The following is a 43,996-nucleotide window of genomic DNA, read 5'->3' as shown; positions in this document are numbered from 1 at the left end:
TCTTCCGGACCGTTTCGGCGTAGAGCCACACGCCTTCGTCGGCGAGGTCGTCCCGGGCCACCCCGGTGACGGTGGCGTAGCGCAGCTGCATGGCCTGGACCGAGCGGGCCACCTTGGTGGGTTCGAACATGTCCACCGGGGAGGGCTTGCCGGTGTCGATCTGGCAGAAATCGCAGCGCCGGGTGCACTCGGAGCCGCCGATCAGGAACGTGGCTTCCTTGTCTTCCCAGCACTCGAAGATGTTCGGGCAGCCTGCTTCCTCACACACGGTGTGCAGGCCCTCCTTCTTCACCAGGTTCTTGAGCTGGACGAACTCCGGGCCCATCTGGACCTTGGCCTTGATCCACTCCGGCTTGCGCTCCACCGGTGTAGCCGCATTGCGCTGCTCAATACGCAGCATCTTCCGGCCTTCTGGTGCCAGTGTCATGATTCTCTTTCCTTTGTGCGTGCGCCGGCTGGCCGGCAAAACTTTGGTGCTGGGGCCGTTCCGGTCATCGGCTGCGGGCTCAGCATTCCACGACGTTGACGGCCAGGCCGCCCATCGCGGTTTCCTTGTATTTGGAGGACATGTCCTTGCCGGTTTCGCGCATGGTCACGATCACCTCGTCCAGGGACACCCGGTGCGTTCCGTCCCCCCACAACGCCATCTTCGCGGCGTTAATGGCTTTGGCCGCCGCGATCGCGTTCCGCTCAATACAAGGGATCTGCACCAGCCCGCCGATCGGATCACACGTCAGCCCGAGGTTGTGCTCCATCGCGATCTCCGCGGCGTTCTCCACCTGCTGCGGCGTCCCGCCCATCACCTCGGCCAGGCCCGCGGCCGCCATCGACGACGCCGAGCCCACCTCGCCCTGGCAACCCACCTCCGCCCCCGAGATCGAGGCCTGCTCCTTGTAAAGCACCCCCACCGCGGCGGCAGCCAGCAGGAACTTCACCACCACATCGTCACGATCCTGCCGGGTGGCCTGGTCCATGCCCGGAGCGAAATGCAGCGCGTAATACAGCACCGCGGGGATGATCCCGGCAGCCCCGTTCGTCGGCGCGGTGACCACCCGGCCACCTGAAGCATTCTCCTCATTGACCGCCAGCGCGATCAGGTTCACCCACTCCTGCCAGTACTTCGGATCCCGGTAGGCGGGGTCCTGGCCGCGGTTCTCCTTCAACAGGCGTTCGTGCCAGTCCGGCGCCCGACGGCGGACCTTCAGCCCGCCCGGCAGCAGCCCCTCCCGCTTCAGGGACACCGCGACGCACTCCTCCATCACCGAATAGATGTGCAGCAGGCCCTCGCGGATCTCCTCCTCGGACCGGGACGCCCGTTCGTTGACGAACATGATCTCGCCGATGGACAGGCCCTTGGACCGGCAGTGCTTCAACAGCTCCGCCGCGGTGCGGAACGGCAGCGGAAGCTCCTTCTTGGACTCATCGAGTTCCTTCAGCGCCGCCTCTTCCTCGCCCTCGCGGACAATGAAGCCGCCGCCCACGGAGAAGAACGTCGCCTGGTGCAGGACTTCCCCGCCGGCGTCCGTGACGGTGAACGTCATCCCGTTGGTGTGCCGCGGCAGGATGGTCAACGGCCGCAGCACCATGTCCTTCACCCCGTACGGCAGCGGAACACCCGCACCGGCACCGGCACCGGCACCGGCAAGCTGCAGGGTCCCGGTCTCGGCGATCGCCGCGAGCCGCTCCTCCACCTCCGCGGGAAGGATCTTCTCCGGGTGGTAACCCTCCAAACCCAGCAGGATCGCCGTCATGGTCCCGTGCCCGTGCCCGGTGGCGGCGAGGGAACCATACAAATCCACCCGCAGCCCGGCCACCTTGCCCAGGTCCCCGGACGCCCTCAGCTCCTCGGCGAACACCGCAGCAGCCCGCATCGGGCCCACCGTATGCGAACTCGAGGGCCCAATCCCGATGGAAAAAAGATCGAAAACACCAACAGCCATGGCCGGGGGTTCCTTAGTTGCCCAGGCGCTGCGGAGCGGACCGGGGACGCGCACTGAGGCTGCAGGGCAGGCAGCTGCGGGGGCCCGCAAACGCGGAAGAGGACGGCTGAATCGTCACGAGGAACTCCATAATTCAGGTGGCGCAGGGCGCCACATTGATTGGGTTCCTCCCCGCTCTGTATGTGACCTGAGAGTTTCCGCGGACCCTGCTGTTACAGAGCGCCGCTTGCACCGTCGGTGAGCCCGGGGACCGGACTACTTTCCAGAGTTGCCTCGCCGCGGCGGTACGTGGGCCTGAGAGATTCCTGGGGAGGATTTGCTCCTACGGCGCCTGCTGAACGTACCGGCAGGACTCTCCCGCCGCAGATCAAAAGCGTGTGCCACTTGTCGGTGACACGGCTCACACTTTATCCGTTGCCGGGGCGGCTCGCAACAGAGTCACGTCACATGTGTCATTCGTACCGAGCCGGCTGTTCCGGCGCACCGTCCCGGCCTAACCCGGCACGGCCGGGAGTACAGCGGCAAACGCAAAACGGCGGTGGTGGCCATCCGGTGATGACCACAACCGCCGTCCGCGCTGACGCGTCCAGCCGGAACTAGGACGTCAGGTGCAGCGATGCGGTCAGTGCCGCATCGGCGTCCTGCAGGACCTTGGCCGCCACCTGGAGACCCTCGATCCGGCCCAAGGAGGTGTCCTCGTGCTCGATGTTGACCAGCATGCTGGGGTCCACCTCGTAGAGTGCGCGCAGGAACTCGGTCCAGTAGGCGGTGTCGTGCCCGCGGCCCAGTGCCACGAAGTCCCAGGCGGAGTTCTTGGGCCACTCGTTGGCCCATTCATCTCCCCCGAGGTTGGTGCGGTTTTCCTCCGGTGCGAGCCGGCGGAAGCTGTTGTCCAGGACTCCGTAGAGCGCCGCGTTCGCGGTGTTGACGCGTACATCCTTCGCTGCTGCCTGGAACACCAGCGGGCCGAGTTCGCGGACCACGGCCTCCGGATCCATCTGCTGCCAGAACAAGTGCGAGGCGTCCAATTCGACGCCCACATGGGTGGCGCCGGTGAGGTCGATGAGTTTGCGGACATCGGCCGTGTTGAACACGATGTTCTGCGGGTGCAGCTCAAGGGCAACCTTGACGCCGTGGTCCGCCGCTAGGCGGTCGGTCTCCTTCCAGAAGTCTGCCGCGACGCCCCACTGGTAGTCGAGCACGTCCAGGGCGGCCGAGTTCCAGGCGTTGACCACCCAGTTGACCGTGGTTGCTCCGGGTTCACCGCCGGGCAGCCCGGACATGGTCACCACGCGGTCCTGTCCCAGCCGGTGGGCCAGCCGGATGGAACGGCGGATGTCCTCGGCGTGTTTCTCGCCGATTTCCCGCTTCGGGTGCAGCGGGTTGCCGTTGCAGTTCAGGCCGGCGATGGAGACGCCGGTCCCTTCGAAGATCGCCAGGTAGTCGTCCCGGGCCGCGTCGCTTTCCAGGATCTGGTCCATGTTCGGAACGTGGACGGCCGGCAGGAATCCGCCGGTGTTGATCTCTATGCCGGTGAGCCCGAGGTCGGCAATGACCTTCAGGGCCTCGGGAAGCGGGCGGTCGTGCAGGATTGCGTTGTAGACGCCGAGTTTCATAGCGTGATTTTCTTTCCGTTGTTGAGCGCGGATTCCGTGACAGCGCCAAGCAGCTCCATGTTGCGGACGCCTTCGTCGAACGTTGCGCAGCGCGGCAGCGACTCGGCTTCGCTGAGGCCGGCAACCTCTTCGAGGAACGCACGGGCCTGGTAGCCGAACGCGTCGTTCTGGCCGAAGCCGACTTCGGGGGCGTCCATGGCGAGGCCGCCGGCGATGTAGGGGTGGCCCGGGCCGAGAATCACCTGGCGGTAGCCGTTTTCGTTGCCCGATCCGTCGTTGAGGAACAGCTGGATTTCGGCGGGGCGGCGCTGGTCGAACTTGGCGGCACCGTTCTCGCAGAACACCTCGAAGTTGAGGCTGTTGGCGTGCCCTGCGGCAACCCGCGAGACTTCAAAGCTGCCGGCGCCGTTGGCGAACTCTGCGTTGAATGCTGCGTAGTCGTCGTTCTCCACGGCTTCAAACGTGTCGCTGACCGCAGCATGATCGTGCCCGATGACTGCGACAAGAGGCAGGGGCCGCTTATCGATCGCGGTGCTGAGGCGGCCGCCGCTGATGGACTGGATGTCGCCGCAGAGGAACTCGGAGACGTAAGCCAGGTGGCTTCCGACGTCGGCCAGCGCCCCGGAGCCGGGGCCGCCCTTGTAGCGCCAGCTCATGGGAGCGGAAGGACTGAAGCCGTAGTCGGTCCAGTAGCGGCCGCTGAAGTGCAGCACCTTGCCGAGGACGCCGCTGCGGATGAGGTCGCGGATGTAGGCGATGCCGGGCGTGCGGCGGAAGGTGAAGCCGATGCGGGCAATCGAGCTCGCGTTGCGGGCGGCCTCAGCCATGGCCCGGGCGTCCTCAAGGGAGTCGCTCAGCGGCTTTTCGCACAGAACGTGCTTGCCGGCGGCGAGCAGGCCTTCCACGACTTCGCGGTGGAGCGAGTTGGCGATGACCACACTGACGACGTCGATGTCATCGGCTTCAGCGATGGCCTGCCACGAGGTGTCGTTGCGTTCGTAGCCGAAGCGGCGGGCAGCCAGCGAGCCGAATTCGGCGTTGACGTCGCCGATCGAGACCAGCCGCACCGGGGGAAGCACGGGGCTGTACAGCGTAGAGGCCGTCCGGTACGCAGCAGCGTGGGCCTTGCCGGCCATGCCTGCGCCAATGACGGCGACGCCGAGGCTTTCAGCCATTGATTTCTCCTTTGAAATTCGGTCAGGCCTGACGCCCGTCCGGAAAATTGTAGCGCTACAAAATTGCTCGCTGAAAAGAGCGTAGCTTTGTCTGTATGTCCTGTCAATCATCATGCGGCTATCCTCGATAACGAGATAGGAAAGGCTCTCCATGACGCTGAACACCCCCCGGTCCCGCCGGCCCACGATCTATGACGTCGCCAAAAGCGCCGGCGTTTCGCCGTCGTTGGTGTCCTTGGTCCTGCAGAACCCCTCACGGGTCAGCGATAAGCGGCGGGAGGCCGTGCTGGCCGCCATCTCGCAACTCGGGTACCGGCCCAGCCGCGCCGCGACCGCCCTCGCGAGCAGCCAGACGAAGAGCATCGGGCTGGTAATCGACGATTTCCGGAACCCGTGGTTCGTGGATCTGTTGCGCGGCATGGAATCCGCGCTCTCGGTGCACGGCTACCAGGTCACGGTGGCGGACTCTCGGCCCGGGCAGAACCGGATCAAGGAGGCCACCGACGGCCTCCTTGCCCTGCACGTCGCGGGCCTGGTGATCGCCGCTGAACCCAGCGAGCCCATGCTCGCGGGCACCTGGGTTCCCACCGTCGTCGCGGGCTGGCGGAACGGCGTTCCGGCCGGTGCCGACCTCATCACGAACGACGACGACGGCGGCGGCCGCCTCGCCGTCGGCCACCTGCTGAAGCTTGGCCATACCCGGATCGGCCATCTGTCCGGCTCGGACGGCGCGGCGGCGCACCGGCGTGAGGGCTTCCGCAGCGGCATGGTGACGGCCGGCCTGGAGCTTCGGATCGCAGGGGAATCCGGGGGAACGTCGGAGGAGGACGGTTACGCGTCGGCCTGCTGGCTGCTGGACCACCACACCGACACCACGGCCATTTTCGCGGCCAACGACACCATGGCTGTGGGGGCGTTCGCCGCGGCGAAGGCACGGGGCCGGTCCGTGCCGGAGGACCTGTCGGTGATCGGCTACGACAACTCGCCGCTGGCGAAATCACGGTATTTGGACATCACCACCGTGGACAACCGCAGCGACGTGGTGGGAGCGGACTCCGCGCAGACGTTGCTGGCACGGATCCGGGACCCCGGCCTGGCGCCGGGCCGCAAACTGATCGAACCGGTCCTCGTGGTCCGCGGCACCACGTCACGCTTCACGGGCTGACGGCAGGGATCCGTCGGGGGCCGCGGCACCGCTTGCTACGCTGGAACAATGAAATCCCGCCTCGCCGCCCTGTCCGTTGCCGCCCTCATCGTTGCACTGACCGGTTGCGGGCAGGTCCAGGAAGCAGCCGAAAAGGCCGTGACCGACGGTGCGTCCCAGGTTGCCACGGCGGCCGCGGACCAGGTCAAGGGCCAGGTGTGCGCGCTCGTGGAAGACGGGCTTGTCAGCGTGAAGGACAAGGAACTCCTCGGTGGCCTCGTGGCCGGCGCCGAGACCGCCGGTGTGCCCTCCGAGATCACCACCCCGCTGCGTCAGATTGCTGCGTCGGGCGACCAGGTTCCGGCGGAATCCGTCACCGCACTCAAGGATGCCTGCACCGCCTGAGACTTAGCGTTTGCCCTTTTTGCGCGATCCCTTGCCACGGCCCTTGTCCGGATTGGGAGCGTAGCGCTGCGCCACCTTGGGCTTCTTGACGCCGCCGGTCCCGCGCCGGTCCGGTTTCGGTTCCTTCTTGGGCGGCTCCACCTTCGCCGACGGCTGGCGGGAGCTCTGGGCGGTCCGTCCGCGGACAATCCCGATGAACTCCTCGATCACTTCATCCATGGCCGGCTGTTCGGCCTCGGCCATCGCTTCACGCGAGGCCTCGTTGGGCCAGGCAAGCGCAATCTGCGTGGTGGGTGCGCCGGTGAGTTTCCGCGCCACCGTGTCCTTGACGTTGAAATGCCGGGCAACGGACATCGGCAGGATGGCAAGCCCCGCACCGGAGGCAACCACCTGCAACGCGGTTTCCGGGCCGCCGAGCTCCGCCACATCCAGGAACGTCTCCGCGGCAAGGTCCGCCAGCGCCACCTCTTCGAACACGGAGATCTCATGCCCCTTGGGAGCAACCACCACGGGCTGCTCCTCGTACAGGGGAATCACGTTCAGGCCCTCGCGCTCCACGGGCAGCCGGACGAAACTAAGGTCTGCGGAACCGTCACGTAGAACGGCAAGCTGCGAGCCGTCGTCGGACATAAAGGACTGCAACGGAACATCCGGCATCCGCTCTTCCCAGCGGCGGATCCATTTCCCCGGCGTCACGCCGGCAACGTAGGCGAAGCGCAGCACACGGCCTTCCGGTTCAGCGGGTGCGGGTACTTGCGGGGATTCTTCTTCAGCGGACACACGTTCACAGTACCGCCAGTGCTAGGGTACGGTCCCCCGCCGGATACCCTTGAAGCATGACCTCTGCAAACTCCCAGTCCATGAAGCCGGCCACCGTTGCCAAGAAGCTTGGCATCTACCTGCCCGCAACACCCCAGGAGTTCCAGGATTCGGTTATCACCCGCGCCGATTTCGCCGAGCTCCAGGCCAACCCGCCGGAGTGGCTGGCCGAACTCCGCCGCAACGGCCCGCACCCCCGCCCGGTGGTGGCGCAGAAGCTGAACGTTTCCATTAGCGGCCTGGCCCGCGGCGGCGTCGAAGAGGCACTCACGACGGCGGAAATCACCGCGCTGTTGCAGGCTCCCCCCGCCTGGCTGGTCGCCGAGCGCTCCACGCATGCGGCAGTCCGCGCCGAAGCGCAGCGCGTCAAGGACGAGGCGGCCAAGAAGGACGCGAAGAAAGCCCGCGCCAAAGCCGAGTAGGCCCCTGACGTCGTGGGAGGTTAGCGGACGGGACGAAGGTCGTCCGGGTCGCCCCGGTGGAACATGCGGCGGGGTGCAACGCCTTCGAACAGGACCCACACCGTGGAGGCGTCGTCGGTCATCGCGTCAACAATTCCCGACGCCGTGACACGGTTGCCCCGCACAATCGCCACCCTGTCGCCGGGGCGCAGCTCCGACCAGTCAGATTCCTGCCGTACTGGCCCGTCGATTGCTTCTCCCGTTTGGTGCCCGTGCGGAAGCTGCGGGCCTGCGCCGAACAGCCATGCGGAGACGTCGCTGCGCAGCACGAGGTGGGGTCCGCCGGTTGCACTCACGCTGCCCGTAGGCACGTAGTAGCCCCGGCCCGCGCCTGAACCGCCGGCCGCCCTGTCCAGGGCATCAACAAGTCGCCTGGTGAGGTGCCCCTGGGGACCAATCTCCCGGAGCTCGTCGAGCTCTTCCGGAGTGAGCCGTCCCAGCACAGCAGCAATATCGGCCATGATGGATCCCTTCTAGCGGATGGTGCCTGAAGAACCACGCTAGAACCCCGCCATTAACGGCGCATGAAATCGCGACGGCGAACAGAAAACAAGTTCCGCCGGGACAACCGGGGCTTGCCCCGCGTTAAGCGGGTACCACACGATCAAACTGCCTGAACGCCTCCAACGCACGAGCTGCCCGCCCCAACGAAACGAGCCACCCCTGCTAATTGTCCTCACCGGAATTGACGGTGCCGGAAAGACCACCGCTGCACGCGCCGCCGTCGAAGCGGCCCGCCTGGCTGGCGGCAACGCCCTGCTGCTGCGCAACCACGCGGGCCGCCGCAACCTGTCTCAGTGGTCGGAGCGCTCCGGGATTGCCCTCAGCCCCCGTCTGGCGGATGCACTGGAGACCCTGATCCGGACGGCCAACGTTCTGGTGTCCCACGCCCGTGCCCGCAGCTTTTCCGGCCTGGTGGTCATGGACCGTCACCTGTACTGCCAGCTTGCCCTGCGCAGCGTCCGGGGCCTCCCGCCGGGCAGGTTGGTCCCCTGGCTGCTGCGGCGCCTTCCCGCACCGGACATGGTGATCCACTTCGACGTTGCGCCGGAGCAGGCCCTGGAACGTATCCTCCTGCGCGGAACGGACACCGAAACACTCGAGGAGCTGACCGCGCTCAGCAAGGGCTACCGCACCCTTCCGGAGTTCGGCCGCTTCGTCCCCATCGACGCCGGCGGCTCGCAGGACGAGGTACTGGCCGCGCTCACCGCAGCGATCAACACACCGGCCGGCGGCCCCCTCCCCGAAGACCTTGCAGCCGAACGGGATGACCGCTCGGCAGCGAGGGAAGCAGCGTCCCGCCCATAGAATCGCTCTAGGCCAGAATGACGCGGGAGATGCATGAGCAATAAGGCAGTGGGAATCAAGGACGTGGCCGCCGCCGCAGGAGTGTCCGTCACCACCGTCTCCCAGGTCCTCAACAGCGTGGCCTACGCTGGCCTCAAGCTCCGTGCCGAACTGGTTCAGTCCGGTCGGTCAAACGCGGCAGGGGGTATCAGGCGGCCCTGCGCCTGCTGCAGCCCGGGGACCGGCCGACGGCAGTGTTCTGCTTCAACGACCTGATGGCCATGGGCCTGTACCGGGCCGCCGGCAAAGTGGGCGTCAGGATCCCCGACGAGTTGTCGGTGGTGGGCCTCGGGGACCAGGAACTTATCGCCGAGAACCTTGATCCGGCGCTGACCACGGTGCAGCTGCCTCACTACGCGATGGGCGCATGGGCTACGGACCACCTCATTGATGCCATTGAGGGCAAGACTGACCCGGGCGCGTTGGCGGCCCAACCCGCTGTCCTGGAGGGCACGCTGGTTGTTCGGGAATCAGTGGCGCCTCCCCGCTGACCCGCGGTGCTACTCCTTGGGCATAACGATCCACAACGCGATGTAGACCAGCTCCCCCACACCGAACAGGCCGAAGAGCACAAAGCCAATGCGGACGAGGGCTTTTGAAATGCCGAACCGGGCTGCGAGGCCGGCACAGACGCCGGCGATCATTTTGCCATTCCTGGGCCGTACCAATGCTGCACTCATGCGGCCACAGTACCAGCCGGTCTCCGGGTCCGGTCCAGAGTCCCTTGGCCCCCTGTCCAGGTGATGACGGACTAGTCCTGGTGCAGCTGGACGTAGTTTCCGCAGCCGTCGTCCAGCACCACCGACGTGCCCGTGGGGCCCTCGGTCGGTTCCCCCTGGAAGATGACGCCGAGGGCTGCGAGCCGCTTGTATTCAGCCCGCACATCGGGAACGCCGAAAACGATCGCCGGCAACCCGGCGTCGTGCAGGCCGTTCATATAGGTCGCCGCAATGGGATTGTCGCTGGGCTCCAGCAGCAGCCCCAGGGATCCCGAACTGCCCCCGGCGGAGCCGGGATCCTTCACGATGTACAGGTTGTATTCGGGCATGGCCATGAGCGTTTCAAAACCCAGTGTCTCCGTGTAGAAGTGGTGGGCCGCGGCCGGATCCTTGACGTGGATGCTGCACATTTTTAGTCGCATGGTGCCTAGGCTACCGGTGCACGGTGCTGCCGGGAACGGGGCAGGGCAGCCACCCCGGCCGGGTTCCTCCGGGGCCAGCCCATTGACGTCCGGACGCGGCGGGATTCCAATGGAAGTAGCGGAACCAGCCAGCCCGGGCAGGTCCCGTGGGAGGTGGAACGGTGTCTGTCATCACGGAATCGGTCCCCATGGGGCCCTTACAGCTAGCAGTCTGCGCCGCCGTCGTGGTGTGCGGCGTGGCTGGCGCAGTCTATTCGGCGCGCTACCACGCAAGGCGCGACGCCGGACAGATGACCGACGCCGTCTTCTGGGACGGTTTCGCCGGGCTGGTGGTGGTGTTCCCGGCTGTCCTTATCCCCTTCCTGGCATCCCCGTGGCTGGGCCTCGCCGTGGCCTCTCTCGCCACCGCCACTGCCGTGGCCGCGTATGTGTGGAGTCCCCGGGTGATGGCACGGCAGCAAGCGCGGCTCCACGAGGCAGCCGCACAGGCAGAGATCGAAGCCGCGGCCGCGCGGCACCGTACAGTGCTGAGCAGATGGCAGCGCTATGAGCTGGATCCCGCGTGCTGCATTGACTACCCGGACATGACCGATGTGCGCCGGCCGGAGACGGCGGCCCTGATCAAGGCCATGAGGGAGGCTGAACGGATTCGGGCAGTCGAGGCCGCCGGCTACCTTCCCGCCGTCACCCGGCTGGAACATGCCCTGGGCCGCGCGGAAGCCGCGGCGGGAGTGCCGACGAGTTAGGGCCGCGACGTTAACTGGTGTGTCGGGACCATTGGAAAGGCCGGAAGCTGCGGCGGTAGCATCCCATGATGGAGCCTTTAGTCACGGACACACGAGACCAGCACGGCCGGTTGCGATCTGACCGGGGAGCCTGGCGTCAGGCGACAACCCTCGAAGCGGCCGGCGAACTGACCGCGCGGTGGCTTGAATCCCACAGCGAATACCAGCCTGGAACGTTTGCACCCAGCTTCGACGAGGAGACGCGGCCCATCGCTGCTGAACTGGCAGAGATCAACAGGAACGGCCTCTTCACCAAGGAATCCCAGCCGGGCATCCGCAGCGACACCGGCCATGCGCAGAGGCAGTACGTAACCGGCTTCTGCAGCGCCGCGGCCGCAGCCGAACTCATGGCCCTGTCCACCCGGTCCGAGCTCGTCTCCATCGGCCACGCCCCGGGTGAGGTGAGCGCGGCGGCCGTCCCGGTAACGTTCGACGGCGATGCAGTGGTCACCGTCCTCGGGTCCAGTGAGAACCCGGTGGACGAGGACGCACTCCGCGACTGGTCCGAGGAAACCAACGACGCACTGGCCCTGCTCCTCGCGGATTCCTGGTATGTGGAAGTCCTGGACCCGGTGTGGGGCCGGAACGACGTGCTGTTGCCGGAGGTGCTGGCGGCCCTCCGGCAACTGCAGTGAGGACTACAGGTCCACTGTGCCGCTTTCGCCGACGCTCATGCGGCTGTTCGTCACCTTCGACTTGACCCATTGAAGCACCGTGGCAGCCCGGCCGCCCGGGCTGGTCCAGTACTCGGCGGAATCGGAATCAACCCGCAGCAGGACAACCTCAGGAGTGTCGGGGCCGTCCGGGAACCAGGCCTCAACCACCTGGTTCCACATGTCGTGGATCTTCTGCCTGTCGGTGACGATTTCCGCCGTGCCGGCCACGGACACCCACTCGGTGTTCTTGCCGAAGGACACGTTCACCCGCGGGTCGGCACGGACGTGCGCCACCTGGGAAGTTTCCGATGACGTGAAGAACCACATGTCGCCGTCGTCCTTGACTTCCTGGACGGCAAGCGGCCGGCTGACCAGCGCGCCTTCTTCGTTGATGGTGGTCAGCATCCCGATGTGGGAATCGTTGATGATCTTCGTGACTTTGCTGATGTTCTCAGTGTCAGACATGCACTCACCTCGTTCGTGTCGAACGGGGAAATTCCCCGCCAGCCCAGCCTATTAGTAAGTTTGCTTACTTTCAACGACGGGCCGGAGGGTCGGGACGCTAGGGGGTTGCAGCTCAGATACCAGCAGCTCAGATACCCCGCGCCAGGACCTGCCCCTTGAAGAACTCCGGGCGGAGTTTGGCCATGACCAGCATCAGCACCACGCCCAGCAGGATCACGCCCATGCCCAGGATGAACACCAGGCCCACCCCGGCCACGGAGGAGCCGGAACCGTAGGCGGGATCCATGGAGTCATAGGCGGTCTTGAAGAACATGACCAGCAGGATGACCCCGCCCAGCAGGGGCGCCAGGAATTTGAAGAAGAACGCGTGTGCTCCGCTGAACGCCTGGGCCCGGAAGAACCAGACGCAGGCGAGGGCCGTGATGCCGTAGTAGAAGCAGATCATCATGCCCAGCGCGGTGATGGTGTCCCAGAGCGCATTCTCGGAGGTGGTCCGGGTAATGACGTAGAACGCCGCAGCGGCGATGGCTGCCGCAATGGTGGCATAGCTGGGGGACTTGTACGTAGGGCTGATCCGCCCGAACTTGGCCGGCAACGCCTTGTAGTGGCCCATGGAGAGAAGCGTCCGGGCCGGCGACACAAACGTGGACTGCAGGGAAGCGGCCGAGCTGCTCAGGATTGCCAGCGACATCAGGATGGCGAACGGCCCCATCACCGGACCGGCGAGGACGGCGAAGATGCTGCCCTGGTTATCGGGGTTGCCCGCGCCCAGGCCGGTGTCGCCGGTGCCGGCGAACGCCAGGGTGGAGAGCGCCACGGTCATGTAGATGATCACGATCACCAGGACGGTGACCGTCGCGGCGCGGCCGGGGGTCTTTTCGGGGTTCCGGGTTTCCTCGTTCATGGTGAGCGTGACGTCCCATCCCCAGTAGATGAAGATCGACAGGGACACCCCGGCAGCAAAGGAAGAAAAGGAGTCCACGGCGAACGGGTTGAACCAGTCGGGCGAGATGGCTGTGGCATCAAAAGCCGAACCGTTGGCAACATGGCTGAACGCAGCCACCGCAAACCAGCCGAGCACCAGGAGCTGGAACGCCACCAGCACATACTGGACACCCTTGGTGGTCTCCATGCCGCGGTATGAGATCCAGCAGGCCAGCGCAATGAACACCAGCGTTGTGGCGATATTGAGCGGCAGGTTCTTGCTCAGCTCCCCCAGTTCCGGATTGCTGAAGAGCTGGGCCAGCATGAGGTAGAAGAAATCGACGGCGACGGCGGCGAGGTTGGACAGCACAATAATGGTGGCCGCAATCAGTCCCCAGCCGCCCATCCAGCCAATCCACGGCCCGAATGCCCGTGATGCCCAGGTGAAGGAGGTGCCGGCGTCGGGCATGGCGTTGTTGAGTTCCCGGTAGCCGAACGCCACGAGCAGCATGGGAATGAATCCCACCAGGAAGATGGCCGGCAAGTGGACGCCGACCTCGGACACTGTTGGCCCGAGCGCTGCGGTGAGGGTGTAGGCCGGGGCAATGCAGGAGACGCCGATGACGACTGCGCCGATCAGCCCTACGGTTCCGGCCTTCAGGCCTTTGGCACTAATGCCCTTGTGGTCGGTCTGCGATGCCGCGGATGTCGCGTGCTCTGTGGTCATGATGGTGCCTCTCCGGAGGTTTCATTCGACATTGAATGGGTCTGGTGCTTGAGTTCGTAGTCGCTCGGGACCACGATCATGGGCACCGGCAGGGCGCGGAGGATGCGGTTCGCTGTGCTGCCCAGGAAGATGGCACGGCTCCTGGCGAGCCGGCTTGATCCGATCACCAGGACCTCGCCGTCCTCCCAGTCGAGCCTGTCCACGGCTTCCTCGATGCTCCGGCCCTGCGCCACCACGACGTCCGCCTTCGCGGCAACGTGGACGCCCGCGTCTCCGCCGGGAAGGGCGGCGGACACGCGATTGCCGGCATGGCTGCGGGCCGCCTCGGCGACGTCCGGCGACCCGCCGTCGTCGAGCGTCAAAAGCGACACCACCCGCAGGGGCACATCGCGGTTGGACGCCATCGAAACGGCGTAGTCCAGTAGTTCGTCGGCACCGGGGCGGGTGCCGAGTCCGCAGCTGATCCGGGTCAGGGCTTCCCTGCGGTGGTATCCGTGAGGTGCCAACGCCACTGGAACGGTGGCTGCATGGAGCAGCGCACCGGCCACGGATCCGATGGTGAACCGTTTGAACAACCCGTTGCTCGTGGCCCCGATAATCAGCATGTCCGCCTGGAATTCCGCGCACGCATCCATCAGGGTCTGCGCGTCCGACCCCCCTCTGCGAACGTGCCCTTCCGCCGGGACATCGGCCGGAACCAGCGCCAGTGCCTCGTCGAGCCACGCGCGGGCCTGCTCATGGAGCAGGGTTTCGAATCCGGCCTTCGGCGCATGGGCCGCGCTGAACGGCGACACCTCCGGAATGGCGACCATCAGGTCCAGGGCTGCACCACGGCCCCGGGCCAGTGAAACGGCCAGATTTACGGCATCATGGCCTCTGGCATTTGCTGAATACCCCACTACGTACCGCATCTGGCCGTTCCTCTCTTAACTGGTTTCCTACTGCGTGACTGAAGCGCGGTGCGCAACGGCGGCAACCCGGGCGGCGGTCAGCTGACCCATCCGGATGGCGCCGTCGACGTGCTGGTAGCCCTCGGCCGCAAGGTCGGAGGAGCTCCAGTAGATGGGGCCCACGGGCTGGTGCTGGTCCTTGCCGTAGCGGTGCAGGCCGCCGAGGTCGTAGCTGGAGGCATAGGCGCCGCGAGTCCACTCTTCGGCGCCCCAGTCGGACTCGTAGTACACCTCGGGCTCCAGTGCCTTGTCGCCCAGGAAGGCCGCGATTGATTCCAGGATGGTGCGCTTGCGCTCTTCGGCACTCAGCTCGAAGACGGCGTCGGCCTTCTCGTCCGAGACGAAACCCACCAGGGTGCCGCGGGAATCCCCGTGGTTGGTGTTGTCGTACACCTCCTGCACCAGCGAGCCGGCGCTGAAGCACGTGCCGGAGAGCCCCTCCTCGCGCCAGAACGGCGTCTTGTAGACGGCGTGCACCTTGATGACCAGGCCCAGTGACTGGTGCTGGTGCATCTGGTGCTGCCTGCGCGGCAGCGGCGGGTTGAAGGAAACCCGCGAATACAGGTTCGGCGGCACCGCCATGATCACGTAGCGGGCGTTCACCGTGGCCCGTTCGGACACCACGGTGACGCGCGTGCCGCCGTCGGACCCTTCCGTCCAGTTAACGGTGCGCACCGGGCTGTTAAGAACGACGTCGTCACCCAGTTCGCGTGCCTGCAGCAGCGAAACCTCCTGCATGCCGCCCACAACCCGCTTGTCCAGGATGAAGTCCTCGTCCGTGAGGTGGCTGAAGGACCCGGCGGAGGCAGCCATCAGGACTGCCTGCAGCGCGGAAAATGCGTGCGCGGGCTTGGTCAGCATGCCGCCGGCGATGAACAGGCCGATGTTGTTGCATGCCTCCTCATCCGGGGAGTTCTGGCGGAGCCAGTGATGGAAGGAAATGGTGTCCAGTTCCCGGGCCTTGGGATGGGCCCAGGGTTCGGTGGGGCCGATCTCCGCCGCCAGTCCGTCCAGCAGGCCGACCAGCTTGTCCATCTCGGCGGCCGTGGTGTCGCTGACCGGGAAGGAATCCCCGGTGTAGCGGGTCTTCCTGCCGTCGGCGCCGATATAGATCGATTCGCCTTCGCGGTAGCGGGAGTAGGTTTCAAGTCCCAACTCGTCCAGGAGTTCCAACAGCACCGTCTGGTCCGGCGAGACCCACTGGCCGCCGATTTCCAGCATGGCGCCGTCAACGGTGTCCGTCCAGGTGCGGCCGCCTACCCGGTCCCGCGCTTCCAGCACGGCGACGCTGAGGCCTGCCTTCTTCAGTTCGCGGGCTGCGGTGAGTCCCGAGGGGCCAGCGCCTACGACGACGACGTCGCGGTCAAGTTCCAGCATGATGTCCTCTCTGTGGCCGCGGGAGTGATGCGGACCACTAAATGAATGCCATTCATTTAGGAAAACTATAGCGGTTCCAGCTCCGCCGCGGAAGGGGTCAATGGAATAATGCTGGGGACCCAGCCAGCAGAAAGGCCGACGATGCCGGCAGCCGCCCGCCAGAACGCCACATCCCGCACGGACCCCCTCCCCGCAGCAACCCCGCCGAAGCGACGCGCGGGCAGGCCGGCATCGGCCGTACTGGACCAGGCGGTGATCACCGCGGCAGCGCTGCGGCTGATCGGGAAAAGCGGCTACGACGGGCTCACCATGGCGGCGCTGGCACGCTCACTGGACGTGGCGCCGTCGGCCCTCTACAACCACGTGACATCCAAACGGGACGTGCTGGTCCTGGTGGAGGACCACCTCGCGGCCCTGGTGGACGTGTCCGCGTTCGGCCGTGAACCCTGGAACGAAGCCGTGCGGCGGTGGGCGTGGAGTTACCGGGACGTTTTCTCCAAGCACACGCCGCTCATCCCGGTGATCGCGGTCCTGCCGGTGACGGATGCGCCGCAGACCCTGGCCATGTACGAGACCGTCAGCGCAGGGCTGCGGAAAGCCGGCTTCCCCGAGGAACGCATCATCTCCTCGATCGTGGCGCTGGAGTCCTTCATTTTCGGTTCGGCCTTCGACGTCACGGCCCCGGCGGACATCTTCGATCCGGGCAGCATGGCGGAATCAACGCCCAACTTCACGGCGGCCGTCCAGAGCCTCGCCGAACAAGGCCACGAAAAGCCTGCGGACATCGCCTTCAGCCTGGGCCTGGAGGCGTTGATCTCGGGGCTCGGGGCGCTGCGGAATTAGCAATGTTCACCTTTGACCGGACCGACGGCACTACAGCTGTCGAATAGAAGGGTGCTGCAGAAAGACGACGGCCGGACGGAAACCCTCGTGGCCACGTTCCTGAAGATTGCCGGGATGCCGCTGATCGCGTGGGTCCTGGGCCGCTTTATTTTTGGACTGGAAGGGCAGCACCTGCTGGCCAGCGTGATTATGGCCGCTCTCCCCACCGCGCAGAACGTATTCCTCTTCGCCTCCCCCTATGGCCGCGGCATGACCGTGGCACGCGACGTGATCCTCTGCACTACCCTCCTGAGCGTCGGGGCGCTCCTCGTTGTGGCGTGGCTGGTTCACTAGGACGCGGGCCGGAAGGATGACCTTCAGTCACTTGTAATACATGTTTTATACTTGTATCCTAAGCGGGAGGGCAATGCAGCCCCCTTCCTGCTGACGAGGAGCGCCCGCATGAGCACCGTAGATCTCATTCGCCATGTGAAACTTTCCACCGCGAGGCTTCCCCTCTCCGTGCCGATCAGTGATGCGAAAGTATTCACCGGCCGCCAGAAGCCCATGACCGAAGTGGTCTTCCTGTTCGCCGAGATCACCACCGAACAGGGCCACCGCGGCATCGGCTTCAGCTACTCAAAGCGCGCAGGCGGACCGGCCCAATACGCGCATGCCAAAGAGGTGGCCGAAGGAATCATCGGCGAGGACCCAAACGACATCGGCAAGATCTACACAAAGCTGCTCTGGGCCGGCGCCTCCGTGGGCCGCTCGGGCGTGGCCACCCAGGCGCTGGCCGCCATCGACATCGCCCTCTACGATCTCAAGGCCAAGCGCGCCGGGCTTCCCCTGGCCAAGCTCCTGGGCTCCTACCGCGACTCGGTCCAGACGTACAACACGTCCGGCGGCTTCCTGAATGCCTCCCTGGACGAGGTCAAGGCCCGCGCCACCCAGTCCATCGACGAAGGCATCGGCGGCATCAAGATCAAGGTGGGCCTCCCCGACAGCAAAGAGGACCTTCGTCGCGTGGCCGGAATCCGCGAACACCTTGGCTGGGACGTGCCGCTCATGGTGGACGCCAACCAGCAGTGGGACCGCGCAACCGCCCTGCGGATGGGCCGGCAGCTGGAGGAATTCAACCTCATCTGGATCGAAGAGCCGCTGGATGCCTACGACTTCGAGGGACATGCCCACCTGGCCAACGTCTTGGACACGCCCATCGCCACCGGTGAAATGCTGGCGTCCGTGGCTGAGCACAAGGGCCTGATCAACGCCAACGGCTGCGACATCATCCAGCCGGATGCCCCGCGCGTCGGCGGCATCACCCAGTTCCTGCGCCTGGCCGCCTTGGCGGACGAGCGGGGCTTGGGCCTCGCACCGCACTTCGCCATGGAAATCCACCTTCACCTGGCCGCCGCCTACCCCCGCGAACCGTGGGTGGAGCACTTCGACTGGCTCGACCCGCTGTTTAACGAGCGCCTTGAAACCAAGAACGGCCGCATGCTGGTTCCGGACCGCCCGGGCCTCGGCGTGTCCCTCAGCGACCAGGCCCGCGCCTGGTCCACAGAGTCCGTGGAGTTCGGCGCGTAACCTTGATCGCATGAGCCGGAACCTGACCGCGGACCTCGCCGCTGACCTTCGCACGCGCATTGTTGACGGCGTCATTCAGCCCGGCGACAAGCTGCCCAGCGAAAACACGCTGATCGGCGAGTTCGGCGTCAGCCGCACCGTGGTGCGGGCAGCGCTGACCCGGCTGCAGGCAGAGGGATTGGTGGAAACCGAACGCGGGCGGGGCAGCTTCGCACTGACCCCGCCCCCGGCCGGTGATCTGCAGGCTCCCGGCGGCCGCGCCGTGGCCAGTTTCGAGGACCGGCTCCACCTGCTCGAGTTCCGCATGGGCGTCGAATCCGAGGCTGCCGCACTGGCCGCGCGGAACCGGACGGACCGGCAGCTAAGGGCCGTGCAGAAGGCCCTGGAGGACTTCACTTCAAGCAGCGGCCACCCGGCGCATGCAATGAAGGCCGACTACGAATTCCACAAGGCCATCGCCGCCGCGTCCGGGAACCCCTTCTACTCCGACTGCCTTGCCTCACTGGGCCAGACCATGATCGCAATGCCCCGCACCCGGCTGATCACCGGCGACGAACACTACGCCCGCGACCACTTCGACCAAGTGGTCCATGAACACGAATCCATCTACGCCGCCATCGCGGAAGGCGACGTGCCGTCGTCGTCGGCTGCCATGCGCAGCCACCTGGCCAACTCAAGGCGCCGGCTGAAAGCCGGGCGCTAGGGTTACGCCCTTCCTCCGGTCAGCCGGACGTCGACGGCGCCTGGCCGGACCTCCGCAGCATGGCCTCCTCCAGGAGCGCCACCACGGTGTACAGGATGATCGAAACCAGCGTGATCACCACCACCGATGCCCACACCTCGTTGTTCCTTGCCCGGGACACGGCGGAGATGATGGCGTAGCCGATTCCCTTGCCGGTGGCGAGCCACTCCGCCAGCAGCGCGCCGGTGATCGCCCCCGGGATGGAGACCTTCACGGCCGTGAAGAACGCCGGCAGGGACGACGGCAGCGCAACCTTCAACAGTGCAGTCCAGCGTGAGCCGCCGTAGACATCGATCACTTCGATCATGGCCGGGGACGCCGAGCGAAGCCCGAACACAATCGTGACCAGGGCGGGGAAAAGCACCACGATCCCGCCGATGGCAGCAACAGCCGGTTCCTGCCTGCCGAAAATCAGGATGATGATGGGCGCCAGCGCCACAAGCGGCACGGAGCGCAGGAGCATTGCTACCGGCATCAGCGCGCTCTCCACACCACGGAACAACACAAACACCGCGGCAATCACAACGGCTCCCACCATTCCGGCGGCAAACCCCAGGAACGCGTCCACCATGGTCTGGCCGAGGTTCTGCAGGACGGCCTGCCGGTTGGCCTCCGCGGCCGGCACCGAGAACAGGAAGTTGAACACGTCCAGCGGCCCCTTGCCGACGAACGGCGAGATGTTGAAGAGCTTCAGCAGTGCCACCCACAGCAGCAGCACCACGGCCAGGGAAACCAGCAGGCCGGCTACCGCGCGCCCCGCGCCCTTCAGTGCGGCAAGGCCGGCCGCCGATCCCGGCATCACGCTGCCGCCCGGCGTCCGGAGGACCACGGCGTCACGAATCGTGCCAGCAGCGCGAAGACGCCATAGCCGGCGCCGGCGAGCAGCCCCGCCACCAGGGCAACGCCCCATGCCCTGGCGATCTCGAGGTTCTGTTGGGCATTGACCAGCGCCGGGCCGATCCCCCGGTCCACGCCGCCCACGTATTCGCCGAGCACGGCCCCCAGCACGGCGGCCGGGACGGCGATCTTCAACGCGTTCAGGATTCCGGGCAGGGCGGAGATGAGCTGTACCTTGACCAGCTGTTTCAGCCGGCCGCCGCCGTAGACTGCCACGAGGTCCAGGCTTGCCCGGTCCGCGCTCTTGAGTGCGGCCAGCGCACCTACCACGGTGGTGAAGAAGACCGAGATGCCCGCCAGCAGGACGGCCGTGCCCGAGGATTCCCCCCGGGCGGGCGACCCGATAACTATGAACGCCAGCGGCCCGATGGCAACGATGGGCAGGCAATAGCTGGTCACCGCCAGTTGGGTGACCAGCCGTTCCAGTGACGGAAGCACCAGGACACTCGCGGACAGCAGCAGCGCGGCGGCGTTCCCCCACAGGTATCCTGCGGAAGCCTCCGCCACTGTCACCGCCAGGTTGGGCCAGTAAAACCCGACGCCGTCACTCGCCAGCTGTCCCAGGACTTCCGGCGGCGTCGGGACGGCTCCGCCGGATCCGTCCGCACTGGCACCCACTCCGGAAAGCACTGTCGCGGCGGCCAGCCACCAGAGCGCGACGGTGGCCGCAACGCCGATCGCAGCCGAAGCCCATGGCGGCAGCGGCCGGGCCGCCGTCGTACTTAACGGGAACGACCGCGTCATGGTGATTCCACCTCCTCAAGGGGCGCACCGGTGTCGCCGAACAGGAGTTCGGAGGCCCGGTCGCACAGGGCATGGAACTCCGGGGTCCGCATCATTTCCGGTGTCCGCGGCCGGGGAAGGTCCACGGTGATGATCTCCTTGATCCGGCCCGGACGGGCGCTCATCACAGCCACCACATCGGAGAGGAACATGGCCTCCGCGATGCCGTGGGTGACCATCAAAGTTGTGGCGGGCTTCTCCGTCCAGATCCGCAGCAGTTCCAGGTTCAGCCGTTGCCGGGTCATGTCGTCCAGCGCCCCGAACGGCTCATCCAGCAACAGCACCGAGGGCTTAAGCGCCAGGGCCCGGGCAATGGACACCCGCTGGCGCATGCCGCCGGACAACTGGGCCGGCTTCGCCTTTTCAAACCCCTTCAGCCCGATCAGGTCCACCAGGTCGTCCACCATGGCGTGGTCCACGGGGAGTCCTGCCACCTCGAAGGGCAGCCGGATGTTGGACACGACGCTCCGCCAAGGGAGCAGCGCCGGATCCTGGAAGGCAATCCCCAGTTCGTGCCGGGTCCGCAGCTCGGCCGGCGTATGGCCGTCCACCGTGACCTGGCCGGTGGTGGGGGTTTCCAGCCCGGCCAGGATCCGCAGGATGGTCGATTTGCCGCATCCGGAGGGTCCCAGCAGGGAAAGGAACGTTCCCTTGGACGTCATCAGGTTGGCGTCTTCCAGCGCCACGACTCTCTTCCTGCCCATCCGGAAGCTCTTGCCCAGGTTGCTGAGCGATATGCCGGTTCCGGAAAGCAGTCCTCCGGCTACGGCTTCCGTTCTCACTTCAGTCATGCGTCCTACTTCAGGTCCGGGTTTTCGGCATAGACCTCGTCCAGGAGGCTCAGGTCAAAGATCGTTTCTGCGGTGGTGTCGTAGCCGGCCAGCTTGAGGATCTCGATGTTCTTGTCCATCAGCTCCTTGGATACTGTGAACAGGCCGTTGCTGTCCGTCTCCGGCGTGGCGATGAGCTTGGTGTTCTGGGCCTCGGCCTGGCCCTTTTCCTTGTCCATGGTCAGGCCCAGCTCTTTGCCATACACCTCGACGGCGAGCCGGGCAGATTCAGCCGGATCAGCCAGGGCGTCCTTCCAGCCCTTGATGGTCGCCGCCAGGAAGGCCTTCAGCTCCGGCCTCTTGTTCTTGATGGACTCGTCCGTGACCACGAAGCTCTCGGCAACAAAGGGCAGGCCATTGTCCGCAAACGGCAGGACCGCCGTCTTGTGCCCGCCCAGCTCAAGGGTGAGCACTTCGTTGGTCAGGTACGCGAAGAACCCCTCGACGTCGCCGTTCAGCAGTGGCTGCGGATCGTACTGCACCGGCACCTTGGTGACCTTGGACGGGTCGATCTTGTTGACCTCGAGGAGGGCATCGAACAGCGTTTCATTAACGCCGGCCTGGACGCCGATCTTCTTGCCGACCAGGTCCTCCGGGGCGGTGATCGAGTTGGCAGCCAGCGAAACGATCGTGAACGGATTCTTCTGGTACGTGGAGCCGATGATCTTCAGCGGCGCTCCTTCGTTGAGGACCACCGGCGCCACCCCGACGGGCGACGACGTGCCCACCAGCGCCTTGCCGGAGAGGACCATGGTTTCCGCCGAAGCCCCGCCGGGGCCGCCGGCGATCAGGTTGACCGCGCTGAAGCCGGCGTCCTTGTAATAGCCCTTGCTGTCGGCAAAGTACTCACCGGCGAACTCCGAGTTCTTCAGCCACGAAAGCTGGACCTCGAGCGTTCCGAAATCGGCCGCAGCCCCCGAAGCACTGCCCGACGCAGCCGGTGCCGTGGCTCCCGATTCACCTCCGCAGCCGGTCAGCGCCACCAGCGCCGCCGACGAAAATCCTGCAAGCACCATCCGCCGTGATGGGCGCAGCGGGCCTTTTTCCGAACTGAAAGCTGTCATTCGTCTACTCCAAATCGGGAGGCGGTCACATGTACAAGCGGCCCCGTGGGCCGTCTGGCACCGACACTATGGAACGGTTGTTTCAGGAATCAGCCCGAGCCGTTTCAGCGAAGTTAACTGTCGTTTAGCAGGGTGGGGCTGGGCCTCCGAGAGGCAGCCGCCTCAGCTCGGGCGGCTTTTCCCCCTCTTGCGGTCATTTCCCCTGGCGACTCACAGGGGAAATGACCACGCGGCGGGGAGTTACCGGGCCGACAAGGAGCCGGCCCAAGGCTGACGCGCTGTTAAAGCAAAAGAACCCCGGTCCTAAGACCGGGGTTCTTTCATTGCGTGCGCGAGGGGGGATTTGAACCCCCACGCCCTTTCGGACACTGGCACCTGAAGCCAGCGCGTCTGCCGTTCCGCCACTCGCGCGCAACTTCTTTCACCCGACAGGAGCCCGTTTTCCGGACTGCCAGCCTCGTAAAAGCAGCGAGATCAAGCATAACGGACAACCACGGCAAAACACCAATCGGGCCCTGCAGCACTCCCGGCGGGCTGAATCATCCACCCGGACGGGCCCTTGAAACGATGCCGCCGGGCCCGCGTCAGGCCGGGGCGGAAAGAACTATTCTCCCCGCCCCGGCGTTGTGCATTAAGGTCATTCACAGCCCCGCCCAGTAGTATCAGGTGTAGGAGTGCCCGTCCCCGGCGCACTTCCGGCAGTGTTGTGAACTGAGTTCCGAATCGTGTGCTGCCCCGCAGCCGTAAGGAGAGGAGAGGTGCCATGGGAATGCTGGACAAAGTCGAGCGCGGCATCGAAAAGGCCGTCCGCGGTGTCTTCTCCACCGGTTCGCGGGCCCAGGTTGAGCCTGTGGAAATCGCCAGCCGCCTCCGCCGGGAAGTGGACCACAAGGCCATTACCATCGCCGCCGGACGCACCCTTGCACCCAACGTTTTTGATGTCCGCCTCAGCGAAGACGACTTCAAGCGCGCCCAGGAGTGGGGCACACCCCTCGCCGAGGAACTGTGCGATGTGGTGATCAACCACGTCCGCAGCCAGGGCTACACACTCCAGGGCTCGGTCCGCATTTCTTTCCGGCGCGACGGAGAAATCCGCGCCGGAGATTTCGAGATCGATTCAAGGACGGAAAAGGCCTCCGGTTCCGCCGCGGCCCCTCCCGTGCCGCGCAACAACGTGCCGGCCGCGCCCAGCCGCCAGCCGGTGCGGCTTCAGCCGGTCCTGGACATTGACGGCCAGCGCTACTCGCTCAACGCCGCTTCCATCGTGTTGGGCCGGTCTTCGGAAGCCGACATCCTGGTGGACGACACCGGAGTTTCCCGCCGCCACCTCGAAATCCGCACCGCCAACGGCACCACCGAGGCCGTCGACCTGGGGTCCACCAACGGCAGCTACGTCAATGGACGCAAGGTCGTCGGCAGCGTCGACCTGACCGACGGCTCCACCATCACGATGGGACGGACCAAAATTATCTTCCGCCTTTTGCCCGCCAATTCCGGTGGCCGCCCGTGAGCGAACTGACTATTACGGCCCTGCGGTTCGGGTTCCTCCTGCTGCTATGGGTCCTCATCTTCAGCATCGTGTCCGCCATGCGCCGCGACCTGATGATCGGCAGGAAGGCCGCCATGGGCGCCCCCACTGCCCGCCAGGTCCGCAAGCACCCTGAACTGGCGGAGACTGCACCGCCGCCCGCGAAGCAGCAGGCCCGCCAGCTTGTTGTCACGGAAGGTCCGCTCAAGGGCCACACAATTCCGCTCGCGGACAGTCCCATCCTCCTTGGCCGCGCACAGGAGGCCACCTTGGTCCTTGAGGACGACTACGCCTCAGGCCGGCACGCCCGGCTCTTTCCGCAGGGCAGCCGCTGGTTCATCGAAGATCTCGGCTCGACCAACGGCACGTACCTGGCCAATCAGCAGCTCACCCGCGCCCTCCCGGTGGAGCTCGGTGTCCCCGTGAGAATCGGCAAGACGGTCATCGAATTGAGGCCATAGCCGTGGCCGTCCCGGAAACTCCCGCCGACAAGGGCTCCACCCCGACGCGGCCGCTCATCATGCGCTACGCCGCCCGCTCAGATGTGGGACGAATCCGAGCCAAAAACGACGACTCCGCTTACGTCGGCCGGCACCTGGCCATCGTGGCGGACGGCATGGGTGGCCATGCCGGAGGTGACGTTGCTTCAGCGGCGACCGTCCTGGATATGCTCCACCTGGACCACGGAAATTACGACGGCGATGCCGGCACCGTCCTGGCGGACGAGATCCAGACCGCAAATTCCCTCCTGTCCGAACTGGTCCACATCAATCCCAAGCTCGCCGGCATGGGGACCACCGTCACGGCACTCCTCCTCGCCGAAGGCAAACTGCACTTCGCCCATATCGGCGACTCCCGGGCATACCGGCTGCGCAATGGCGAATTCAAGCAGATCAGCGTCGACCACACCTTCGTCCAAAGGCTCATCGACGAAGGCCGGCTGCGCCCTGAGGAAGCGGAAACCCATCCGCACAAGAATGTCCTCATGCGCGTCCTGGGCGACGTCGACGCCAGCCCCGAACTGGACCTCGCCACCCTCGACGTCGAACCCGGCGAGCGGTGGCTACTCTGCTCCGACGGCCTGAACTACGTTGCCGGACACGTCGTGGAGCGCACCGTCCGCGAAACCAAGGATCTGCGCGAGTGCGTCGAAACGCTGGTGGATCTCACCCTCGAAGCCGGAGCGCCGGACAACGTCACGGTGGTCATGCTTGAAATCGCCGAGCAGACCCCCGACGACATCCGCACCGCTGCTGTCGAGATCGTGCAGCCGCCGGCCGCCGCCGAGGACGTCACCAAGGCGGCCGCCCTGGCAACGGCCCAGCCGAACCCGGAGCCTAAAGCAAAACCTGCCGACGACGCGAGCGGCAGCGACACCCGCGGCGAAGACGCCGGCACCGGTCCGGCATCCAAGGCCACTGAGCCCACCACCAGCACGGACCCGCATCTGGGCGAGCACCTCTCTGCCGCCGTCCTCCGTGAGGAACTTTCCATGCGTCCGCATGAGCTCGTCGGCGCAGCCGCCGCCGCCGCCGAGTCGGGGTCCATTCCAACGATTGCCGGCCGGACTGTCGCGCGACGCGCCGCGACCGTCCTCACCCACAAATCGGAGCAGGACCGCGAGGAAACGGACGAGTACAAGCCGGCCGCCAAGCCGCGCCGCTGGGTGACAATCGCCACCGCGGCGGCTCTCCTCGTCATCCTGAGCGTCGGGCTGTGGCTCGGCTATGCCTGGACGCAAACGCGCTACTACATCGGCGAATACGATTCGCGGGTGGCCATCTATAACGGCGTGTCCCAGCGGCTGGGGCCAATTCAGCTCTCAACGCTGGAGACGGTAACGGACATCCGCATGTCCGATCTTCCGGAGTTCTCGCAGCAGCGGGTCCGCCAGACCGTCCCGGCCCGCGACCTTTACGATGCGCAGCGGATCGTCAAAAACCTCGATCTCACCGGAACGACGTCGCCGGCGGAGGAGTGCGCCAGCGCGTCAGCCACGCCCACCGCTGCCTCCCCGTCCGCCTCGGGCGCCGCGCCGGCGCCAAGCGGCACGGCGCCGCCCGGAAAGGCAACGCAGTCCGCAACCCCCCGCCCGTCCACCAACCCTTGCGAGGAGGCCAAGTGACACAGATTGAGGCCACCCCCAAGCCGCGCAGGAACACCGAACTGGCGCTCCTGATCCTTGCCCTTGCCGTGGGCATCGGCGCCAATGCCCTGGTGGGCGTGGACCAGGAAAAAGCATTTGACCAGGATTTCTGGTTCCAGTCCAGCCTTCTCGCTGCCGCCGCCCTGGTCTTCCACGTCGTGCTGCGCGTCCGGGCAAAATATGCCGATCCGGTTATACTTCCGCTGGTTGTGGCCCTTAACGGCCTGGGCCTGGCCATGATCCACCGGCTGGATGCCCCGGGGGACGACACAGGCAACAACCAGCTCCGCTGGACCCTGATTGCCATGGCCGTGGCCATCGCGGTCATCTGGTTCCTCAAAGACCACCGGATTCTCCGGCGGTTTACGTTCATTTCCCTGGCCGCCAGTGCACTCCTGCTGATCCTGCCGCTGATCCCGGGCATTTCCGCTGGTGAAATCCTCGGTGCCCGTGTCTGGATCAAGCTGGGCCCCATGACCTTCCAGCCGGGCGAGATCGCCAAGATTACGTTGGCCATATTCTTCGCGGGGTATCTTTCCTCCAACCGGGACCTGATTCTCCTCGCAGGCCGCAAACTGGGCCCGTTGCAGTTCCCCCGGGTCAAGGACATGGGCCCGATGATCACCGCCTGGCTGGTGAGCATCGGAGTGCTGATCTTCCAGCGGGACCTCGGTTCCTCCGTACTGTTCTTCGGCCTCTTCATTGTGATGATCTACGTGGCCACGAGCCGGATCAGCTGGGTAGTGATCGGTGTGGCCCTGATCCTGGGCGGCGGATATGTGGCCTCCAAGGTCTTCTCACACGTCGGCCTCCGCATCGACGGGTGGCTGAACGCCTTTACGGACGAGGTGTACGGGCGGCAGTTCGGCGGTAGCTTCCAGATTGTGGAAGGACTGTTTGGCATGGCCAACGGCGGCCTCGTGGGCACCGGCCTTGGCCAGGGGCGCCCGAACCTGGTCCCGTTTGCCAACAGCGACATGATCATCGCTTCGTTCGGCGAGGAACTCGGCCTGATCGGGCTCTTCGCGATCGTCCTGATGTACCTCCTGCTGTTCACGCGCGGGTTCCGGGCGGCCCTGGGAACACGGGATGCCTTCGGAAAGCTGCTGGCCTGCGGCCTGTCGTTCGCCATCGCGCTTCAGTGTTTCGTGGTGATTGGCGGCGTGACGCGACTGATCCCGCTGACCGGACTCACCACACCCTTCCTGGCTGCCGGCGGATCCTCGCTGCTGGCCAACTGGATCATCGTGGGGCTGTTGCTGATGATTTCGCACGCCGCCCGTGGCCCGGTGGATACCACGCCCATGCCGCAGGGCGCCGCGCCCGCCGAGGAGAAGCCTGTTCCGCCCTCCCCGCCGCGCCCGGCCAAACAGCCCGGCCGGCAGCCCTCTTCCACCCATCCCGACGCGCCAACTGAAGCGGTGAAACAGCTGTGAACCACGCCATTCGGAATTCATGGATCGCCGCCGTGGCCATGTTCGCGCTGATCTTCGGCGCCCTCAGCTATGTGCAGGTGGTGGGTGCCGACGAACTGCAGGCAAACCCCTGGAACAAGCGCGCCATCCTGCAGAACTACTGCAACGACCGCGGAGCCATCATCGTCGGCGGAAAACCCGTCGCGCAGTCCGTTGCCGCCACCGAAAGCTGTAAGTTCCAGCGCACCTACACGGAGCCCGAACTGTACGCCGGCATCACGGGGTACTTTTCCAAGAACTACGGCGTCACAGGCCTGGAAAGTGCCCTCAACGAGCAGCTCGCCGGCAGCTCGGACCAGCTCTTCCTGGACCGCGTGGGCCAGCTGTTCCTCGGCAACCAGCCGAAGGGCGCCTCGGTGGAACTTACGCTGGACCCTGCGATCCAAAAGCTCGCCTACGACCTCATTCCGGACGGCCAGCGCGGCTCGATCGTGGTCACGAACCCGAAAACGGGTGACATCCTGGCCACGGTCTCCAAGCCGTCCTACGATCCCAACCTGATCGCAACCCAGGACGCGAATGCCGAGGCTGCGAATTTCAACGAGCTGAACAAGGTCCCGGGGATCAACCTGAACCCGAATGTCAGCGGGCCCACCGGTGCACTCCTGGCGCCGGGTTCGGTCTTCAAACTCGTGGATACCGCCGCGGCGCTCAGCTCAGGCAAGTACAACAAGGACAGTGAGCTGCCCAACCCCGCCGAGATGAGCTTCCCCGGCATCCAGTACAAGCTGCCCAACTACGCCGGCGGCAACTGCTATACCCAGAACACGGCCAGCTTCGCGTTCGCCCTTCAGCAGTCCTGCAACACCCCGTTCGCGTCCATTGCCCGGGACCTGGGCCAGAAGGCAATCGCCGACCAGGCCGCGAAGTTCGGTTTCGGCGAGGACCTGGGCGACCAGCTGAAACTGGATTACGCCAAGAAGGCCTTCCCGGAGGAGGAGCTGGACCCGGCCGGCCTCGCCCAGTCCGCCATTGGCCAGCGCGATGTCCGTGCCACTCCGCTGCAGATTGCGCTGATGACGTCAGCCATTGCCAACGGAGGAGTCCAGATGAGGCCCAACCTGATCAAAACGGTACGGTCCCCGGACCTGCGCGTTATCAGCGAACCGAAACCCGAAGTCCTCCGGACATCCACCAGCCCGGAAATTTCCCGGCAGATCACCGAGTGGATGACCAGTGTGGTCAGTGAAGGCATCGGCCGCGGGGCCGCCGTACCGGGCGTCCAGGTGGCCGGCAAGACCGGCACTGCAGAGCTTGGAACCGACGGCTTGAACAATTCATGGTTTACCGGGTTCGCCCCGGCCAACGACCCTCAGGTGTCGGTGACCATCGTCATGCAGGGCGTGGACATCACCACCGGTGCACAGCTAACCAGTCCGAACGCGAAGAAGATTTTTGAGGCGGTGTTGAATAAGTGAGGCCTACATCAGGGATCACACTCGGCGGGAGATTCCAGCTGACCACGCGTATTGCGATTGGCGGGATGGGAGAAGTCTGGAAGGCCAAGGACCTTATCCTTGGCCGGATTGTCGCCATCAAGGTGCTCAAAGAGGAGTACACGGGCGATCCCGGGTTCCTCCAGCGCTTCCGTGCCGAGGCGCGCCACACGGCGCTGCTGAACCATGTGGGCATTGCCAACGTCTTTGACTACGGCGAAGAAGAGGGATCGGCGTACCTCGTCATGGAGCTGGTCCCGGGCCAGCCCCTGAGCAGCATCATTGAGCACGAACAGGTCCTTTCACCGGACCGTACGCTGTCCATGATCGCCCAGACCGCCCGTGCCCTGTCGGTGGCCCACTCCCAGGGGCTGGTGCACCGCGACATCAAACCCGGGAACCTGCTGATCACCCCGGACGGCCGTGTCAAAGTCACCGACTTCGGCATCGCCCGGCTCGCGGACCAGGTTCCGCTGACGCAGACCGGGCAGGTGATGGGCACTGCCCAGTACCTCGCACCGGAACAGGCCACCGGCCAGACCGCCACCGGTGCCTCGGACATCTACTCGCTCGGCGTTATCGGCTATGAGTGCCTCACGGGGCACCGTCCGTTCTCCGGTGAATCGCAGATTGCCATTGCGCTTGCCCAGGTCAATGATGCACCGCCGCCTCTTCCGGAAACACTGCCGACGCCGGTGCGGGCACTCCTGATGTCCATGCTCGCCAAGGATCCCAAGAACCGCCCGGCCAACGCCATCAAGCTGTCCGAGGCAGCGGAAGCCATCCGCAACGGTGACATCGCCACAGCTCACGCCGCAGTTCCCGGAATGCTGCTTTTCGAAGCGGCCACGGGACCGATCACCGCGCCGGTGGACATTCCCACCGCCGCCACCGGCGTCATTGAATCACCCGAAAAGGACAAATCGACGACGGCGACTTCCGCACTTCCGGTGGTCGGCGCTGCGGGTGCCGGCGCGGCGGCTGGGCTTGCGGCGGGTGCAGCCGCTGCCGGGGCCACGGGTCCGCACAGCACACTGTCGCGCGCTGACGCACTGGCTGCGCAACGCAGCTGGGACCAGGAAGAAGAGCAGGACCGGTACGACGAACCGGTGGACGAGCCGGAGCGCAAGGGCCGCAGCCCCTGGACGTGGCCGCTCATCGCCCTCATCGTGCTCGTCCTCTTCGCACTGGTGGGTCTCCTGCTTACCCAGGCTGGCATTTTCTCTCCGTCCGGCCCGGCCGAGTCTTCGGCAACGTCCACCAGCGCCAGGCCCAGCACCACCAGCGCCTCGCCGACGTCCCGTTCGGCCAGCCCCACACCCTCCAGCGCGAGCCCGACGCCCACTCCCACGCAGTCGACTCCGGAGACCATCAACCTGATCCCGGACGCCTATCTGGGCCAGCCGTACAACACAGTCCGCAGCCAGCTCGTCGGCATGGGGCTGACAGTCAAGGGCGACCCGGTCTTCAGCGACGCGGCGGAGGGAACGGTCACCAATATTGAGCCGTCCGGCCCCGTAAACCCCGGGGAAACCATCACGGTCACCTATTCCAAGGGACCGGAACCTGTTCAGGAGTCGTCAGTGCCCGCGATTGGCGTTGGCAGCACCGAGGCCCAGACGCAGAAGGCGATCGAAGCCGCCGGGCTCCGGTGGGTCAAGGGAGCGGACGTACCCGGCAGCACCGGACAAAAAGCCGGGACCTTCGTCAGTTCCGAGCCGGGCGCAGGACAAAAGGTGCCCGCCGGATCCGTGGTGACCTACCACCTCGCCGCTGAACCCGCGCCCACCCCGAGCACGTCGACGACGAACTAACGCGTACCGTGCCGAACTCACCCCGTCTCCCGTCGCACAGAGAGGACAGCCTCCCAGTGAATACCCAGCGCGTCCTCAACGGACGGTACGAACTCGGTGAGCTGATCGGCCGTGGCGGCATGGCGGACGTCCACCGCGGCGTTGACACCCGGCTGGGCCGGACCGTGGCCATCAAGTTGCTGCGGCCGGACCTTGCCCGTGATCCGCAGTTCCAGGCACGCTTCAAACGCGAGGCCCAGGCCGTGGCGGCGTTGAACCATCCTTCGATCGTCGCCATTTACGACACCGGGGACCATGCCGTGCCCGGCGGCCCCGAGGACACTGTCCGGGTGCCGTACATCGTGATGGAGTTCGTGTCCGGGAAGACCCTGAGGGACCTCATCCGCGCGAAGGAAGTCAGCATCGACCATGCCATCGACTTCACCCTGGGTGTGCTGTCCGCCCTCGAGTACAGCCACAGGGCCGGAATCGTGCACCGGGACATCAAGCCGGCCAACGTGATGTTCTGCGATAATTCGGACACCATCAAGGTGATGGATTTCGGGATTGCCCGGGCCATGGCCGACTCGTCCGCCACCATGACGCAGACACAGGCAGTGGTTGGTACGGCGCAGTATCTCTCCCCGGAGCAGGCACGCGGTGAAACCGTGGACGCCCGCAGCGATCTCTATTCCGCGGCGTGCCTGCTGTACGAGATGCTGACAGGGCGGCCTCCTTTCATCGGCGACAGTCCCGTTTCAGTGGCCTACCAGCACGTGCGCGAGATTCCGGAACCGGCCAGCAGCCTCAACCACGAAGTGTCAGATGCCCTGGACAGTGTCCTGGCCAAGGCCTTGCAGAAGAACCGTGCAGACCGTTTCCAGGATGCCGCCGCATTCCAGCGGGCACTCCGGGCAGCCCGCAATGGTGTCCCCTTGCCCGATGTGGCGGCGGGCGAGGCATCGACGGATCCCAACAACACCGTGCCAGCCAGCGAACGGACGGCCCACGCCGCGCCGTACTCGCTGACCGGGGCAAGCTTCCTTGACGATTCGCCAAGCGGCCGGCTCCGCCCCCTTCATGACACGCTAGGCGACGACCAGGCTATTCCCGCCCGGGTATATGAGCCTTCGGAATCCAACGATCTTCCCCTCGGCTTTCCGCCGGAACGGGAACGTACCCCGCGGCAGAAGTCCCGCCGTCGGACGTGGATTGCCACTTTGGTGATATTCACCCTCCTGGTGCTGGCTGGCGGTGGCCTCTGGCTCTACAACATGATGAACCAGCCGCCGCCTGCGGTGGCGAAGGTGGAGGTGCCGGCCGTATCCGCGCTCACGGAGTCGGAGGCGCTGCAGCGGCTCTACAATGCCAGGCTGAGCCCGCAGATCACCAGGCTGCCGCACGACACCATCACCAAGGGAACGGCGATCGGCACGGTGCCGGCCGCCGGCACGGCCATGGAGCCGGAATCGAAGATAACCTTGAACATCTCCGACGGTCCAAGCGCTGTCAAAATCCCGGATAACCTGCCCGGGCGGACGGAAGCAGCGGCCCGGGATGTCCTGCGCCAAATAGGCCTTGCCGGCGCCCCCGGGACCACCATGGCCAACAGCGCCACCGTTCCCGCCGGAATCGTGATCACCACCAAGCCGGCACCGGGCGAGACGGTCGCCGTCGGAACCGCCGTGGAAATCGTGGTGTCCACCGGCAAGGTGGCCATGCCCGAACTCCGGGGTCTGCCCCGGGCGGAGGCGGAGACGGCACTCAAGAACCTTGGCCTGGGGATCGACGTGAAGGAAGTGGAGAACTCCGAAGTTGAACCCGGCAAGGTGACAGAGCAGAGCGACGCCGTCAATGCCCTGGTTGAACAGGGGAAGACCATCAGCATTGTCGTTGCCAAGGCACCGGCTCCCAGCCCGAGTCCCACGCCGACCCCCACGCCGACGCCGACGCCGACTGAGACGGGCCGGAACCGGGGATAACGGGCGCGCCCCGGCACCTCTAAACGGGTGCCTGAAAAATGGGCGCCCGGCAGTTAGTGCTGGATCAGCGGGCTGAGTTTGGCGGCCCGCTCCGCTGCACCGGTCATGCCGAGGGATTCCAGCCAGTTGCCCAGCATCTGGTAACCGCCCTCCGTGAGGACCGACTCCGGGTGGAACTGCACACCGCAGAGCGGTGCCGTCCGGTGCTGCAGGCCCATGATCACGCCGTTTGCCGTCTGGGCTGTGATCTCGAGGATGTCCGGGATGGTTTCGCGGACAGCGGCCAGGGAGTGGTACCGCGTGGCGGTGACAGGGGAGGGAAGTCCGGCGAAGACGCTGGCTCCTTCATGCTCCACGAGGGATGTCTTGCCGTGCATCAGCTCGGGAGCGTGCGTCACAGTGGCTCCGTAGGCCTCAGCCAGTGCCTGGTGCCCCAGGCAGACTCCGAACATCGGCTTGTCGTGGCTGCCGCACCACTTGATCAGGTCAATGCAGACGCCGGCTTCCGCAGGGGTGCCGGGGCCCGGCGAGATGAGGACGCCGTCGCGCGCGTCCGCCATCTCGATTGCCTCAGCGAGGGTGACGTCGTCGTTCCGGACCACCGTCGTTTCGGCGCCGAGCTCCTGGAGGTAGCCCACCAGGGTGTAAACAAAGCTGTCGTAGTTGTCTACGACCAGGATCTTGGTGGTGCTCATTGTCGAGTTACTAAACCAATCGTTGAGTCGGTGACCTGGGTGAACTGTGACATCCAGGGGAAGAGGAACTGAACCATCAATACCAGCACTCCGGCCAGCAGCACCAGTGACGTGGCAATCCTGAACCACAGCGGCCCGGGCAGGTGGCGGAAAATCCATCCGTACATGGCGTCAGCCCTTCCCGAGTGCCTTGGCCACCTGGGCCGCGATTTCTGCCGGTGGTCCAGCCGAAGCGGGCTGCCAGTGGTCCAGCAGGGAGTATGCAATGATGCGTTCCTGCGAGCCGAAGCGCGGATTGCAGCTGGTCATGGTGAGGTAGGCCTCCGTGGGCCGGGCGGCGGGCTGGGTGGGCACGGGGAGCAGCACATCCGTGGCCGACGGAAGCACGATCTGGTTGTTCCGGAAGACGTACACATAGAACCCGTCCCTGGTCTGTACGTAGATTTTGTCGCCGGGAACCAGGGTATGGATGTTGTCCAGGACCGCTCCATGGGTCTGGCGGTGGCCGGCCACGGCGAAGTTGCCGGTGGCCCCGGGCATCGCCGTGTCGTTGTAGTGGCCCAGGCCCAGCGTATCCAGGACGTCCGTGGAGGTTCCCTGCACGATGGGCCGGGTATAGTCCGCGCCAAAACGGGGGATGTACATGATGCCGATGGTCTGGCCGTGTCCGGGCGCTTCGGCGACCTTGGGCGGACCGTAGTCGGCTGGCGCGGATGTCGAGGGGCCCGGCGCATCGGATGGCGCGGGAGCCGGGGACCCGCCCAGTTCCTGGGCGAAATTCCGGATGGTCTCGCTCTGCTTCGCATCGGACTCCACGTTGGTCCACCAAAGCTGCCACGCAACGAACAGGAGCAGGATGACACCCACCGTGATCAGCAGCTCGCCAACGATCTGGACGAGTTTGCGGAGAATCCCGACGCCGCGTGCCGGCACGGCAGCGGTGGTCTCCTTCTCCAGCAACACCACGTGGTCTCCTCAATTGGCGGCCTGGGCTGGCGCCGGTGTGTTCTGAACTACAGCTAGAATTGGCTGCTAGTAAGACTTCAGACCTGACCAGGGCGCCAACCCCGCCGGCATGTTCCTTCCTGCAGGATATCAAGCCGGAGGCTCCGCCCTGATTCAGCCCGACCAGGAGGACCTGTGCCCGAGTCAAAGCCACGAAAGAAGACCGCCGCCGCGGAAAAGCCGGCTTCAGCATCACAGGCCTACAAGCCCAACGCCGTCTGGTTTAAGCCCGTCATGTTCGGCCTGATGATCATCGGACTGCTGTGGATCATCACCTTCTACATCAGCGAAGGCGCCCTCCCGGTCAGGGACTGGGGATCCTGGAACATCGTGGCCGGCTTCGGCATTGCCATTGCCGGCTTCCTGATGACCACCCGCTGGCGTTCCTAGCCACAGACTTCCCGCGCCCGGCATCCGCCCGGCCAACTCCTCCGCTACACAAAAAAGTCGGACCGGCACGCTGTGCCGGTCCGACTTTTTTGTTGCTGGGGTATTGCCGGCAGTTACTTCCTACTGGCCGGGGTTGACCACATGGATTGCCAGGTCAGTACCGGCGTCGGAGGTTAGGGAAATCTCCACGCCGTGACCTGCAACCTTCACGCTTCCGTACGGGTTGTCGGCGCTGTAGTAGGCCAGCGGATCACTGTCCTTGAAGACACCGATCGGGGCGCTGCTCGGGGCGCAGGCGTCGAGCGAACTGATGGACGGACTGCGCTTCGTGCCGGACTGGACTTCCTTCCCGATGCACAGCGCGTCGGTGGCCTCCAACCCGAAGGTCGCGTCGAAGGGCTGGCGGGTGTTGCCGGGCATCGTGCCATCAGACCACTTCAGCGGTGCGGGCCGGGCATCCACGGGCAGTGCCGATCCGCCGCCGGGGTGTGCCGACACGTTGTTGTCCGCGTAGGAATCGTCGATGTACCAGACCAGCATTCCGTTCTGGTACTTGAAGAAGTCCACCCAGTTCGGTGCCGTGATGGCCTTGGTGAAGGCATACGGTCCTTCCGCTAGCGTGGCGTCAAAGCCACATATTCACGGTTCTCCACGAGGTAGTACTGCTCAGTGGTCCGGGTCACGGAACCGCTGCTCAGCTGCCACGGCTCTTCAGCAATCCACTGTCCTGCGCCGGATTCGAAGTCGTCGCTCGCGATGACAGTCTTTCCGGCCGAAATCTTGACATCGTCAATGAAGGCGCCGGGGTTGTGGACACCGCCGTCGGTCTGGTACCTGAAGCGGAACAGCGATTCCAGGCCGGCTGCGTCGTAGGAGTAACGCACCTGTCCCCAAGCCGCGGATCCGCTGAGTGCACGCCCTGCGGACTTCCAGGTCTTGCCGCCGTCGGTGGAATACTCGCCGTAGAGGTAGTCGTAGTTCGCTTCGATGTCGTACCAGGCATTCGCCGTGACGGTCACCCGCGACTGTGGCGGGACGGTGCGGGTCAGGGACTTGTTGAGGTTGTCCGCGCTGCCTGTCCACCACGCGTGGCTCCCTGAGGCGGGAGTTGTGTAGTTGGTGGTGGTGGTCTTATCCGGCAGGTTGACCCGGACAGCCTGGTCCTTCCCCTCAGCCTGGAGCTGGGACGGGTTGAGGACAAAGTCTCCGCTAGCCCCCGCCGTCACTGTGCTGAAATCGAGCCAGCCGAGGAAGAGCTTCTCTTCGGGCCCCATCAGACCCGGGGTGGTGCCGATCCCTTCGTTGGCGGAAGATCCATGGCCCAGCCAGGAGCCTGCGCTCATGAGGGTCCAGAACGCAGTGCTGTTGGTTGCGGCTCCCGAGGTGTCATAGAAGTCCGGCAGTCCAAGGTCGTGGCCGAATTCGTGGGCGAAGACGCCGACTCCGCCGTTTTCGGGTTCTGTCGTGTAATCGCCCAGCCAGTATTTGGAGGACCCGATCCGGGTTCCACCGGAGAGGTTGCCTTCCGGGCCGGCGGAGCCGAACTGGTTGCCAAAGGCATACCAGCGGTGGGACCAGATGGCGTCTTCGCCGAGGGTGCCACCTCCGGCTTCCTCGCCCTCGCCTGCGTGGACTGCCTGGAAGTGGTCGATGTAGCCGTCTGGTTCGTTGAAGTTGCCGTTGTTGTTGTAGTCGTAGCGGTCCCACACATCGAACTGCGCGAGGTACGCGTCGATGTCAGCCGGTGACTTGCCGGCCGCCACCTGGGAATCCCACCATGCGTTGCCGGAGTCCCGGACAAAGGCCCAGGCACCGCCGGTGTCCTCCGTGGCGTTGTCGCCATAGAAGGAGCCGTTATTGGGCACCTTGACCCAGTCCGTCACGGTGTTTGTTACCGAATACGCGTTATTGGAAACGGCCTCGTAGTACCCCTTCATGGATTCGCCGCTGCCATTGAAGAGTTCTTCGTAGTAGGCAGGGCTGAAATCCTTGGTCCACAGCGTGGTGTTGTCCACCGCCCGGTCCGGTTGCGCGATCGTGTTGTGTACCGGCCCGGGCGTCGTTCCGAACCGGCCCGATCCCTGGTCGCCGAACTCAGCCAGGATGGTGAAGATCTTGTCCTGCTTAGCGGTTTCCACCTCGGCGAATTTGTCCGGCGCCAGCTGGACCACGCCGTCCTGGCTGGCTTTCGCCTGCCCCTTGGCCACCTTTTCTATGGCTGCGTTGCGCCGATCCACGAGTTCCTTCGTCCGCGGTCCCGGACGGTTGTCCTGCCGGACTGTCGCGGCGGCCCCGGTTGACCCGTCGTCGGCAGGTGGCGCGGCTACGGCCGGGGCCTGGATGCTGAGCATCCCGAGAACGACCCCCGCCACGCCGGCCACGGCAATTTTGGTTTTCCTCACACGTACCTCCCAGTAATTTGTGATCAGAGCCACAGCATAATGTGAGAGTGAGCGTTCGACTATGAATTTCGCGATCACCACATCATGTCCTGCGCCGGCCGCTCAATATGCTGGACGTGGCAGCACCGTGCAGGAATAGCTAAGGAAACCAGATGATCCCGGACGAAAGCCGCACCATCATCGGGAGCGACGGCCTGGCCCGTCCGCCGTGGGCCGCGGCGGACCCGCTGCTCCAGCAGTATTACGACACCGAATGGGGCATGCCCGTCCGTGACGAACAGGGCCTGTTCGAACGCATCAGCCTGGAGGCTTTTCAGGCCGGACTCTCCTGGGCCACCATCCTGCGGAAAAGGCCAGCCTTCCGGTCGGCGTTCCACGACTTCCAGCCCGACACGGTGGCGGCGTTCACCGAAGTCGACGTCGAACGCCTGATGCTCGATGCCGGCATTGTCCGGAACCGCTTGAAGATCAGGGCGGCCATCACCAATGCCCAGGCCACCATCGCCCTCCGGGGCGAGGGCGGGCTGGTGGACTTCGTGTGGGGCTTCCAGCCGGCGGTGACGCCCAGTCCGCAGAGCCACGCAGAGATCGCCACAACCTCACCGGAATCCATTGCCCTCTCCAAGGCATTGCGCGCCAAAGGCTTCGCGTTTGTGGGACCCACCACGATGCACGCGCTCATGGAAGCGATCGGCATTATTGACACGCACCTCGTGGACAGCCATCGACGGGGCTCCTCCGGCGTGTGGACGGACCGGGCCTGAGTTATCCCGTCCCTGTGGGGAAACTTATCCCCATTGTTGATAAGTCAGACATCGGCGAGGGGCAGTTCTGCCAGCCATGGCCCGATCTGAGCCGCGCAGGGGTTGAATCACAGTCCCGTAAGTTATTAACACTGTGGATTGACTGTGGATAACCCGCTTGCCGGACCGGAATCGGACGAAAATCCCGACACCACCACGGGAGCTGTCCCCGTGGCGGGACCAAAATCTCACACATGGGACTTGCAGGTGGCGACGGTGGACTTATCCACTTAAGAACAACGCTATCCCCAGAAGTTATCCACAGGTGGGGATAAAGCGGGGGATAATTCGACCTTTGGGCCGGGCCGAGGCTCCAACCCGCCAAATTCTTGGGTGAAATGTCCGCGTCGCAAGTTATTAACACTGTGCATAACCTGTTGATCGAGTCCCGTTCCCAGGATGGACCAGGCATCGGACGGGGTTTTTCGAACCCGAACGTGGGTGGTGGATCGTGTGTGTTCCCCCTCCCCGGCCGTCGTTCACGCGGACTTCGGTCCGACGCGGTGGTAGCGGCAGGCGCCCTGCCTCCGGTTCTCCCTGCCGAGTTGTCCACTTAACCACAGCCTGCAGGAACATCTTTATCCACAAATGTGGACAACGGTGCGGCGTGCTGTCGATAATCGCCAGCTGGCAGGGGCTGCGTGGGGGAGTCGTGGTGAACTACAGGCGTGTAAGTTACCAACAATGTGGATAACTGCTGTGGAAAACTTCACGGATGTCCGGTTCGAGCGAGCCGAGCAGCCGCTGCTAGCGCGGCCACAGGGCAGGTTGACGGCAGCACGAAGTCCGGCTGCGGGGGTACTGGGGCAGCGCGGGAGGACGGCATTGGGCCTGGAGCGCCGTGGCATGGGCGTGCCCACGCGCGGCTGCAGATTGTGCGCATGCAGATTGTGCGCGTACAGACTGTGCACGCTAAGGCGGGGGTGTTTAGGCGCTGGCCATTCGCACCGCGGTGGCGCCGATGAGCAGGCCGAGCACCAGCACAAGGCCGGCCGCTTGCCACAGCCACCGCCGGGGACCGCGGGGGGCGTAGGCGATTGCCGCGGCGCAGGCAGCACCGGTCACCAGGCCGCCAAGGTGTGCCTGCCAGGCGATCTGGGGGACGACGAAGCCGATCACGCCGTTGATGGCGATCAGCACCCACAACTGCTTCGTATCACCGCCGCGGTGCCGCTGGACCACCAGCATGGCGCCGAACAGCCCGAAGATGGCACCGGAGGCACCCACTACCCCGGAAGGGGGGAGGGCCGGGGTGAGGAGGGCATAGCCTACGGATCCGCCGATTGCGGATATCAGGTAGAGGGCCAGGAAGCGGATGCGCCCGAGAAGGGGTTCCAGCGCCTGGCCGAACATCCACAGCATGTACATGTTCAACACGATGTGGAGGATGAAGCCTTGAGAGTGAAGGAAGGCCGAAGTCAGCATGCGCCAGGGTTCGAAGACCCCGTATTCGGGAGTGGCATAGACCGTGGCGAAGGCGAAGTTCTGGTAGATCCCGTCATTGGGAACTATCCACTGCAGCACATAGACGAGCGCACAGGCCGCGATGATTCCGAACGTCACCAGCGGGCGGCCGCCGACGGCGGTTCCGCCGTAGACCGTCTTTGCTGCCGGCGTCGTCCGTTTTGTCTCGTTGACGCAATCAATGCATTGGAATCCGACGGCGGCCGCCCGCTGGCATTCCGGGCATGCCGGGCGCCCGCAGCGCTGGCACCGGACATAGGAAGGCCTGTCCGGGTGCCGGGGGCACACCGGAATCTGCGCGGACGGCTCAGCCGCCGGAATTCCGTAGCTCATGAGGGGTTAAAGCTGCTCGACGTCGATGCTGTTAATAACGACGTCCTCGACCGGGCGGTCGCCCATGCCCGTACGGACACCTTCGATGGCGTCGACGACCTTCTTGGATTCCTCATCGGCAACTTCACCGAAGATGCTGTGCTTGCCCTGGAGCCAGTCGGTGGGGATCGTGGTGATGAAGAACTGTGAGCCGTTGGTGCCCTTGCCCATCTGGATGCCGGCGTTGGCCATGGCCAGCTTGTACGGCTGGTTGAAGGTCAGCTCGGGGTGGATTTCGTCGTCGAACTTGTAGCCCGGTCCGCCCACGCCACGGCCCAGGGGATCTCCGGCCTGGATCATGAAGTCCTTGATGATGCGGTGGAAGATGGTGCCGTTGTACAGGGGGGTTCCGGTCTTGTCTTCACCGGTTTCCGGGTGGGTCCAGGCCTGCTCGCCGGTGGCCAGTCCAATGAAGTTCTTGACCGTCTTGGGCGCATGGTTGCCGAAGAGGTTAACGACGATGTCGCCGAGGCTGGTGTGGATGGTTGCTTTTGCGGTTGCGATGGCAGTCATAGGCCCATTGTTCCACGTCGTGCTATTGCGGCATCAGGCCTGCCGGGCAGTTCCGCGCTAGGTGAAATCGGCCCGAAATGGCTTTGAAGAATAGCCGGTGGGAGCCAATCCACGTAGGCTAACAACAGAACCGTCACATTAATCGGGAGGTAGTTGTGAAGAAATCGGATCGTATTGCCCGTGACCTGGAGCAGTCAGTCAGCAGCGCGGTAGAGAACGCCAAGGATTGGGCAGCCCCCCGCGTAGAAGCAGCCGTGGACTGGGCGGTTCCCCGCCTGCAGCACGGCATTGACACAGCATCCCCGAAGATCCAGGAGGGGCTCAAATCGGCAGCCCACAACCTGGCCGACGGCGTTGCCACCGTGACGCCGCGCATCCAGGACGGGCTCGCGCACCTCGCGCCCAAGATCCATGACGCTGTGGACAGCGCCACGCCCCGCCTCCACGAAGCACTGGACAAGGCCACCCCGGTCATCTCCCAGGCCCGTGACCGTGTGGTGGTGGAGTACCTGCCCCGGCTCTCGGACCAGATCGGCCACGCCTCTGAGGCAGTGCACCGTACCCTCGAAAGCGCACCGGCCCACGTGGACGCCGTCGCCCAGAGGCTTGCGGACTCCGGCGTTGTGCATTCCATCCAGGATCAGGCCCAGGCCGCAGGCCACCAGCTCAAGGCTGCAGCCGCGGAGGCCACCCGGGTTGTCACCGGTGAAGTTGCAAAGCCGCAGAAGCCGAAGCACCGCGGACTGCTGATTTTCGGCGTCATCGCCGCAGCCGTCGCCGCCGGAGTGGCAGCATGGAAGGCCTCCAAGCCGGTTGAGGACCCTTGGAAGACCCCCGCCCCGGTAACCCCCGCACCCGTTCCGGCCACAACCGTCAATGACGTCACTGCACCGTCCGTTAGTGGCCTTGACGCAACGGCAACCGCCGGCGAAAAGGCCGTTGATGCAGCGGACGCTGCTGCCGACGCGTCCGACGACGCCGCGGCGAAGGCCGCGGACGCCGCCGAAGATGCCAAGGACGAGGCCGCCAAGGTTGCCACGGATGCCAAAACTGCCGTGAAGAACATTGCGTCGAGCATGAACAACGGTTCCACCAAGGCAACCGAAAACTAGAACTCCGCCGTCACGAGACGGCACCACACACCAGAGGAGTCCCGCACATTTGAGTGCGGGGCTCCTCTGCTGTTTCTCCGACCTTCACCCGCCGTCCCGGTCCGCAGCACACAAGGGTGCTAAATTTGTGGTGATGTCACCCGATAGATCCGCCGAGGATGCCTCGCACGACGCTGCGCTTATGCCGGGCGTATCCATCGTCATCCCGGCATACAACGAGGCCAGCGTTATCAGGCAGTGCCTTATTGCGGCCATCTACCAATCGGTGCCGGCAGCAGAGATCATTGTTGTGGACAACATGTCCAAGGACCGCACGGCAGACATAGTGCGCCAGATGCAACAGGAATACCCTGAAAGTCCCATCGTCCTGCTGAGCCAGGACCGGGACCAGGGGCTCATCCCCACCCGGAATTTCGGCCTTAACCACGCCACCGGCGAGGTGCTGGGCCGGATCGACGCGGACTCCGTGGTGGAACCTGACTGGGTGGAACAGGTCCAGAAAGCCTTCCTCGACCCGGCTGTCCAGGCTGCCACCGGACCGGTTGTCTACTACGACATGCCGATGCGCCGCTTCGGCCTCAAAGCTGACGACAAAATGCGCCAGCTGATGCTCAAACTGGCCAAGCACCAGTACCACTTCCTCTTCGGCTCCAATATGGCGCTGCGCCGCTCAGCCTGGGAAACCATCCGGGACGAAACGTGCCGGGATGAAAAAGACGAGATGCACGAGGACATCGACCTGTCCCTGCACTTGGCCGACCATGACCTGCGCGTGCAGTACTGGCCCCAGATGGTCTCCGGCATGTCAGCCCGCCGCCTCGAGGACTCGCCGCGCGATTACAGGTACTACGTGACCAGGTTCGACCGGACGTACAAGGCTCACAACGTCAAGAAGATGGCCCTTAAGGCACCCATGGTGGTGTTCTTCTCCGTGTACTTCCCGGCCAAGCTCCTGCGCGCCATCCACACCGTGAACTCCGCACAGCCCGTGCGCCGCGGCGGCCAGTAGCTCCAAGCCCGGCTGACAGCCCGGCATCGGAACCGGGGCCGGCCGGGTTCAGTCCGTTCCCAACTCCGCCAGGCGGATCTCGCCGGGCCGTGGGGGCCTTTTGCGCCGCTGGCCGGCCACCACGACGGCGAGACCCACCAGAATGAGCGCCAGCCCGGCGTAGGTGCCTCCCGGCAAGGTCTCAGCCAGGAACACGGCGGCCAGCAGTGCGGCCCCGGGAATCTCCAGCAGAATGATCATCGATACGAGCAGCGGGCTCATGGTGGCCAGCAAATGGTTGAAGGCCGTGTGCCCCACCAGTTGGGCGCAGACGGTAATGGCCACGATCCCCACCCAGCCGGCGGCGTCGAAGCCCAGCAGCGGCTGCCCGGAGACGAGCGCAAGCAGGGCCACCAGCGCCGCGCACATGCCGTAGCACAGGGTCGTGTAGGTCCCCGTTCCCATGGTTTCGCGTGCCTTGCCCCCTGCCAGCGTGTAGAGGCCCGCCAGGGCACCTCCTGCCACCGCCAGCACATCTCCGAGCAAGGCATCGGGCGAGGTGCCCATGTCGAACCCCGTGATGGCGACAACGCCTCCGAACGCCATCCCCAGACCCGCCAGGACCTGCCAGCGGTGCCGCACGCCCCGGAAGAGCTGGAAGATGGCGATCCAGCCGGACTGAAGGCAGACCAGCGCCGTGGCGGCAGCAACGGAGGTGAGCTGGAGCGAGGTGATGAAGCAGGCGAAGTGCAGCGCCAGTGCTACGGCAGCCAGAACGGACCAGCGGAACTCGCGGGGTGTGACTTTGCTGAACTGCCGGGGATTGGCCACCAGAACCGGAGTGGCCATAACGGCGGCTCCGATGGCGTTACGCCAGAACGCGATAGCCAGTGCGCTGACTGTCGTGGCGCCAAGAGTGGCCGCAATGAGGGGACCCGAGGAAGCCACGCCGAGCACACCCAAAGCGGCTATAAAGAAGTTCACCGTTCCAACAGTAGTGGTGCCTCTGTGGTCCCGGCGCACTCCTTCCGCGGGCGGGCAACGCGGCGCAATTCGGGGCGAAGAGATGGAGTACGGCCCCGGCGACTTCGGCATCATTCCGCCCGGACATGACGCCTGGGTGGTCGGCGACGAGCCATACGTCGTCATCGACTGGCAAGGCATGGACGACTACGCGAAGCGCAAGGACTGAAGGCAAAGCAAAAGGCCCCGGACTGCGTTTCCGCATTCCG

Annotated in this window: 47 protein-coding genes, 1 tRNA gene, 1 pseudogene and 1 riboswitch; of the genes and pseudogenes, 24 read left to right on the top strand and 25 right to left on the bottom strand. The window is 65.2% G+C overall.

Annotation, left to right across the window (positions count from 1 at the left end; translation table 11 throughout):
- The 4 genes and pseudogenes from TV39_RS06710 to TV39_RS06695 all read right to left on the bottom strand — a co-directional run.
- Positions 1-427: pseudogene (locus TV39_RS06710) on the bottom strand (lipoyl synthase); the annotation flags it as partial.
- 79 nt (positions 428-506) lie between these two features.
- Entirely contained in the window at positions 507-1,940 is a 1,434-nt protein-coding gene (locus TV39_RS06705) for an L-serine ammonia-lyase (protein ID WP_043479881.1), read from the bottom strand.
- 272 nt (positions 1,941-2,212) lie between these two features.
- A riboswitch (glycine riboswitch) is annotated at positions 2,213-2,310 on the bottom strand.
- 226 nt (positions 2,311-2,536) lie between these two features.
- Positions 2,537-3,556: a sugar phosphate isomerase/epimerase family protein gene (locus TV39_RS06700; protein WP_043479879.1), complete on the bottom strand. Its 1,020-nt coding sequence runs from the start codon at positions 3,554-3,556 to the stop codon at positions 2,537-2,539.
- A complete protein-coding gene (locus tag TV39_RS06695; RefSeq protein ID WP_043479877.1) occupies positions 3,553-4,731 on the bottom strand; it encodes a Gfo/Idh/MocA family protein in 1,179 nt (392 codons plus the stop codon). The genes TV39_RS06700 and TV39_RS06695 overlap by 4 nt, the downstream gene beginning before the upstream one ends.
- 151 nt (positions 4,732-4,882) lie before the next feature.
- On the opposite strand from TV39_RS06695, the gene TV39_RS06690 reads away from it, so the two are divergent.
- Positions 4,883-5,896: a LacI family DNA-binding transcriptional regulator gene (locus tag TV39_RS06690; protein WP_043479874.1), complete on the top strand. Its 1,014-nt coding sequence runs from the start codon at positions 4,883-4,885 to the stop codon at positions 5,894-5,896.
- A gap of 48 nt (positions 5,897-5,944) precedes the next feature.
- The gene (locus tag TV39_RS06685; protein WP_043479873.1) at positions 5,945-6,280 is read left to right on the top strand and encodes a hypothetical protein; all 336 of its coding nucleotides are present in this window, start codon (positions 5,945-5,947) and stop codon (positions 6,278-6,280) included.
- 3 nt (positions 6,281-6,283) lie between these two features.
- Here TV39_RS06685 and TV39_RS06680 read toward each other — a convergent pair whose 3' ends face one another.
- On the bottom strand, positions 6,284-7,060 hold the full coding sequence (locus TV39_RS06680; RefSeq protein ID WP_043479870.1) for a LysR family transcriptional regulator substrate-binding protein: 777 nt from the start codon (positions 7,058-7,060) through the stop codon (positions 6,284-6,286).
- Positions 7,061-7,116: 56 nt separating this feature from the next.
- Here TV39_RS06680 and TV39_RS06675 point away from each other — a divergent pair, with 56 nt between their 5' ends.
- Positions 7,117-7,521 (top strand): DUF5997 family protein, encoded by a 405-nt coding sequence (locus TV39_RS06675; RefSeq protein ID WP_043479868.1) that lies wholly within the window; start codon positions 7,117-7,119, stop codon positions 7,519-7,521.
- A gap of 20 nt (positions 7,522-7,541) precedes the next feature.
- Here TV39_RS06675 and TV39_RS22490 read toward each other — a convergent pair whose 3' ends face one another.
- Positions 7,542-8,021 (bottom strand): hypothetical protein, encoded by a 480-nt coding sequence (locus tag TV39_RS22490; RefSeq protein ID WP_235347299.1) that lies wholly within the window; start codon positions 8,019-8,021, stop codon positions 7,542-7,544.
- A 277-nt stretch (positions 8,022-8,298) separates the two neighbouring features.
- Between TV39_RS22490 and TV39_RS06660 the strand changes: the two genes are divergently transcribed.
- From TV39_RS06660 to TV39_RS21605, 3 genes are read left to right on the top strand one after another with little or no spacing between them, the layout of a single operon-like run.
- Positions 8,299-8,868: a thymidylate kinase gene (locus TV39_RS06660; protein ID WP_326942012.1), complete on the top strand. Its 570-nt coding sequence runs from the start codon at positions 8,299-8,301 to the stop codon at positions 8,866-8,868.
- 33 nt (positions 8,869-8,901) lie between these two features.
- Positions 8,902-9,123: a LacI family DNA-binding transcriptional regulator gene (locus TV39_RS22825; RefSeq protein WP_200890967.1), complete on the top strand. Its 222-nt coding sequence runs from the start codon at positions 8,902-8,904 to the stop codon at positions 9,121-9,123.
- A complete protein-coding gene (locus TV39_RS21605; RefSeq protein ID WP_200890968.1) occupies positions 9,066-9,398 on the top strand; it encodes a substrate-binding domain-containing protein in 333 nt (110 codons plus the stop codon). Before TV39_RS22825 ends, TV39_RS21605 begins: the two co-directional genes overlap by 58 nt.
- A gap of 9 nt (positions 9,399-9,407) precedes the next feature.
- Here the strand turns inward: TV39_RS21605 and TV39_RS06650 are convergent, their stop codons facing one another.
- Complete coding sequence (locus TV39_RS06650) at positions 9,408-9,587, bottom strand: PspC domain-containing protein (protein ID WP_011689918.1); 180 nt, start codon at positions 9,585-9,587, stop codon at positions 9,408-9,410.
- 71 nt (positions 9,588-9,658) lie between these two features.
- Positions 9,659-10,048, bottom strand: a complete 390-nt coding sequence (locus TV39_RS06645; RefSeq protein ID WP_043479866.1) for a VOC family protein — start codon at positions 10,046-10,048, stop codon at positions 9,659-9,661.
- 236 nt (positions 10,049-10,284) lie between these two features.
- On the opposite strand from TV39_RS06645, the gene TV39_RS06640 reads away from it, so the two are divergent.
- Both TV39_RS06640 and TV39_RS06635 read left to right on the top strand, forming a co-directional pair.
- Positions 10,285-10,794 carry a hypothetical protein gene (locus tag TV39_RS06640; protein WP_043479915.1) on the top strand — a complete coding sequence of 170 codons (510 nt, stop codon included), beginning with the start codon at positions 10,285-10,287 and terminating at the stop codon, positions 10,792-10,794.
- Positions 10,795-10,862: 68 nt separating this feature from the next.
- A complete protein-coding gene (locus tag TV39_RS06635) occupies positions 10,863-11,468 on the top strand; it encodes a DUF6919 domain-containing protein (RefSeq protein ID WP_043479913.1) in 606 nt (201 codons plus the stop codon).
- Between the two features lie 3 nt (positions 11,469-11,471).
- Here TV39_RS06635 and TV39_RS06630 read toward each other — a convergent pair whose 3' ends face one another.
- From TV39_RS06630 to TV39_RS06615, 4 genes are all read right to left on the bottom strand, one after another.
- A complete protein-coding gene (locus TV39_RS06630) occupies positions 11,472-11,954 on the bottom strand; it encodes a pyridoxamine 5'-phosphate oxidase family protein (RefSeq protein WP_043479863.1) in 483 nt (160 codons plus the stop codon).
- A gap of 127 nt (positions 11,955-12,081) precedes the next feature.
- Positions 12,082-13,605 carry an APC family permease gene (locus tag TV39_RS06625; RefSeq protein WP_043479861.1) on the bottom strand — a complete coding sequence of 508 codons (1,524 nt, stop codon included), beginning with the start codon at positions 13,603-13,605 and terminating at the stop codon, positions 12,082-12,084.
- Positions 13,602-14,516, bottom strand: a complete 915-nt coding sequence (locus tag TV39_RS06620) for a universal stress protein (protein ID WP_043479858.1) — start codon at positions 14,514-14,516, stop codon at positions 13,602-13,604. Before TV39_RS06620 ends, TV39_RS06625 begins: the two co-directional genes overlap by 4 nt.
- Before the next feature lie 27 nt (positions 14,517-14,543).
- Positions 14,544-15,932: a flavin monoamine oxidase family protein gene (locus tag TV39_RS06615; RefSeq protein WP_043479856.1), complete on the bottom strand. Its 1,389-nt coding sequence runs from the start codon at positions 15,930-15,932 to the stop codon at positions 14,544-14,546.
- Positions 15,933-16,040: 108 nt separating this feature from the next.
- Between TV39_RS06615 and TV39_RS06610 the strand changes: the two genes are divergently transcribed.
- The 4 genes from TV39_RS06610 (at position 16,041) to TV39_RS06595 (ending at position 19,047) form a co-directional block, all read left to right on the top strand.
- Positions 16,041-16,775 carry a TetR/AcrR family transcriptional regulator gene (locus TV39_RS06610; protein WP_043479854.1) on the top strand — a complete coding sequence of 245 codons (735 nt, stop codon included), beginning with the start codon at positions 16,041-16,043 and terminating at the stop codon, positions 16,773-16,775.
- A gap of 51 nt (positions 16,776-16,826) precedes the next feature.
- A complete protein-coding gene (locus tag TV39_RS06605) occupies positions 16,827-17,108 on the top strand; it encodes an AEC family transporter (RefSeq protein WP_235347298.1) in 282 nt (93 codons plus the stop codon).
- Positions 17,109-17,216: 108 nt separating this feature from the next.
- A complete protein-coding gene (locus TV39_RS06600) occupies positions 17,217-18,344 on the top strand; it encodes an L-talarate/galactarate dehydratase (RefSeq protein WP_043479852.1) in 1,128 nt (375 codons plus the stop codon).
- Between the two features lie 10 nt (positions 18,345-18,354).
- Complete coding sequence (locus tag TV39_RS06595) at positions 18,355-19,047, top strand: FadR/GntR family transcriptional regulator (RefSeq protein WP_043479849.1); 693 nt, start codon at positions 18,355-18,357, stop codon at positions 19,045-19,047.
- A 19-nt stretch (positions 19,048-19,066) separates the two neighbouring features.
- On the opposite strand, the gene TV39_RS06590 is transcribed toward TV39_RS06595, so the two are convergent.
- The 5 genes from TV39_RS06590 to TV39_RS06570 form a co-directional block, all read right to left on the bottom strand.
- Positions 19,067-19,885 carry an ABC transporter permease gene (locus TV39_RS06590; protein WP_043479907.1) on the bottom strand — a complete coding sequence of 273 codons (819 nt, stop codon included), beginning with the start codon at positions 19,883-19,885 and terminating at the stop codon, positions 19,067-19,069.
- Complete coding sequence (locus tag TV39_RS06585) at positions 19,885-20,727, bottom strand: ABC transporter permease (protein WP_052500512.1); 843 nt, start codon at positions 20,725-20,727, stop codon at positions 19,885-19,887. The genes TV39_RS06590 and TV39_RS06585 overlap by 1 nt, the downstream gene beginning before the upstream one ends.
- On the bottom strand, positions 20,724-21,557 hold the full coding sequence (locus TV39_RS06580) for an ABC transporter ATP-binding protein (RefSeq protein ID WP_043479838.1): 834 nt from the start codon (positions 21,555-21,557) through the stop codon (positions 20,724-20,726). The genes TV39_RS06585 and TV39_RS06580 overlap by 4 nt, the downstream gene beginning before the upstream one ends.
- A gap of 5 nt (positions 21,558-21,562) precedes the next feature.
- The gene (locus TV39_RS06575) at positions 21,563-22,660 is read right to left on the bottom strand and encodes an ABC transporter substrate-binding protein (RefSeq protein ID WP_043479835.1); all 1,098 of its coding nucleotides are present in this window, start codon (positions 22,658-22,660) and stop codon (positions 21,563-21,565) included.
- Positions 22,661-22,988: 328 nt separating this feature from the next.
- Positions 22,989-23,071 (bottom strand) — tRNA-Leu (locus TV39_RS06570).
- Positions 23,072-23,423: 352 nt separating this feature from the next.
- Between TV39_RS06570 and TV39_RS06565 the strand changes: the two genes are divergently transcribed.
- Genes TV39_RS06565 through pknB form a run of 7 tightly spaced genes read left to right on the top strand, consistent with a single transcriptional unit; the run spans position 23,424 to position 33,020 of the window.
- Entirely contained in the window at positions 23,424-24,170 is a 747-nt protein-coding gene (locus tag TV39_RS06565; RefSeq protein ID WP_043479832.1) for an FhaA domain-containing protein, read from the top strand.
- The gene (locus TV39_RS06560; RefSeq protein ID WP_011689896.1) at positions 24,167-24,649 is read left to right on the top strand and encodes an FHA domain-containing protein FhaB/FipA; all 483 of its coding nucleotides are present in this window, start codon (positions 24,167-24,169) and stop codon (positions 24,647-24,649) included. Before TV39_RS06565 ends, TV39_RS06560 begins: the two co-directional genes overlap by 4 nt.
- A gap of 2 nt (positions 24,650-24,651) precedes the next feature.
- Positions 24,652-26,313: a PP2C family protein-serine/threonine phosphatase gene (locus TV39_RS06555; protein WP_043479829.1), complete on the top strand. Its 1,662-nt coding sequence runs from the start codon at positions 24,652-24,654 to the stop codon at positions 26,311-26,313.
- Complete coding sequence (locus TV39_RS06550) at positions 26,310-27,770, top strand: FtsW/RodA/SpoVE family cell cycle protein (protein WP_043479827.1); 1,461 nt, start codon at positions 26,310-26,312, stop codon at positions 27,768-27,770. The genes TV39_RS06555 and TV39_RS06550 overlap by 4 nt, the downstream gene beginning before the upstream one ends.
- On the top strand, positions 27,767-29,227 hold the full coding sequence (locus TV39_RS06545; RefSeq protein ID WP_043479825.1) for a peptidoglycan D,D-transpeptidase FtsI family protein: 1,461 nt from the start codon (positions 27,767-27,769) through the stop codon (positions 29,225-29,227). Before TV39_RS06550 ends, TV39_RS06545 begins: the two co-directional genes overlap by 4 nt.
- Positions 29,224-31,059 carry a protein kinase domain-containing protein gene (locus TV39_RS06540; protein WP_043479823.1) on the top strand — a complete coding sequence of 612 codons (1,836 nt, stop codon included), beginning with the start codon at positions 29,224-29,226 and terminating at the stop codon, positions 31,057-31,059. The genes TV39_RS06545 and TV39_RS06540 overlap by 4 nt, the downstream gene beginning before the upstream one ends.
- 8 nt (positions 31,060-31,067) lie before the next feature.
- Positions 31,068-33,020, top strand: coding sequence for a Stk1 family PASTA domain-containing Ser/Thr kinase (gene pknB, locus TV39_RS06535; RefSeq protein ID WP_043479822.1), 1,953 nt, complete (start codon positions 31,068-31,070; stop codon positions 33,018-33,020).
- A gap of 53 nt (positions 33,021-33,073) precedes the next feature.
- Here pknB and TV39_RS06530 read toward each other — a convergent pair whose 3' ends face one another.
- The 3 genes from TV39_RS06530 to TV39_RS06520 are packed head-to-tail and all read right to left on the bottom strand — an operon-like array spanning position 33,074 to position 34,681.
- Positions 33,074-33,715 (bottom strand): aminodeoxychorismate/anthranilate synthase component II, encoded by a 642-nt coding sequence (locus TV39_RS06530; protein ID WP_043479821.1) that lies wholly within the window; start codon positions 33,713-33,715, stop codon positions 33,074-33,076.
- Entirely contained in the window at positions 33,712-33,882 is a 171-nt protein-coding gene (locus TV39_RS22340; RefSeq protein ID WP_043479819.1) for a hypothetical protein, read from the bottom strand. Before TV39_RS22340 ends, TV39_RS06530 begins: the two co-directional genes overlap by 4 nt.
- Positions 33,883-33,886: 4 nt before the next feature.
- A complete protein-coding gene (locus TV39_RS06520) occupies positions 33,887-34,681 on the bottom strand; it encodes a class E sortase (protein ID WP_043479818.1) in 795 nt (264 codons plus the stop codon).
- 174 nt (positions 34,682-34,855) lie between these two features.
- Between TV39_RS06520 and TV39_RS06515 the strand changes: the two genes are divergently transcribed.
- Complete coding sequence (locus TV39_RS06515; protein ID WP_043479817.1) at positions 34,856-35,110, top strand: cell division protein CrgA; 255 nt, start codon at positions 34,856-34,858, stop codon at positions 35,108-35,110.
- Between the two features lie 120 nt (positions 35,111-35,230).
- Here the strand turns inward: TV39_RS06515 and TV39_RS22710 are convergent, their stop codons facing one another.
- Both TV39_RS22710 and TV39_RS06510 read right to left on the bottom strand, forming a co-directional pair.
- Complete coding sequence (locus TV39_RS22710; RefSeq protein ID WP_200890966.1) at positions 35,231-35,677, bottom strand: immune inhibitor A domain-containing protein; 447 nt, start codon at positions 35,675-35,677, stop codon at positions 35,231-35,233.
- Between the two features lie 47 nt (positions 35,678-35,724).
- On the bottom strand, positions 35,725-37,512 hold the full coding sequence (locus TV39_RS06510; protein WP_200890965.1) for an immune inhibitor A domain-containing protein: 1,788 nt from the start codon (positions 37,510-37,512) through the stop codon (positions 35,725-35,727).
- Positions 37,513-37,664: 152 nt separating this feature from the next.
- Here TV39_RS06510 and TV39_RS06505 point away from each other — a divergent pair, with 152 nt between their 5' ends.
- The gene (locus TV39_RS06505; RefSeq protein WP_043479816.1) at positions 37,665-38,276 is read left to right on the top strand and encodes a DNA-3-methyladenine glycosylase I; all 612 of its coding nucleotides are present in this window, start codon (positions 37,665-37,667) and stop codon (positions 38,274-38,276) included.
- A gap of 966 nt (positions 38,277-39,242) precedes the next feature.
- Here TV39_RS06505 and TV39_RS06500 read toward each other — a convergent pair.
- Entirely contained in the window at positions 39,243-40,112 is an 870-nt protein-coding gene (locus TV39_RS06500; protein ID WP_043479815.1) for a rhomboid family intramembrane serine protease, read from the bottom strand.
- Between the two features lie 6 nt (positions 40,113-40,118).
- Positions 40,119-40,664, bottom strand: a complete 546-nt coding sequence (locus tag TV39_RS06495; protein ID WP_043479814.1) for a peptidylprolyl isomerase — start codon at positions 40,662-40,664, stop codon at positions 40,119-40,121.
- 155 nt (positions 40,665-40,819) lie between these two features.
- Here TV39_RS06495 and TV39_RS06490 point away from each other — a divergent pair, with 155 nt between their 5' ends.
- Together TV39_RS06490 and TV39_RS06485 are read left to right on the top strand one after the other, a co-directional pair.
- A complete protein-coding gene (locus TV39_RS06490) occupies positions 40,820-41,776 on the top strand; it encodes a hypothetical protein (RefSeq protein WP_043479812.1) in 957 nt (318 codons plus the stop codon).
- Between the two features lie 133 nt (positions 41,777-41,909).
- Entirely contained in the window at positions 41,910-42,785 is an 876-nt protein-coding gene (locus TV39_RS06485; RefSeq protein WP_043479905.1) for a glycosyltransferase, read from the top strand.
- Between the two features lie 48 nt (positions 42,786-42,833).
- On the opposite strand, the gene TV39_RS06480 is transcribed toward TV39_RS06485, so the two are convergent.
- Positions 42,834-43,748, bottom strand: coding sequence for a DMT family transporter (locus tag TV39_RS06480; protein WP_043479810.1), 915 nt, complete (start codon positions 43,746-43,748; stop codon positions 42,834-42,836).
- Between the two features lie 82 nt (positions 43,749-43,830).
- On the opposite strand from TV39_RS06480, the gene TV39_RS22705 reads away from it, so the two are divergent.
- Positions 43,831-43,956, top strand: a complete 126-nt coding sequence (locus tag TV39_RS22705; RefSeq protein ID WP_268747733.1) for a hypothetical protein — start codon at positions 43,831-43,833, stop codon at positions 43,954-43,956.
- Positions 43,957-43,996: the final 40 nt, after the last annotated feature.

This window comes from Arthrobacter sp. SPG23 (genome assembly GCF_000876655.1).
GTDB lineage: Bacteria > Actinomycetota > Actinomycetes > Actinomycetales > Micrococcaceae > Arthrobacter.
This window is presented reverse-complemented; position numbering and strand designations above follow the sequence as displayed.

Bases quoted from the DNA above. Each gene is read 5' to 3' on its own strand.
- TV39_RS22825 (WP_200890967.1), top strand. From the start codon at position 8,902: ATGAGCAATAAGGCAGTGGGAATCAAGGACGTGGCCGCCGCCGCAGGA.
- TV39_RS06500 (WP_043479815.1), bottom strand. From the start codon at position 40,112: ATGAGCTACGGAATTCCGGCGGCTGAGCCGTCCGCGCAGATTCCGGTG.
- TV39_RS06585 (WP_052500512.1), bottom strand. From the start codon at position 20,727: ATGACGCGGTCGTTCCCGTTAAGTACGACGGCGGCCCGGCCGCTGCCG.
- TV39_RS06620 (WP_043479858.1), bottom strand. From the start codon at position 14,516: ATGCGGTACGTAGTGGGGTATTCAGCAAATGCCAGAGGCCATGATGCC.
- TV39_RS06685 (WP_043479873.1), top strand. From the start codon at position 5,945: ATGAAATCCCGCCTCGCCGCCCTGTCCGTTGCCGCCCTCATCGTTGCA.
- TV39_RS06485 (WP_043479905.1), top strand. From the start codon at position 41,910: ATGTCACCCGATAGATCCGCCGAGGATGCCTCGCACGACGCTGCGCTT.
- TV39_RS06565 (WP_043479832.1), top strand. From the start codon at position 23,424: ATGGGAATGCTGGACAAAGTCGAGCGCGGCATCGAAAAGGCCGTCCGC.
- TV39_RS06495 (WP_043479814.1), bottom strand. From the start codon at position 40,664: ATGACTGCCATCGCAACCGCAAAAGCAACCATCCACACCAGCCTCGGC.
- TV39_RS06675 (WP_043479868.1), top strand. From the start codon at position 7,117: ATGACCTCTGCAAACTCCCAGTCCATGAAGCCGGCCACCGTTGCCAAG.
- TV39_RS06600 (WP_043479852.1), top strand. From the start codon at position 17,217: ATGAGCACCGTAGATCTCATTCGCCATGTGAAACTTTCCACCGCGAGG.
- TV39_RS22705 (WP_268747733.1), top strand. From the start codon at position 43,831: ATGGAGTACGGCCCCGGCGACTTCGGCATCATTCCGCCCGGACATGAC.
- TV39_RS06530 (WP_043479821.1), bottom strand. From the start codon at position 33,715: ATGAGCACCACCAAGATCCTGGTCGTAGACAACTACGACAGCTTTGTT.
- TV39_RS06700 (WP_043479879.1), bottom strand. From the start codon at position 3,556: ATGAAACTCGGCGTCTACAACGCAATCCTGCACGACCGCCCGCTTCCC.
- TV39_RS06635 (WP_043479913.1), top strand. From the start codon at position 10,863: ATGGAGCCTTTAGTCACGGACACACGAGACCAGCACGGCCGGTTGCGA.
- TV39_RS22490 (WP_235347299.1), bottom strand. From the start codon at position 8,021: ATGGCCGATATTGCTGCTGTGCTGGGACGGCTCACTCCGGAAGAGCTC.
- TV39_RS06705 (WP_043479881.1), bottom strand. From the start codon at position 1,940: ATGGCTGTTGGTGTTTTCGATCTTTTTTCCATCGGGATTGGGCCCTCG.
- TV39_RS06505 (WP_043479816.1), top strand. From the start codon at position 37,665: ATGATCCCGGACGAAAGCCGCACCATCATCGGGAGCGACGGCCTGGCC.
- TV39_RS06575 (WP_043479835.1), bottom strand. From the start codon at position 22,660: ATGACAGCTTTCAGTTCGGAAAAAGGCCCGCTGCGCCCATCACGGCGG.
- TV39_RS06630 (WP_043479863.1), bottom strand. From the start codon at position 11,954: ATGTCTGACACTGAGAACATCAGCAAAGTCACGAAGATCATCAACGAT.
- TV39_RS22340 (WP_043479819.1), bottom strand. From the start codon at position 33,882: ATGTACGGATGGATTTTCCGCCACCTGCCCGGGCCGCTGTGGTTCAGG.
- TV39_RS06695 (WP_043479877.1), bottom strand. From the start codon at position 4,731: ATGGCTGAAAGCCTCGGCGTCGCCGTCATTGGCGCAGGCATGGCCGGC.
- TV39_RS06615 (WP_043479856.1), bottom strand. From the start codon at position 15,932: ATGCTGGAACTTGACCGCGACGTCGTCGTCGTAGGCGCTGGCCCCTCG.
- TV39_RS06595 (WP_043479849.1), top strand. From the start codon at position 18,355: ATGAGCCGGAACCTGACCGCGGACCTCGCCGCTGACCTTCGCACGCGC.
- TV39_RS06645 (WP_043479866.1), bottom strand. From the start codon at position 10,048: ATGCGACTAAAAATGTGCAGCATCCACGTCAAGGATCCGGCCGCGGCC.
- TV39_RS06625 (WP_043479861.1), bottom strand. From the start codon at position 13,605: ATGACCACAGAGCACGCGACATCCGCGGCATCGCAGACCGACCACAAG.
- TV39_RS06690 (WP_043479874.1), top strand. From the start codon at position 4,883: ATGACGCTGAACACCCCCCGGTCCCGCCGGCCCACGATCTATGACGTC.
- TV39_RS06610 (WP_043479854.1), top strand. From the start codon at position 16,041: ATGCTGGGGACCCAGCCAGCAGAAAGGCCGACGATGCCGGCAGCCGCC.
- TV39_RS06580 (WP_043479838.1), bottom strand. From the start codon at position 21,557: ATGACTGAAGTGAGAACGGAAGCCGTAGCCGGAGGACTGCTTTCCGGA.
- TV39_RS06590 (WP_043479907.1), bottom strand. From the start codon at position 19,885: ATGCCGGGATCGGCGGCCGGCCTTGCCGCACTGAAGGGCGCGGGGCGC.
- TV39_RS06650 (WP_011689918.1), bottom strand. From the start codon at position 9,587: ATGAGTGCAGCATTGGTACGGCCCAGGAATGGCAAAATGATCGCCGGC.